The organism is Pantoea sp. GW821-FHT03E06 (assembly GCF_059420725.1).
Map to the genome: position 1 here is coordinate 3,098,858 of NZ_JBWKUG010000001.1, position 57,300 is coordinate 3,156,157.

The following is a 57,300-nucleotide window of genomic DNA, read 5'->3' on the forward strand; positions in this document are numbered from 1 at the left end:
ATAATTTTTCGCTGTGTTAACCGCAATGCGGTACAGCCATGTATAAAAGGCGCTGTCGCCACGGAATGATTCCAGTGCGCGATACGCTTTAATAAAAGATTCCTGAACCACGTCAGGCACATCGCCTGAAGGAACATAGCGTGAAACCAGGCTCGCCACTTTATGCTGGTAACGAATCACCAGTAGATTAAAGGACTTTTGATCTCCCTTCTGAACCCGCTCAACGAGAACCTGATCCGTTAACTGCTCGCTCATCCGAGGTAATGTCTCCCCAAAACTTTTTTATGCGTAAGTGAACTGCCAGCACATCTCATTGTTCTGAGCAAGCATGCGCTTAGAGTGATCTGTTGGCCTGAAGTTCACTACGATCAGAATTTTTCCGTATCGGAACCACGACATCATTGTTGTTGATTGTCTTTCAGTGTAGCGACTTGCCACACTGGCGGTGTCTTTTGCGGCACCGATAATCGCTGGCAGAGTACCTTATGACGCCTGCATTTTCATCTTTATTACCTGAATTTTCAGAGTGTTTGATATAAAAAACACGTTCTGTTTATTTTTCAACTTAACTCACTGATATCGCGTTACAATCTCTCTTTGCTGGATAATTTTTCCACGCATCTTGTTCAAAATACTTCACAGCAACCGCATCCGGGCTTATGCTCAAGCCACCTTTTGTTTAGTAAATTAAACATTATGACTACGCTCCCTGAATATCAGTGTGATGTGCTTATCGTCGGAAGCGGTGCCGCAGGTTTGTCATTAGCATTACGTCTGGCACCGCATTATCAGGTTACCGTGCTGAGCAAAGCCCAGGTCAATGAGGGTTCAACTCTCTATGCCCAAGGCGGAATCGCGGCAGTATTTGATGAAACCGACAGCATTGAATCGCATGTGGAAGATACGCTGATTGCCGGTGCAGGCTTGTGCGATCGCGACACCGTAAACTTTATTGCCAGCAACGCGCGTCATTGCGTGCAATGGCTGATTGATAATGGCGTCGCCTTTGACAAAGAGCCGCACGGTGATGGGGAAGCACGTTACCACCTCACGCGTGAAGGCGGCCACAGTCATCGTCGCATTCTGCACAGTGCCGATGCCACCGGTCGCGCGGTGGAAACCACGTTGGTAAGCCAGGCGCTTAGCCATCCCAATATCCGTATTATTGAACGCACTAATGCGGTGGATTTGATCCTCTCCGATAAACTCGGCCTGCCAGGGAAACGTCGCGTAGTGGGCGCGTGGATCTGGAACCGCAATCGTGAACAGGTAGAAACCTGCCGCGCGCGCGCCGTGGTGCTAGCGACAGGCGGTGCGGCGAAAGTGTATCAGTACACCACCAACCCCGATGTCGCATCGGGCGATGGTATTGCCATGGCATGGCGCGCCGGCTGCCGCGTGGCCAATCTGGAATTCAATCAATTCCATCCCACCTGTTTATTCCATCCGCAGGCGCAGAACTTCCTGTTAACCGAAGCATTGCGCGGTGAAGGTGCCTGGCTGTTGCGTCCCGACGGCACGCGCTTTATGCCAGATTTTGATCAACGCGCCGAGCTGGCGCCGCGCGACGTCGTGGCCCGTGCCATCGATCACGAGATGAAACGCCTGGGCGTTGATTGCATGTATCTCGACATCAGCCATCAGCCGGAGAGTTTTGTGCGTGCGCACTTCCCGATGATCTATGAAAAGCTGCTGACGTTTGGCCTCGATCTCACCAAAGATCCGATTCCCATCGTACCCGCAGCACACTACACCTGCGGCGGCGTGATGGTCGATCAACAGGGCCGTACCGACGTTGACGGGCTGTATGCCATTGGCGAAGTCAGCTACACCGGTTTGCATGGCGCGAATCGGATGGCATCAAATTCGCTACTGGAGTGCCTGGTTTATGGATGGTCAGCGGCTGAAGACATGATCGCTAGCCTACCCGATGTCACCGCAGTCGAACATTTGCCTGCATGGGATGAGAGCCGCGTAGATGATGCAGATGAACGGGTTGTTATCCAGCACAACTGGCATGAGCTGCGGCTCTTTATGTGGGATTACATGGGCATTGTGCGCACCACCAAACGTCTGGAGCGCGCGCTACGGCGTATCAATTTGCTGCAGCAGGAGATCGATGAGTACTACGCTCACTTCCGCCTCTCTAACAATCTGCTGGAACTGCGCAATCTGGTACAGGTTGCCGAGCTGATGGTGCGCTGTGCGCTGGAGCGCAAAGAGAGCCGCGGGCTGCACTTCACCCTCGACAATCCCGAGCTCCTTGCCGACGCGTTACCCACCATCCTGCAGCCTAAAAGTTAGCGGAATAGGTAGAACGCTTTGACCAGGCTGAGCCAATCTGCTGAATAGCTTTTATCTTCATTACGAATGGCAAGACGTTCCAGCAACGTTTCGCCAGCGGTGGGTGAAAAGCCCAGCACCAGGCGATTCGGCGGACGCTGGGCATAAGCGGCAACGTCGTAACGATAACGCAGATGCCATCCATCCGCCTGCGCCAGCGAAATCAGCGTTTCACCCGCCTCAGCGGGCAGCACCACGCAAAACAGGCCCTCTTCTTCGATCAGCTGTGCGGCACAGCGCAGCAGCGTGCGATGATCGAGCGTGGTGGTGCTGCGCGCGGCATCTCGCTCTGCGCTGCTGGAAGCCATCCCTGGCGCAAAGAAAGGTGGATTACTGACGATCAGTGAGTAGCGCTTTTCACACTGCTCGCTCCAGCTCACGATATCCTGATGATGGACCGTTATTCGATCCGCCCACGGCGAGGCCTGCATATTTTCCTGCGCCTGGCTCGCCGCATTGGCTTCCAGTTCAACCGCATCAATTTCAACCGGTTGCGGCGTGCGTTGGGCCAGCATTAACGCAATTAGCCCGCTACCGCAGCCAATGTCGAGAATGCGGCGCACACCCGCAACCGGAGCCCAGGCACCGATTAATACGCCATCCGTACCGACTTTCATCGCACAGCGATCGTGCGCTACAAAAAACTGCTTAAAGGTAAAACCATCTTTTCTTAACGTCGCCCGCACCGGCGGTTGGTCCTGAGACATGCTTAACTACCATTGAATTTTTTACTGCCGGAAGTGTAACGTGGTGGGGATGGGAATTCACCTGCGCCTGTAATACCTACACAAACAGATGAAGATTATATTCGTTCTGTCTATAATCAGCGCCCCAAACTGAGGTAGACCATGACCGTAACCACATTCTCCGAACTCGAACTCGACGAAAGCCTGCTACAAGCTTTGCAGGAAAAAGGCTTCACTCGCCCTACTGTTATTCAGGCCGAGACCATTCCTGCCGCGCTGGAAGGCCGTGACGTTCTGGGTTCGGCTCCAACCGGGACGGGGAAAACTGCAGCGTTTTTGCTGCCCGCTTTACAGCATTTGCTCGATTTTCCGCGCAAAAAGTCAGGCCCACCGCGCATTCTGATTGTTACCCCGACGCGTGAACTGGCAATGCAGGTTGCCGATCACGCACGTGAACTGGCTAAACATACGCACCTTGATATCGCCACTATCACCGGCGGCGTGGCGTATATGAACCATGCTGAAGTCTTCAGCGAAAACCAGGATATCGTGGTGGCGACCACCGGCCGCTTACTGCAGTACATCAAAGAAGAGAACTTCGACTGCCGCGCCGTCGAAACGCTGATTCTTGATGAAGCTGACCGCATGCTCGACATGGGCTTCGCTCAGGATATCGAGACCATCGCCGCAGAAACCCGCTGGCGCAAACAGACGCTGCTGTTCTCTGCGACGCTGGAAGGCGAACACATTAAAGACTTCGCCGAGCGCTTGCTGAACGAGCCGGTTTTCATTGAGGCCGACCCAAGCAAAAGCGAACGTAAAAAGATTCAGCAATGGTATTACCGCGCCGACGACCTCGAGCATAAAAACAAGCTGCTGATTCACCTGCTGAACCAGCCCGATGCAACGCGCGTTATCGTGTTTGTACGCAAACGTGAGCGTCTGCATGAGCTGGTTACCTGGCTGCACGAAGCCGGTATTCGCACGAGCTATCTTGAAGGTGAAATGGTGCAGGTGAACCGTAACGAAGCCATCAAACGCATGAATGATGGCCGCGTTAAGGTGATGATCGCCACTGATGTTGCCGCGCGCGGTATCGACATTGACGATATTTCGCACGTCATTAACTACGATTTGCCGCGCACCGCTGATACCTACCTGCATCGTATCGGTCGTACTGCGCGTGCGGGCCGTAAAGGTACCGCGATCTCTCTGGTTGAAGCGCACGATCACGTGCTGCTGGGCAAAATCACCCGTTACATCAACGAACCGTTGAAAGCGCGCGTGATTGAAGAGCTGCGTCCAGCAAGCCGCGCGCCAAGTGCCAAAGTAACCGGAAAACCGTCGAAAAAGGCGCTGGCGAAGCGTAAAGAGAAGAAAGAGAAAGAAGAAGAGAAACCGCGCGTGAAAAAACGCCATCGCGATACCAAAAATGTCGGTAAACGCCGCAAGCCAAGCGGCAGCGAGGCGTCAGAATCTGGTGCGGAATAAAACAGCACTCACTACATTTAATCGCCTCGTTTGAGGCGATTTTTTTATTTAAGCGTAGCGAAATACTGCTTTCGCAGTGGAATTACTTTAAGACTACGATCCGGTCCACTGAACTGCCCCCTAAAAAGCAAAAAAGCCGCGTCGATAGGCCTCGACGCGGCTTGTATTGCTGTGTGTATTTTCGTCAGCGCTAAAATTACAGGCTTTCGGTGAACGTACGGGTAATCACATCACGCTGCTGTTCTGGCGTCAGCGCGTTGAAACGAACTGCATAACCAGAAACGCGGATGGTCAACTGCGGATATTTTTCTGGATGGTTTACCGCATCTTCCAGCGTTTCACGACGCAGAACGTTAACGTTCAGGTGCTGGCCACCTTCAATGCGAACCTGCGGTTTCTGTTCCAGCGGGATTTCACGATAGGCAATTTCACCCAAATCGCTGATCGCAACGATTTGATCTTCAACGAAATCACCTTTGGCGCACAGGCAGCGCGCTTCGGCTTTATCATCATCCAGCAACCAGAATGAGTTCAATAGCTGTGGATTGTTTGCCTGAGTAATTTGAATACCGGTAATCATAGAAGGCCTCCAGGGCATTACGCCGTCGCATCAGGACGGCGAGGTTAATGACGTTATCGAATGCTCTGGTATATCACCGCGAGAAGACCGCTGTTTTGACCTGTATCAATTTCGCCCAATCATCAATCAGCGGTTTAAATCTAACAAATTGATTCATAACAATTTAAATAATTAACTTTTTCTGCAATTATTCAAATTATTTTTACCCTTCTGCTGTTGAGCATGACACGTTAAGCTAGTTGCAAAATTTTGCAGGGAGTCAATGATGGCTGAGAAGCTAACCTGGCACGACGTGCTGGCTGAAGAGAAAGAGAAACCTTACTTCGTTGAGACGCTCAAAGCGGTTGCCAATGAACGCGCCGCGGGCGTGACGGTTTATCCGCCGCAGAAGGATGTATTTAACGCCTTCCGCCTGACTGAATTGGGCGATATCAAAGTGGTCATTTTAGGGCAAGATCCCTACCACGGCCCAAATCAGGCACATGGATTGGCCTTTTCGGTGCTGCCAGGCGTGGCTATTCCGCCGTCACTGCTAAATATGTACAAAGAATTAGAGCAGGATATTCCCGGCTTTATTCGTCCGCAGCACGGTTTTCTTGAAAGCTGGGCGATGCAAGGCGTGATGTTGTTGAACACCGTGTTGACGGTGGAAGCCAGTAAGGCGCATTCACACGCGCGCTTTGGCTGGGAAACCTTTACGGATAACGTCATCAGCGCCATCAATCAACATCGCGAAGGCGTGATTTTCTTGCTGTGGGGATCGCACGCGCAGAAGAAAGGCAGCATCATCGATACTCAGCGACATCACGTATTGAAGGCGCCACATCCCTCTCCGCTCTCCGCACATCGCGGCTTTTTTGGTAGTAAACACTTTTCTCAGGCTAACGCGCTGCTAAGCCAATCAGGTCAAACGCCGATTGACTGGATGCCGATTTTGCCCTGAAAAACAAACGGCCGCATTCAGCGGCCGTTGTCATTACAGTAACGGATTAGCCTTTGGCTTTCGTCACTGCCACCATCGCCGGACGCAACAGGCGGCCGTTAAGGGTGTAACCGCGCTGCATCACCATCAGCACATGGTTTGGCGCCATATCGTCTGACTCCATCATTGACATCGCCTGATGGATTTCCGGGTTGAACGGCACATTAGTATCGCCTACCACTTCTACTCCAAACTTACGCACCGCGCCCAGCAGCGACTTCAGCGTCAGCTCGATGCCTTCAATCATCGAAGCCAGTTCGGCGTTATCTTTGTCTGCAACTTCCAGCGCGCGCTCCAGGCTATCAATCACTGGCAGCAGCTCGTTGGCAAATTTTTCCAGGGCAAACTTATGCGCCTTTTCTACATCCATCTCGGTACGGCGGCGGATGTTTTCAATCTCCGCTTGCGCACGCAGCTGTGCATCACGCACGCCGGTCTGCGACTGTGCTAATTCAGCTTCCAGTTGCGCGATACGTTCATCACGAGGATCCACCTCAGCGGTTGTCTCTGCGTCCACGTGCTGCTGATCCTGTTGAATTTCTTCTGAGACTTGCTCGTTTGGGGTGTTCTGTTCTTTACTACTCATGAATTTCTCCGCGTTTTGCACATTCATCTCGCTGGTTGGCTTATTATGGGGATCAGTTTGACGGTTTCAAGTAAACCCATCACATTGCCTGGCCGTTTTGGCTTATAAGGAACTCGCGCTAAATGAACAAACACTTTAACTGCATCGGGATTGTCGGTCATCCACGTCATCCTACGGCGTTAACCACCCATGAAATGCTCTGGCGCTGGCTAACAGCGAAGGGTTATGAGGTGATTGTTGAGCAGCAGATTGCGCGCGAGCTGGATTTAAAAAACGCCGAAACCGGCAGCCTGGCGGACATTGGCCAACGTGCCGATTTAGCCGTGGTTGTTGGTGGTGATGGCAATATGCTCGGCGCGGCACGCGTATTGGCGCGCTATGACATCAAAGTCATCGGCATTAACCGTGGCAATCTCGGTTTTCTCACCGATCTCGATCCAGACAACGCACAACAGCAGCTTGATGATGTGTTGCAGGGCGACTATTTCGTTGAAAGCCGCTTCTTGCTGGAGGCGCAGGTGTGCAAGGAAGCGTGTTCACCGCGAATTGGTAGCGCCATCAATGAGGTCGTGCTACATCCCGGTAAAGTGGCGCACATGATTGAATTTGAAGTCTATATTGATGAGGTTTTCGCTTTTTCACAGCGCTCCGATGGACTGATTATCTCTACGCCAACCGGCTCAACAGCCTATTCGCTCTCGGCTGGCGGCCCTATTCTTACGCCATCGCTGGACGCGATTACCCTGGTGCCGATGTTCCCGCATACGCTCTCCGCGCGTCCGCTGGTGATCAATAGCAGCAGTACGATTCGCCTGCGCTTTTCATCTTTGCGTAGCGATCTGGAGATCAGCTGCGACAGCCAGATCGCCCTACCAATCCAGGAAGGTGAAGATGTCCTCATTCGTCGCAGCGCCAATCATTTGAACCTCATCCATCCCAAAAACTATAACTATTTTAATACGTTAAGTTCAAAGCTAGGCTGGTCAAAAAAATTGTTCTGAAAATCACCGCTGAGCACTTTACTGTATAAAAAACCAGTTTATACTGTATGTAAAACCATATCTGTTTTTACATACAGGTGATTCTATGTTGGCACAATTGACCATCAGTAACTTTGCTATCGTTCGTGAACTGGAGATCGACTTTCATCGTGGTATGACGGCGATCACGGGAGAAACCGGCGCAGGTAAATCCATCGCAATCGATGCGCTGGGTCTGTGTTTGGGCGGCCGCGCTGAAGCAGATATGGTGCGTCAGGGTGCCAGTCGCGCGGATATCTGCGCCCGCTTCCAGTTGAAATCGTCCCCCTCAGCGCAACGCTGGCTGGTAGAAAATCAGCTGGATGAAGGAAACGAATGCCTGCTGCGTCGCGTGATTAGTGCCGACGGACGGTCGCGTGGCTTTATCAATGGCACATCGGTGCCGTTGTCGCAGTTACGTGAATTGGGTCAATTATTGATTCAAATTCACGGCCAGCATGCCCATCAATTGCTGCTGAAATCGGATCATCAAAAACATCTGCTGGATGCGTACGCTGCACATGATGGCGTGCTGGCTGAGATGCGCCAGCATTACCAGCGCTGGCATCAGAGCTGCCGGGCATTGGCGCAGCATCAGCAGCTTTCACAAGAGCGCGAATCGCGTCGTGAGTTGCTGCAGTATCAATTAAAAGAACTCAATGAATTTGCCCCTCAGTCAGGCGAATTTGAACAGATTGATGAAGAGTACAAACGCCTGGCAAACAGCGGCCAACTGCTTTCGACCAGCCAGCAGGCGCTCCAAATCTTGGCCGATGGTGATGACACGAATCTGCAAAGCCTGCTGTATAGCGCTCGCAATATGCTGGGTGAGCTGCTGACGTTGGATAATAAAGTCAGCGGCGTATTCAATCTGCTGGAAGAAGCGGCAATTCAGCTCAGTGAAGCCAGCGACGAACTGCGCCATTATTGTGAACGTCTGGATCTCGATCCCAACCGTCTGCATGAACTGGAGCAACGTCTGTCACGACAGATTGCCCTTTCGCGTAAGCATCACGTTTCCCCTGAAGCCTTACCCGTTCTTTACCAGCAACTGCTTGATGAAGCGGAGCAGCTGTCGCAGCAAGAGAGCGACCAGGAGCTTCTGCAGTCTGAGGTGGTAGCCCATCATCAGGCAGCATTAGCCAGTGCGGAAAAACTGCATCAACTGCGTGAACATTCGGCGCAGGAATTGAGCCAACTGATCACACAAAGCATGCGCACCTTAGCCATGCCGCACGGCCAGTTTGCCATTGTGCTGGAGTTCAATGCCGATCAACTCACCGCTGATGGCGCGACGCGCATTGATTTTCGCGTAACCACTAACCCAGGCCAACCCTTACAGCCGTTAGGTAAAGTGGCTTCGGGTGGTGAACTGTCGCGTATAGCTCTCGCGATCCAGGTGATCACCGCGCAGAAAATGGAAACGCCAGCGATGATTTTCGATGAAGTGGATGTCGGCATCAGCGGCCCAACCGCCGCTGTCGTGGGGCAAATGCTCCGTCAGCTTGGCGAGTCAACGCAGGTGATGTGTGTAACGCATCTGCCGCAGGTTGCCGGTTGTGGCCATCAGCACTTCTATGTCAGCAAAGAAACAGATGGTGCGATGACGGAAACCCATATGCAGCCGCTGGACAAACGTGCCCGCCTGCAAGAGTTAGCCCGTTTACTGGGCGGAAGCGAAGTCACGCGTAACACGCTGGCTAACGCTAAAGAACTTTTAGCCGCCTGATAACGCACTTTTTTTCCGACTGGTGGTCTTATGCTTGCTCTGTAGAGGTTTCAAATAGCGAAAAGGTTTATTATCATCGGCTGTTATAAAGATCGAGTGATAAAGCCTGCCGCAGGCAGAGTTCAGAATTTGATGGCAGAAAAATAGCCTGCTGAAAGGCGTTTGGCCCCAGAAAAGGAATGTATAGATGCGCTGTAAAACGCTGACTGCCGCGGCAGTAGTAATGTTGATGATGACCGCCGGATGTTCCACCCTTGAGCGCGTTGTGTATCGTCCGGATATCAATCAGGGGAACTACCTGGTCGCCAACGATGTGTCGAAGATTCATAACGGTATGACGCAGCAGCAGGTCGCCTATACCCTTGGCACGCCGATGATGCATGATCCCTTTGGCAGCAACGTTTGGTATTACGTGTTCCGTCAGGAACCAGGCCATGAAGGCGTTAAACAGCAGACGCTGACCTTGACCTTCGACAGCAATGGTACGTTGACCAACATTGATAACAAACCAAAGCTCTCTGGTAGCGAAGGCTAAGTGAACACCATAAAAAAAGGCGCCTGGGCGCCTTTTTTGTTTTTTAATCTCAGCTATTTCTTCTCAGCGGAACGTTCTGCACGTTGACGACGCAATTCTTTAGGGTCAGCGATCAGTGGACGATAGATTTCAATACGATCCCCATCCTGCACAACATCGCCTGGCTTCACAGGGCGACTATAAATACCAACTTTGTTGCTATTTAAGTCAATATCCTTACGTAGCGACAACAAACCCGATGCGTTAATGGCTTGCTCAACCGTTGTGCCCTCTGCCACTTTTATCGAGCGCAAATACTGCTTATCGGGCAACGCGTAAACCACCTCGACGCTGATATCAGGCACGATAAACCTCTTTCGCGCGCTGACTGAACGCCTGCACCATGCTATTAGCAAGCTCTTTAAAGATACGGCCAAATGCCATTTCAACCAGCATATTGGTAAATTCAAAATCGAGATTCAACTCAACTTTACAAGCATCATCACCTAATGAAGTGAAGTGCCAACCGCCTGTCAATTTTCGAAATGGGCCATCCACCAGCTGCATTAAAATACTCTGGTTACTGATCAACGTATTGCGGGTGGTGAAGGTTTTACTGATGCCCGCTTTCGAGACATCAACCGCCGCAGTCATTTGATCTCCGTTGTTATCCAGCACGCGGCTGCCCGTGCAGCCCGGCAGAAACTGAGGATATGCGTCCACATCATTCACAAGACGGTACATTTGCGCAGCGCTATAAGGGACCAGCGCTGAACGACTAATCTGGGCCATAATGGTTCCTGTTCGTCACAAAACCATTGAATAATACCATTTTCGGTCACCAAACAAAAATTCACGGCTTTGCCTGGTGTGCTAAAATGGAGTGTTTTTTACCGCCCTGCAGGACAGGGGATGCGCCCATAAACTGAGTGATGTAGACTACGCCGCACTATGACAAAGAAAAAAGCTAACAAACCCGGTTCAGCCACTATTGCCCTCAATAAACGCGCACGCCATGAATACTTCATTGAAGAAGAGTTTGAGGCGGGTATGTCGTTACAAGGATGGGAAGTCAAATCACTCCGTGCCGGCAAGGCTAACATCAGCGATAGCTACATACTGCTGCGCGATGGCGAAGCTTATCTGTTCGGCTCGACTTTCCAGCCGCTGGCCGTTGCCTCAACACACGTGGTGTGTGATCCCACGCGCAATCGTAAGCTGCTGCTGAACCAGCGCGAACTTGATTCGCTGTACGGTCGTGTTAACCGCGAAGGTTTTACCGTGGTTGCACTATCAATGTATTGGAAAAATGCCTGGGCCAAACTGAAAATCGGCGTGGCACGCGGCAAGAAAGAACATGACAAACGTGATGATGTTAAAGAACGTGAATGGAAAATGGATAAAGCACGTATCATGAAGAATTCAAAGCGTTAAGCGCTGGATTTCAACGTCTGTTTTCTGTAGTATAGAAATTTCTTGGGGCTGATTCTGGACTCGACGGGATTGTGAAGCCTTAGGAGCATGCCGAGGGGCGGTTTGCCTCGTAAAAAGCCGCAAAAAAATAGTCGCAAACGACGAAAACTACGCTTTAGCAGCTTAATAACCTGCTTTGAAGCCCTCTCTCCCTAGCTTCCGCTCTTAAGACGGGGATCAAGAGAGGTCAAACCCAAAAGAGATCGTGTGGATGCCTTGCCTGGGGTTGAAGCACTAAATCTAATCAGGCTAGTTTGTCAGTGGCGTGTCTGTCCGCAGCTGGCCGGCGAATGTAAAGATTGACTAAGCATGTAGTGCCGACGGTGTAGTAATTTCGGACGCGGGTTCAACTCCCGCCAGCTCCACCAAAATTCTCCATCGGTGATTACCAGAGTCATCCGATGAAGTCCTAAGAGCCCGCACGGCGCAAGCCCTGCGGGCTTTTTTGTTTCTGTAATCTTCCAAGACGATCCGCCTGAATCCGGTGATAATTGGTATACGTTATGATGTATACCAATTATGGACGGAACCCAGTCATGGCGCGGATGACACGCCCACTTACCAATCACGAAATCCTTAAAGCTAAGCCTCAAGAGAAAGACTTCACACTGCATGATGGCGACGGCCTTTTCCTGCTCGTCAAACATCAGGTAAAGAGCTGAGGCGTTTTCGCTATCAGCGACCAAATAGCAGTAGCCGCACAAATCTTAGCTTAGGCTCATATCAAAAGCACAGGTGAACACAGTTGATAAAGCAGTCGCAAAAACAGAGGCCGCCGCGCGGGCGCAGAAGGTGCTCACAGCCGCCGTCAGCCGCACGGATAACGCCTATCTTTTATCGAAAGGTCTGCACAGCACTGAAGTGTTAACGCTGGCTGCCGGTCTGCGCTGTGGCGGTATCAGTTTTGCGGCTGGTGATCTGCTTGTACCGCTGACGGACGAAACCGGCAACGCCGTTAACATCCAGCTAATCAGCACCGCTGGCGACAAGCGCACCCTGCCCGGCGGACAGGTTAAAGGCGCTTATCACCTTGCGGGAGAGCCTGACGGCAAAACGCTGTGGCTCACCGAAGGCTATGCAACCGGCCTGACGGTGCAGCGCCTGACCGGGCAACCGGTTTATGTGGCGCTCAGCGCCAATAATCTGCCGGCACTTGCCGCCCAGCTTCGCAAAACCAATCCTGATGCGCTGATACTGATTGCCTCCGATCGCGACGACAACGGCACAGGCCAGTTAAAGGCGGAGGAAGCCGCGAAAACCTGTAAGGGCAAGGCCGCTTTGCCACCAGAAACCGGCGACTGGAACGACGTCTGGCAGGCACAGGGCGACATCGTGACGCAGGCGCTACTTACCGCCTTCACTCAACCTCATAAGCCAAGCCCGTTTGAGTCCGTCAGCGAAGCCGACCTTAAAGCCATGAGCGCCAGCGAAAAAGCGGAGCTGCTGGTCGATCACTACGGGCAGGCGCTGGCCGTGCCGCCTGTCGGGGAGGAAATCTGTCGATATGAGAACGGCGCGTGGCAGGTGATGCCGGTGCAGACGCTGCGCCGCGAGATCGCCGAGCTGTTTCAGAAGGTACGCGCACCGTTTTCAGCGGCCGGAATTGGCAGCGTGCTCGATACGCTCAAACTGATGGTTCCACAGATGGGCGAACCGGCGCGCCGCCTGATTGGTTTCCGTAACGGGGTATTTGATACGACCAACGGCACATTCAGCCCGCACCGCCGTGAGAACTGGCTGCGCACGGTAAACAGCGTTGATTACTCCGAGCCGCGTCCCGAAGAAAATCTTGCAGACCACGCGCCTAACTTCTACCGCTGGTTAACGCGGGCGGCCGGACACAATGACGATAAGCAAGAGCGTATCCTCGCGGCGTTATTTATGGTGCTGGCAAACCGCTATGACTGGCAGATGTTCCTTGAGGTAACTGGTCCAGGTGGAAGCGGAAAAAGCGTGTTAGCCTCGATCGCCACGCTGCTCGCTGGCCGCGATAACACCACATCCGCCACCATTGAAACGCTTGAGTCATCCCGGGAACGCGCCAGCGTGGTGGGATTTTCGCTAATTATTCTGCCCGATCAGGAGAAATGGAGTGGCGACGGCGCGGGCATTAAGGCAATTACCGGCGGTGATGCGGTAGCCATCGATCCAAAGTATCGTGATCCCTACTCAGCCCACATCCCGGCGGTAATTTTGGCAGTGAACAACAACCCGATGCGTTTCAGCGATCGCAGCGGCGGCGTATCACGTCGCCGGGTAATCCTTACGTTCCCGGAAGTGATACCGGCTAAAGAACGCGACCCGCAGCTACTGGACAAAATCAGCAATGAACTGGCAGTGATTGTTCGTCACTTGATGCAGCGCTTCGCGTCACCCGATGAAGCGCGCGAGCTATTACAGGCGCAGCAATCATCCGGCGAAGCGCTGGAGATAAAGCGACAGGCTGATCCGCTGGTCGATTTCTGTGGCTACCTGATGCCGCTGAGCACTCCGAACGGGTTGTTTATCGGCAACGCCAATATTCGTCCGATTAACCCGAAGCGCTATCTCTATCATGCGTATCTGTCCTTTATGGAATCGCGTGGGCATCAGCACCCGCTCAGCCTGACGGCCTTCGGGCAGGCAGTGCCGCAGACGCTTAAAGAGTATGAGCGCGTGTTGCTTAAGCGCCGAACAAATAATGGTGTTCAGACCAATCTCATCCTGCATGCAGATAATGAGGCTGATTGGTTGCCCGGATGCAGTCAGTAAATCCTGCAGAAAACGAACCGGCTAAGGCCGGTTTTTTACATCTAAGTTCAGACTGTTCACTTCATATGTAAACCTGTGTACACTCGGATGTTAACCTCCCACATCTAAATGACTGATTAAAGACGCTTAAAAAAGTGAACATTATGAAAATTCTTAACTAAAAACTTTTCTCCCATTCTGGAAAATCATTCATACACAAAGATAAACAGGCTATGGGGATATTATTGTAAAGAAGCACAAACTAAAGATAATCGTTTAAAATGGATCATGTATGACAGTTGGTGTCTTTGTTTATATTTAAGGTGAATACACATGGATATTGAAAATGAACTAAACCAATTATTTATAAACAGAGCTTCGGGGCCATTCCTTTTTCTAGGCTCAGGCTTTTCCAGAAGGTATATGGGGCTTGAAGATTGGCAAGGTTTACTCAATAAATTTTGTGTTATGGGTAAGCCGTATGAATACTATAAAAGCAGCGCTAACGGCGATATAGCACGTTCTGCATTATTGATTGCAGAAGATTTCCATGATCTATGGTGGACTAGCGAAAATTATAAAGAAAGCAGAGAAAAGTATTCAAATGTCGTCAAAGATAAATCATCTCCTTTAAGAATAGAGATAAGCAGATATTTAATTGAGAAAACAGAAAGTCGGAAAAAAGATCTTGAGCTTAACGATGAGCTTGAAATACTAAAATCGTGTGATGTTGATGGGATAATCACTACAAACTGGGATATTTTGATTGAACATTTATTCCCTGACTATACAACATACATTGGTCAAGAGGAGCTGCTTTTTTCAAACACCTACAGCATTGGTGAAATATATAAAATACATGGATGTGGTTCAAAGCCTGAATCGATGATTCTTACTGATGCTGACTATAGTGATTATAATAGTAAAAATGCTTATCTTGCCTCTAAGTTAATAACAATTTTTGTTGAGCACCCAGTTGTATTCATTGGATATTCAATAACAGATGAAAATATTCGCGCTTTACTAAAATCAATATCATTATGCATTGGCACAGAAAAGTTAGAAAAATTAAGAAGTAATTTAATATTCATTGATAAAGATGAACCAACTACAGGCGCCATAATCGAGACGTCATACCTTCATTTTAACGACGTTCAGGTTCCAGTAAAAATAGTCAAAACAAAGGATTTCTCATTAATTTATCAAGCCATACATAATTTTGAACGAAAGTTACCGGCGCGTGTTCTTAGATTTTGCAAAGAACAAGTGTACGAAATAGTCCAAAGCCAAGACCCACAGAATAAGATAGCTGTAGTTGACTACGATAACATAAAAGATAAAAAGGATATTGAGATCGTCTTCGGGATAGGAGTTATCGGAAAGTTAGGAGATACTGGTTATAGAGCTATAACCGTACAGGATTTATTCGAAGATGTGGCGTTAAATAATAAAGACTTCTCACCTGAGAAAATTCTAAAAATCACTGTAAAACAATATAATTACAAGTTCATCCCAGTATTCAAATATCTATCTAAAATGAAAATTGAAACCTTCGAGGATTATAAGAAATCCGGTTTCAATCTCGACCAATATATCCAGAGAGATTTTCCAGAAGTGTTCGCGAGCAGAAAGCCCAGAGACTTCGTTAAGTATCAGGATATGACATTTAGTGATTTTTACGATACAGCAAGTGAATCTGCATTTTTATCACTGGCACCATTACATCCTAATCCTGATGCTGAATTTATTGCAAAATTCATCCGAGAAAATTATGATAGACTTATCTCTTCTAATAATAAATATTTCTTCAGAAAGTTAATCTCCTATTATGACTGGCTCAAGTATGGATTAATTTGACATTAAGTAAATAATTAGGGGTGTTAGCAAGCCCTAACACTCAGTCAACAGACAACACATGCATATAAAAATGTATAGAAAATATTTAAAAAACACTTTAATTGAAAATTTAAATTGACTCTTATGGCAGGATATTAGGAAAATATTTTCAGTGCAAAATGTCTGCATTTATTTCGGTTACATAGCATAACCATGCCACATAATTATCTTCTCGCAGACTTATACGTAGCGCCGCTTTCAAGATCTGCGTATGGTTCAAAGCGCATTAAAATGCAGGTATATATCAACTATGATCGTGTAGCACGCAAAATAAAGAATATTATTTATAAGCAATCATGGGTGCCATTATCATGATATTTAAGAGCTCCATATGTATTTTACTTCATCTCACTGAAATATCGCAGTAATCTTTTAAAGAAGGATTTTAGTTTAACTCAAGTTTAATTTAAAATATAATAGAGCTATCATTAAGTAAATCTAAGTCGTTAAAACTTTCAATTGTTATGTATTTCAGAAAGCAATAAAATACTACAGACGTTAAGTGGAGGTGAGCTTATGCCATTCCTGTTTTAAGTAAGTCGTGAACCCAACCTATATTAATAAACACTCAAAAATAAATTATAAGTAAAATAAACCACATGAATGTTAATAGTATTTTCACGCTTAAGGATTTAACAATGCTTCAGGGAGTTATTAGCAATTTAATGAACACATCCCTCACAATCTACAATTTCATTAAAACCTATGATAATATTTTCAAATCGTTGATTGTGATCACTCTTTCTTTAGGATTAAGTAGATATTTAACCAGTTATACAAAAAAAAGCCTCTCTAAAAAAATAAAGTCCCCCTTCCGATATATAGACTCATATCGTCGTTTTTGGAGTACATCAGCAAGCACTAGAAAAAATTTAATAACCTTGTTCATTTTTGCATTATGTTATTTGATTTTCCTCCAGCCTCTTGGTTTTAATGTTATAGAAAACGTGAGTTACTCTATTGTCGCGGCATTCATTTTTGATGCATTCCTTAACTACCATCAAGAAAATGAAAAGAAAAAAAATGCATGCACAAAATGGGGATTTAAATTAGACCAACAATCAATATTATGGACTGATTTTTTACGTTTTAAAAAAGAACTAAAATTCCAAGGAACAGACGGTGAGTTTATTTTTGAGATTATTTTCAACAACTTTAATCCTGTTAAATCACTTCCAATAAAAGATGTAATTTATGGTTTCAATGATATCCACCCCATTAAATCTACGATTTCTAACCAAAATGAAATTAAAAATTACGCAAAAGACATCATATGTAACGACATGGTTTTCATATCAAATTTCTATAAAGATCCAGACATCTTTGTTGCATTCCCAAATATCAAAACACCAGCTTTTACTTACCATCAGTACTGCCATATCTTTCATATGTCAATAACTGGATCTTTAAACAACCAAAACTTGCAAAATACAATTAAAAAATTCTTCGATGCCAAGAATAAATTCCATACTTCGATCACCGAAAACATTGACCTCTATCGTTGACAATAGATTATCAATAAACATTTATAGAGAGGATAATTTTGAATAATTTCTTGAGTATTAATTTCTTAGAGGATACAGAGCGTGAGTTTGAAGCGGCATTAACATGGCTCGCTAGCTTAGGGATAAAGAATGACGCTAGCAGGCTTATGCAAGCATTCAAGAAAATAATAAAATCTCAAAAAAACACACTCACCCCGGATGACGTTTGGGCATCATTAGAATTATATGAGGTCCATGAGTTATATAAAACATTTTCATCGCTTCCCGAACTACATGAAAACATCATAAACAATCTCAAAAAAATAATAAAAGGTCAAGTTTTCTTGAAAGATGAAGTAATATCCGGCACAGCTAATAATGGTCGTGACTATATGTTCGAGCTATCGATGATTGAATTTTTCATAAAAAATGGTGTTCATATTTGTTTTGACTCTAAAGCTGACTTTAATATTACCACTCCATTGGGAGATGTATTTTTTGAGTGTAAAAGGCCTGCTATAGGCTCAACGTTACTAACTAACACTTTACGTGCCTTTAACCAAATCAATACGAGAGGAACACTATCTGATTCAGGTGTGGCATGCATATCTCTAAGTCGAATTATTTGGGAAAAAATGAAAACTGGCATTTTACATTCTAACTTAAATGATTTATCAAATTATATATTAAGTTTAGTGCATGAAGAGCTAGACAGTATCAAAAAGGCTTGGGATTTCAACAAGCATTATAAAACTATATTAATCATCTCTGATATAAAGATTCCATTTGTTAATATTGAAACAGACGAACTTTTTTTCTTTCAACATAAAAACTTTAATTTTAGATATTGGGAAATTCATCTCGCAGCGCCTTGGAGTTGCGACGTCATCACTAGAGCAATTATATCCAAATCAATGATTAACCAGTTTGAAAAAAATAATGAATGACGTTTAAATAATAATCTTTATTCTTATATCACAAGACGACTTTTAGTTTAGGGCATCAGGGTTTAAAAGATGATCACTCTCAGTGCACAATAGTGTACACCCCATCCTACCCCCTTCACTACCTAACGCATTGAATTTAATCCATAAAAACCAAAGGTGAACAATGTGAACACTTTTTCCATAAATCATTTTATTTTGGATTTAGCGCCAAGCATTGGTTGTCTTTGCCCAACCATTCCGGAGTGTGAGATCCAATAATTGGTACAAGTTTAGGTACACGCACCAAAGTTGAATTGGCGAAAAACAATTAATTTCATTAGCTTGCGAGCCTCATTCAGACTCCGCCAGCCCAAAATTCTTGACCAATGATTACCAGAGTCATTGGGTTAAGTCCTGAAAGCCCGCACGGCGCAAGCCCTGCGGGCTTTTTTGTGCCTGAATTCTTTGAGACAATCCCATTCAATCAAGACAAAATGGATAAGCATTTAGTCAATCATTGAAAGGTTTTCCCTTGAAATTTAAGCATTTTATCAGTGAGCTTGTTGACCTGGGTTATCCCTTCATTCTGGTATTGCCGTTTGTGTTATTGATACGAAAAGCGGCCGAAATAAGGTATAAAGCCGCATGAAAATTCCAAATAGACTCCAACCCCTCGTTGATGATGGCCTGATCGACGAAGTACTCCAGCGACTGAGAAGCGGCAAAGAAGCTGACGTTTACACCGTCTTAACTGGCGGCAAAATCCAGTGCGCCAAAGTGTATAAAGAAGCCACGCAGCGTAGCTTCAAACAGGCGGTGCATTACCAGGAAGGTCGCAAGGTCCGCAACTCGCGTAATACCCGCGCGATGCAAAAAGGCTCCAAATTCGGGCGCAAGCAACAAGAAGAGACCTGGCAAAGCGCAGAAGTTGATGCGTTATTCCGCCTGGCCAATGCTGGCGTACGCGTGCCTCAGCCCTATATTTGCATTGACGGCGTGCTGTTAATGGAGCTGATCACGGACGCAGAAGGCATGGTTGCGCCTCGGCTGAGTGACGTGATGCTTTCGGAAAAGGACGCCATTACAGATTTCGACACCATGATTCGTAACATCGTGCGCATGTTGTGTGCAGGCATTGTGCATGGCGATCTGTCGGAGTTTAACGTGTTGCAAGACGCCAACGGGCCGGTCATCATCGATCTGCCACAAGCGGTCGATGCCGCTGCCAATAACCACGCCGAATCGATGTTTGAGCGCGATGTTAATAACATCACCGCTTACTACGGTCAGTTTGCACCGCAGTTATTGCAAACACGCTATGCGAAAGAAATCTGGCAGCTATATGAAGATGGAAAACTAACGCCAGAAACGCCGCTTACCGGTCTCTTCGTCGAGGAAGTGCACGAGGTTGATGTGGATTCGCTGATGGATGAAATCATTGCAGCCGAGGATGAGTTCTACGAACGTCAGCGCGCAGCAAAGGAACGTGAAGATGAATAAATACTGCGCCAGATTTCAGGCAAATTTGCAATGAACGCCTGGGCGACGGCATTTTTGTTGCCGCCTGGATTCCACAACGTCACCATCGTAATATTCAACCCCTGATTGCCCACTTCAGTGCACAATATCTGCACATCATGCCATTGCTGCGCCTGAAAATGCGTCGGCAAGAATCCCCAGCCTGCACCGCTTTCCAGCAATTGCTGCAGAATGGCACGATCGTTAACGAACAGTGATTTGCCCGAGATTTGCAATCGTCGGCTAACTTGTTCATCGCTGACGTGATGCATCACCAGCTGCGGAACCAGGGAAAGATTGAGGAGCGTCACCGGCTGGGGTTGATCATTAAACAATCCCCTGGCAGCGTAGAAATTGAGTTCGACGGTTCCTAATGCCTGCCACTCCATCTCATTACCCAACGTTCGATGCTGTGCCTGGCAAATGGCAACATGCGCTTGCCCATTTTTAAGCGCCCTTTCAGCCTCGTCACGTGTGCCGCTCCATGCGCTGAACCGGATTTTATTCGCTGCCATATGTTCAATTAAGGCATGGAGAAATGCGTGCGGCACGAATGGATCGTAAACCAGCACTAACTCTTCTTCGACTGCGGCAGGTAGACCACGTGCAAACGATTCAAATGCCTGCGCCTGACGAAGAAAAAGATGTGCCTGACGATGCAGCTGTTGGCCGTTGTCAGTCAGGCGCAACCTGCGCCCCTCCCGTAAGAACAGCGTATAACCCAGTGCATCTTCCAGATAATCCAGCAGGTCGCGCACCGTAGTGCGGTCCTTTCCCAGCAGCTGAGCAGCTTTCGACACGCTGCCAGTTTCAGCGATCATGGCAAACGCTTCAATTTGCGAAAATGAATAGCGTAAAGCAGACATATAACGCTCCAATAATTGAGGGGATTATCCCCCGTTGAATGATTTTATCAGGGGATAAACCATTCATATACTGCCACGCATTCATTCCTGAAATGGTAGAAAACATAATGAGTAAACGTCTTTTACAACCGATGCTACTGGCCGCCTCGCTGAGCACTCTTACTTTGTCATTCGCTTCACCTGTCTTCGCGGCGGAAACGCAAAACTGTGGTGGCATGATGCTCGCGTCTTGCCCGCAGCCTTTTGATAAAAAGCTGCCGGATCCCCATCAGATGTTGAGCTGGAGCCAGGCGGATCGCGTGGTAGGATTTCGTAATGATTACCGCAATTACGCAGGTGATGTTTTTCATCACGGCGAGTCAACGCCGTTAAAAACGGCCAACCAGTCACTAAGCAACGCCAACTATACCTTCAACGGCAAAAACTATTCGTTGCAAGATTACCTGAAACGGGAAAATGTCAGCGGTATGCTGGTGCTGAAAAAGGGTCAGATCGCCTATAAATATCTGGGTGAAGGTAATAGCGATCACACGTTATGGACTTCACGCTCCGTGGGAAAATCCGTGGTTTCAACGTTAGTGGGCATCGCCATCAAACAGGGTAAAATCCATTCACTTAACGATCGCGTCACCGATTATGAGCCGGACCTAAAAACAACCGCCTGGAATGGCGTGACGCTGAAGCAACTGATTCAACATACTTCAGGTGTCGCCTGGAATGAGGATTACACCAATCCTGACTCTGACTTTGCGCATCTGACGCAGTGCGAAGCACGTCCAGGCACCTATGATTGTGTACGTAACATCATCAAGCAGTTGCATCGGGCCCACCCGGCCGGAGAATCGTGGTCGTACTCATCCGGTGGTGCATGGCTGCTTGGTGACGTACTGGAAAAAGCGACTGGCATGTCTATCGCAGCGTGGCTTGAGCAAAGTCTCTGGAAACCTTACGGCATGGCAAGTGATGGCGTCTGGCACGCCTATGAAAAAGGAAAGCACGACGTTGGCGCGCATGGCTTTAACGCCACGCTGGAAGACTGGGGCCGCTTCGGTTTATTCATCATGAATAATGGTCGTTTGCCGAATGGTCAGCAAATGCTGCCCGACGGCTGGCTGGATGAGGCATCCAGCTGGACGCAGGCGCGCAATTCGGTGTCAGCCGCCCATCCTGATGGCACCTATGGTTATCAGTGGTGGAACAACGCCGTTGCCGCCAATGCGCATAATGTTTCACCCAGCGCTGATAAATCGCTGAAAAATTCGCTGTGGGCACTGGGTATTTATGGTCAGGTGATTATGGTCAATCGTGCTGAAAAGCTGGTTATTGTGCAGTGGTCGACCTGGCCTGAAGCGGAGCCGAAAATGAATGCTCAGCCGCTGGAAGCCGCACTCATGTACAGCGCGATTGCGCAGCAGTTAGCGGACTGAAACTTTTGAGCCATCACCAGGATGGCTCTGTTTTCTCTTCGATGACCTAAAATGCTATGTATGCGTGATTTTCCCACCGAAACTAGACCTTTTTCATTCCTGGTTTATTCTTAAATCTTTCCATCGTGGCTTATGCCAGGATGAATACCTGAGACGACATATTTCATGAAAGAGGGAATTATGAAAAAGACAATTATTGCAGTATCGGCTCTTCTGCTGGCTTCTTCGGCTTTTGCCGCCACTACACATGCAACTGATGAAACCGTCGCTAACGCGCAGGCTGGCGCAAACACTGCCAAAGAGAAACTGCATCAGGCGCAGAACGAAGGCAAAGAGCAGCAGCTGAAAGCTAAGCATGCCGCAGAAGGTAAAAGCGATAACCTGAGCAGCAAAGCAAGTGAAGGTACGCAAAAGGCCTGGAACAAAACCAAAGAAGGCTCTGAAAAAGGTTGGGATGCCACTAAAGAAGGCACCCAGAAAGGCTGGAATAAAACCAAAGAAGGTGCCAGCGATCTGAAAAAGAAAGTTAGCGAATAACTTTCCACGCTCCACAATGAGGCCGCGACAGCGGCCTTTTTTAATGCTTTGACATCACTAAGGTGATATCGATTCAGGTTGCGGAAAAAACATTCATAATCACCCCACCCGAAATTATTAAGATCATTGCAAACACCGCAATGATATCAGGCTTCTGTTTATAAATGAGCATTGAACACAACGTGACGCCCACAATGCCAAATCCGCACCAGAGTGAATAAGCTACCCCAACAGGAATCGTACTCATCGCGCGCGTAAGTGCAAAATAACAGAGTCCATAGGCACAGATAACTAATAATGAAGGCCCTGGCTTACTAAAGCCCTGGGTTTTTTTAATCATCGACGTACCGGTAATTTCCGAACCTATAGACAACGCTAACCATAAAAATCCGAGATTAAGCATATAATATTCCTTTTATATTTTAAGTATCATCATTATGCATTTAGGGATGTGACTTTAACTCTCTGCGTGCTCGCCCATTTTCGAGAAAAGATTCATGATAACAATGCCGCTTGCAATAATTACCATGCCGATAATTGATGCCGCATCGGGATGCTGATCGTAAAATAGCATGCCTAAAGTCGAAACCAATAAAATCCCTGTACCAGACCATGTTGCATACGCGAGCCCAACGGGGATGTCCTTAACTGCACGAGACAATGAATAATAACAAACAGCATAAAACAGGATGAGAAATATCAACAACAATCCTTTTGTTATGCCTTCACTGGAATCAAAAAACTTCAGCGTTGAGGTTGCAGAGGTTTCAGAAATAATGACCAGCAGTAGCCAAAGCCAGCATTTATTTTTAGCAGACATAATTAACTCCTGATTTTAAGTAACGTTAGGTGTTCTTTTTTTGATTCTTTAAATAGTCGGATGCAGCATCAGTTAACAATGCCCCTGGTATATCCGCTTTCACTTTCTTATTAATGATGTCATTAACCGTGATATAACGACGCACAGATGCACGAGCATCAGGAATTTCACTTCCCATCAAATTAGCGATCAGTTCATCTAAAGAACATAATGTGACACCCATGTTTTTTAAGGTCAGGAGCGTTGCCTGAACATGTTTAACATAACCAGGATGTGCGCTATTACCTTTCAACCGATTAATTTCACTGTCAGGATCGCAGTAATAAGGCAATGCAAACACGGGTAGCCCACAACTGAGAGCCTGATGTATTGCCTTAGCAAATGGCCGGTGCATAACGCCATTGACTACATCCGCCGCCAGCGCATAACTGAGAAACGGAATAACCATGGCCCGATAAGGAACGGAAGATAAGGTTCGCAGCCAGCCTTCGTCCTCGTGTACATTTCCTAATGAGTGCCACAGCGCCTCTTCTGCTCCCCCTTCAAAAGCGAGACGATAAACGCAGTGACAGGCTTCAAGTCGCGCATGAATGATCTTTTGGTATTCCTGCGCTTCAGATATCAAAAGCAACGTTGGAGGGCGCAAACGCTGCAGTGTCAACGCGACAATGCGTTCAATATCCTTTTCCGTCATGACACATCCTCTTTAATGCACCAGAGACACCATCTCGCCGTTATTTAAACCTGCCGCATTCGCTTCTTCCGTATCAATATGGCACTCAAGAACAAAGTTCTCATTGACCCGTACAATCACAGCATCGAACAGTAAACTGCGCTTTCCCTGGGTTCGTACTTTAACCTGTTGCCCATTACACACATTCAATCTGCTCGCATCCTGGGGTGACATATGAATGTGTCGCCAGGCACAAATCACCTGCGAACGCAGTTCAACATGGCCAGCAGGGCCGATTAACAGCGCACTACCGGCATTTTCCAGCGCGCCAGATTCCCGTATTGGTGCTTTGATGCCCAAGACAAAACAGTCTGCGCGGGAAATCTCCAACTGCGAGGCAGGCCGTTGCGGTCCAAGAACACGAACGTGCTGCAAGCTACCTTTTGGTCCAACAACGGTGATGGTTTCTTTCGCTGCGAACTGACCAGGCTGACGTAACGGCTTGAAGGGGGTAAGCTGATAGCCTTTACCAAACAACGCTTCCACATCATCATGCGATAAATGAACATGACGATTTGAAATACCGACCGGTATTAAGGCGTTAGATGTAGATAGCTGATGGTCAATGCGCTGTAAAACCTGTGCATCAATCATGATTTATTCCCTTTCTTCACCGACGCTTTTTCTTCTCTACTCATTTGAGAATCCATCACTTCCGGCATAGCAGGCGCTTTGAATGCCGATGGCGCGTTTTGCTGGCAGAATCCTTTGCCTTTCAACTTTTGCAACGCCGTTATCACGCTCCGCTCGGGACGCGCAATAACCAACGAGGCCAGCAGCTGTTTATTTTCAATTACGCCGGTGCCGTGTTCGATGGCCGCACGGATGGCACTGATCTCCCCCTCAAAGCAAATATTTACCCGTCCGGAACCTACCGTGCGATAGCCAATACACTGCACATCGGCGGCTTTACAGGCAGCATCGGCTGCTTTTATTGCGGCAGCCAAGCCTATCGTTTCAATGATGCCTAAACTTTTCATTACGCCTCCGGTTAATGACGAACTAAGCGAATATCAAAATCAAACTGCGCCAGGAATTGTTCGAGACGATGCAACTCCTCTGCACTATAAGAAGGATCATTTAGAATGGGATATTCCATCCCTAGTCGTTCATATTTCATTTTTCCTAATTGGTGATAAGGTAAAAAATCGATACGTTGAATATTGCCCCGCTTAGCAAGCCTGCAAATATAGTCAATCGCTCCCGTAATTGAATCATACGAATCGTTATAACCACGAACTAGCGGCATTCTGACTATCACCTTCGCGCCTGAATCCACCAGCCATTCAAGGTTACGCAGCACAGACTCGTTGCCAATACCGAATAAGCTTTTATGCTGCTCGCTACTGATTTGTTTAAGGTCAAATAAAAAGGTATCTGTAACGGGCTGAAGCTTTTGATAGTTAGCAAGAGACGTTGTTCCTTGCGTTTCAACCGCCGTATTGATCATCATTTTTTTACATTCAGTGAACAGCGCCACAGCAAAATCCGTTTGCAAGCTCATTTCACCGCCACCAATCGTGACACCACCACCGGATGAGATATAGAAATCGTAATCCTGCATGATAATGTCCATCAACTCAGAGACGGTGACATCTTTACCTAGAATATCCAATGCATTTTTGGTGCAAATATTTTCACATTGTCGGCAACCAATACAATCTATGTCACGATCAACAATATGTTTGCCATCAATATTTTTATGAATACCTACCGGACAAATATTTACGCACTCACCACAATCAATGCACTTGTCACGTGAGAACATTACCTGAAAGTTTTTAACCAGGCCCTCTGGATTCGCACACCAGGGGCAACGTATATTGCAGCCTTTAAAAAAAACTAGCGTACGAATACCATCACCATCATAAATGGAGTACTTTTGGATATTAAAAATCCGCCCTTTTAATTCAGCCACTGCTTCCATACCGCGCTCCTTATCAGACATCCTTGTCGCTAAATATCCTGATAATTAAAATTTCTCAATCACGGTGCGACTGATTATTTCGTCCTGAACCTCTTTACACAGCTCAACGAAATAGGCGCTGTAACCCGCCACACGCACAATTAAATCACGGTATTTTTCCGGCTCGAGCTGTGCCTTTTTCAGCACTTCATTATCCACATAGCTGAACTGCATCTGCCCGTTTCCGAGGATGGAAGCCGTGCGCAACAGTGTAATCAAGCCCTGCCGCCCTTCCGGCGTGTCTAATAATCCTTTGAGGAATTTGAAGTTATGCACCATGCCGATATTCATCGTTTCAACATTCATGGTACTCACTGACTTGATAACTGCAGTCGGCCCCTGTTTATCAGCCCCCTGGGTTGGGCTGATGCCATCAGAAAGCGGCATCCACGCCAACCGCCCATTTGGCGTGGCATTGGTGAGTTCCCCGATGGGAGTGTTATTGGAAATTGAAAGCGTACCGTGACTGAGTGTGGAATAGAGCATTTGATACTGGCGACACTCTTTTTCTGTCCACTCCGTAATATCCAACGCCAGCAGATCGACACTTTTATCGTCGTTGCCATATTTCGGCGCGTTCAGGCAATCACGGCGCAGGGCATCATAGCCGACGAAATTTGCCAGCATCGCATCACGCATCTGTTCCAGGGTGTATTTACGATCTTCGTAAACCAGTTTGCGAATTGCCGCCATGGAATCGATGTAGGTGGCCAGACCGGAGAAGATGAGGCCCGGACCGTGATTGATCATTGCGCCGCCCGACGCAACGTCTTTTCCACTCTCCATGCAACCTTCTACCAGCAGTGACATGAGGGGTTTTGGGGCAACGTCACGATGGACGCGCTGGCTGATCACGGTACCCACAGCGGACAGACGCACAATGTGGGCCACCTGTTTTTTCACTGCGGTATCAAAATCTGCGAAGGTTTTAAGCTCGCTAAGCTCGCCGGTATCAAGACCTTGATAGCTGTCAAACAGCACCATACGGCCGCGATTCAACACAAACTCAATAGCGATCGGCCATTGCGTATAGCCGGTAGAGGTCCACTGATAAATACGCCCCGATTTTTGTGGCTCTACGCAGCCCATCAGGCAGTAGTCGCGCGCATCGTCAAAATCAAAACCTTTGCGCAGCATCATTTTGATATGAGAATCATCGAAGTGGCAGGCCGGGAAGCCCATACCTGCTTTTACAACATCGACGATTTTTTCCATGTACTTTTGCGGCGACTGATTGTGAATTCTGCAGGCTAATGAAGGCTGATACACCTTCACAAATCGCACGGCATCCATAATCAGATAGGTCAGATCGTTACAGGCATCGCCGCCGCTACGTTTCTGTCCGCCCACTGTCAGGTTGATAAACGGCTGATAGCCAGCGAAATACTTCGCTCCTGCCTCGCTAGACATCCACATCAGCTCAGCGCATTTGATAATGAAGGCCTGCAGCATTTCAACTGCGGTTTCTGCGGTTAAACGCCCTTCGCGGATGTCTTCCGCAAACATGGGATAGCAGTATTGATCAACGCGTCCCAGCGATAATCCGGTTTGGTTTTCTTCAATTTCAAACAATGACTCCACCGTCCAGATGCTTTGCAGCGCCTCCTGCAAAGTCTTAGGTGGATTAGCGGGTACATTTTCGTTGACCTCAGCAATGGTGAGCAACTCTGCACGGCGCTGGGCATTTGGCTCCGATACGGCAAGTTCACGCGCCTGGGCTGCAATACGACGGGCATAACTCATTACACCTTCGCAGGTTTCAATCGCCGCTTTGTAGTAATAGATACGATCGATGTCTTCAGGATTTTCCATGCTGAGCGAAGCCAGATGGGCCTGCGCATCGGCTTTAATACCGTTCATGCCTTTAGTGAAAAGCAGCACGTCGTAACCAGGGCAAGTATCGCCACCGCCGTTGATTTGGTGATAGGAAAGATCGCTAACAAAGGTTTCACCGCTGAACGACCACACACCCGCTTCACGATACTGCGCTTCGCAGATCTCATCCAGCGAGCGCCCTTCCCAAAACGGGACGATCTCTTCACGAATAGTTTTCTTGTCCTCTTCGCTGATCACGAAAGGATCTTGTGGACGTGTGCCCATCGTATCCAGCTCATCACGCACCCAGCGCCAGGCGATATCGGGTGAAAAAGCGCCGGCGCGTGGCTTACCGCACGGATGTCCGACGATCAATTCATCTTTCTGAATCAGGATGGGCGCCGTCTCACAGGCACGACGGAAGGCTTTTGCTCGCTGTAAAACTACGGGCAAACCCGGGTTATTTTTCACCACTTCGGTGAATGCCAGCGCCCTGAAGATGGAAACGCTCGGACGCGCCTGCAAATAATGGTTGCGTAAGCGCTGCACGCGCGGTGTTAACCCCTCCATCACGGGCATGTCATCAGGAGTGCCGGCGCGGCTGTCTGCGGAAGGAGTGCTGCTGAACAGGCGTACAGGCAGATTCAGCGCACTGAGGTTGTGCTGGGCGCTGAGGAATAACGAAGAGAGTTCATTGATAACGATATGGCTTTCATCGATCGTGTGGCCACGCAGCATCGCATCAAACATAGGGTAGCCTTGAATGGCATGATCAGCGCGGACTTCGCTCAGCTCTGCCAGCTTAAACCAGAGGCTTTCAACAATCTCATAACCCTGCTGCGCGGTGATTTTGCCGCTTGTTACATCATGTTGATACCATGGGAAAAGCGCTTTATCAGCACCGCATGGATTCACGGCATACTCCCCGTTATCCATTAACACCGCCAGTTGAAACAGATAGAAAGCCTGACAAGCTTCTTTAAAACTACGGGCAGGATACGCGGGCACATGACGTAACATCTCGGCACTTTCACGCAGTTCAGCCTGTCGATAACTATTCGGCTCAGCGATAGCCAATGTCTCCGCACGATCTGCCAGATTCTTTGCCAGTGTAACCAGTGCATCGCAAGCATAGATGGCGGCACGACACGCATTGGCTTCATCCATACTACTGCGGCTAATGCTACTGCTTAACGTCTCACACTGTTTTTCAAGTTGATTACGCATGGCCTGCACGCCTTGCTCAATAACCACGTTGTAGTCCGGAGAAACCAGGGGCGCATCAAGGCTTAAAAACTGGAACACTGAAGTGCGGTTGCGTGTCACTTCATCATGAAATATCGAACCATGCGGCCTGGCGGTCGCATTGCCAACAATCAGCTGATCGGCTTCGACGGTGGCAGGCACCTGGCGCATCAACTCATAGAAACGACGCGCCGGTTTCACGGCTGCAGGCACCCCACTCATCTGGGCGTCGATAGCATGAAGTAAAGTCGCATGCTCGGAACACAGTGTACTTTTGTGGGTAAGTAAACGATCCGCCAGAACTTTGACGCGCGGCGTTAGGCTGTAGTGTGACATGAGGATCTCCTGATGTTCTTATTTGTATTCCTGAGCACGCAGAGCTAAGGCACGATCGCTCCACGCCTGGCGCAACAATGCGATAAGCGAGGACAGGTCAGGCTTGCGTGGGTTTGTGGGGGTACAACTGTCGCGCATAGCCTGTTGGGCCATCGCCGCCAGCTGCTGCTCAAATTGCTCTGCACCAATCGATAATTCGTTAATGCCGAGCGGCAACTTCATCTCCTCTTGCATGGCGCGAATCGCCAGCAGCAAGCTGCTAACGCCCTGTTGCGTGGTGTTCGCCGGTAGTTCGAGCAAGCGTGCAAGATGGGCATATTTTTGCGCCGCGGCGTTGTCGCACTCACCGGCATAATCCGCATTCCAGGCCACAATATGTGCCATCAGCAAGGCATTAGCGCGCCCATGCGGAATGCTGAATACGCCACCCAGTGCATGTGCAAGACTATGGGTGATACCGAGCGACGCGTTGGTGAAGGCCATGCCGGCCATGCAAGAGGCGTTATGCATCTTCTCGCGTGCTAATGCGTCATCGCCGTTGCGCCAGCAGGACGGTAGATAGCAGAACACCTGCTGTACCGCTTTCTCTGCCAGTGCATCTGAGAAGTCACTTGCGTGAAGCGAGACATAGGCTTCAAGCGCATGACATAGCACATCCATGCCGGTATCTGCGGTGATGGCGGGTGGTACCGATGCAACAAACGCCGGGTCAAGAATGGCGATATCGGGCAGCATCTCGGTATCCACCAATACCAGTTTTTCGCCCTGCGCTTTCACGACTGAAAAAGCAGTCACTTCCGAGCCTGTCCCACTGGTCGTTGGAATGGCGACAAAACAGGGGCGCTCACGCTTTGGTGCTGCCGCATCGTTAGCCAGAGTGAACAGCACCGCTTTCGCCGCATCAATTACCGATCCGCCCCCGAGTGCGACAATGAGTTGAGGAAAGTGGCTTTCCATCAGCCGGATGCCGCGCGCCACGGTGGCTACATCCGGATCGGCTGTCACGTCATCCCATATTTGATAGCTGATGCCTTGCTGCTGCCATATTTGGGTTATTTTCTGCGCATATCCCAGCTTGACCATTGCACTGTCAGTCACTAACAGCGCATTAAGAGCCGGTAATCGTTCAAGTAGCGCCAGAGCATCCTTGCCAAACTGGATTCGCGGCTTTAGCTGAAACTCCCTCATGCTTTGTTCACTCCCTTACGTCACGGAACACTTTCTCGACAATGGCAACCACCGACATCGCTTTGTACTGCTCTTTGTTCAGGGCGAAATAATTTTCAGCCAACACCACATCGCCCATTCCTGCCCCAACGCTATCGACGGCAACCCAGGTTCGGTCCGGCATCGTCTGCTGATCATCATCCAGAGCGGTAATCAGCAATAAATTACTGCCCCGCAGCGCATCACACTTTTGCGTTGCAACCACATGGCCCGTAACCTTTGCGAGAATCATCGTAATAACCGCCTTTATTCAAAGAGTTGCCGGAGATTGTTTAGCCAGAACCTGGCGGATGATGCGTTCAACCTGTTGCGAGCTGACGTCACCGGTTGACGCTGTTTCCGTTGCCACGTGGTTAAAGCGCTGGTCATCCGCACCCTGTTTAAAACGCGCATCATCAAAAATGCTCGCCGGCGAAGGGCTAGCGGTAACCGCTTCAGGCAGTACTGTGGTTATTGGGGTTTGCGGAGGACGTAAATCGGTCATCGACCGCACGCCATATCCCACTTTACGAATGTTGATAAGATTGAGCGGGCTAACATTGTCCGAGCTGGAACCCCCGCCAATCGCGCCACAACCCAGCGTTAGAGCGGGCATGATATTGGTGGTTGCACCAATGCCGCCCAGTGCCGCAGGGGTGTTGACCAAAATGCGATGGACCGGTTTTTCCAGGCTGAACTGGCGAACAACCTGCTGGTCGCGGGTATGAATAACTAACGTATGCCCAACACCCTCGTTAGTCAGCAGCTCAACCACGCGCTGACAGGCATGATGTCCATCTTCTTCGACATACATTCCCAGTACCGGACACAATTTCTCGCGCGCATAAGGGTTCGCACGCGATACCTCAGTTTGCTCAGCAATCAACACTCGCGTGGTGGGCGGCACGCTGAATCCAGCCATGTTGCTCAGTACCTGGGCGCTTTTACCGACCACTTGCGGATTGATGCTGCCATTAGCTCGTAGCAGTAATGCCGCCATTTTTGCCGCCTGGTCTGGATTCATGAACCAGCCACCTTGAGCTTCTAATTCGCGTCGCGTTTCGGCATAGATGCATCGTTCAACGATGATCGACTGCTCTGAGGCGCAAATAACGCCGTTATCGAAGGTCTTACTGGTGATGATGTCCGAGACGGCCTGCTTAATGTCTGCACTGCGTTCGATAAATGCGGGACCGTTACCTGGCCCGCCGCTGATCGTTGGTGTGCCTGAGGCATAGGCCGCCCGCACCATGCCTTCACCACCCGTTGCAAGAATCAGTGAAATATCTTTGCTGTGCATCAGTTCAGCAGTGGCTTCCTGAGTGAGCTGGCTTAGCCCACTAACGATACCCACAGGAGCGCCTGCTTCTGCGGCAGCCTGCGCGACTATTTCGATAGCGCGCAAACTGCACTGGCGTGCGCCGGGATGAGGTGAGAAAACAATCGCATTACCGGCTTTGAGTGCGATCAGCGTCTTGTAAAAAATGGTCGAGGTAGGATTGGTCGAGGGTACCAGCGCACAAATCACACCTAACGGCACGCCAATATCCATCACTTGCTTTGCGGAGTCTTCGTGGATAATACCCACGGTTTTCATCGCGTTGATGGCCGCAAAAACCTGCAGTGACGCAAACTGATTTTTTAAGGTTTTATCCTGCCAGTTGCCAAAGCCGGTCTCTTCGCAGGCCATTCGGCCCAAAGCTTCAGCGTGCTGTGCAGCCTGACGTGCAATATGTTCAACCACCTTGTCTATCTGCTGCTGAGTAAACATGGCGAATTGCGTCTGGGCACTTTTCGCCTTACGCACTAACTCCCGCGCCTGCTGGCGGGAGCTTAAATCGCGGTCTAGTTCATTCATGAGTCAATCCTTCATCAGCGCACAAATGGCGGAATGCATCAGGCTTTGTGTTGCGCCGCAATTTTTTCAATGTCGTTATGCGGACGCGCAATGACGCGGGCCGTCACAACTTCGCCAATGCGTTTGGCCGCTTCAACACCGGAATCCACCGCGGCATTAACCGCGCCAACATCGCCTTTCACCATGGCGGTCACCAGGCCGGACCCGACGTTTTCATAGCCAATCAGCTCTACGTTGGCGGCTTTACACATCGCATCGGCGGCTTCGATACAGGCCACCAATCCCTTGGTTTCAATCAAACCGAGTGCTTCTTTCATGATTGTGTCTCCCTTTATTCAGCCACTTTGTACTGCATAATGATTTTGTTGATGTCGTTGTGCGGACGCGCAATGACTAATGAGGTGACGACTTCACCGATACGCTGTGCAGATTCCACCCCTGAATCCACCGCCGCTTTTACCGCGCCGACATCCCCTTTGACCATCGCCGTCACCAGCCCCGAACCGACATTTTCATAGCCAATCAGCTCTACGTTGGCGGCTTTACACATGGCATCAGCGGCTTCGATACAGGCCACCAAGCCTTTGGTTTCAATCAGACCTAATGCATCGCCCATTTGCGTTCTCCCGTTTAAGCTTTGTGTTTGATGACAATTTTGTTGATATCGTTATGAGGACGCGCAATCACCAGCGACGTCACTACAGCACCCAGCCGTTCTGCAGATTCCACACCGGATTCCACTGCGGCTTTCACGGCGCCAACATCTCCTTTCACCATGGCGGTAACTAAACCAGACCCCACATTTTCATAACCAATCAGCTGTACATTGGCGGATTTACACATTGCATCTGCTGCTTCAATACAGGCGACTAATCCTTTGGTTTCGATCAGCCCTAATGCATCTCCCATAACCTCTCCTCCATGGTTGTCGAGCGCCTAACTGGCCGCAGTAAACCGTCGTTACCGGTTCGAAACTCAATATAGGGAATGCAAAACTTAACGAAACATAAATCCACAACCTTGATATATTTAGATATAAATTCTGTTTTTTATGTCTCTGATACGTGATTTTTATCCTTTTATCCTGTTTTGGTTGTTCCCTCAGACAAGCTCACTGCCTGCATTGAAGCGTCGAATACGGTCTATAAGCTTTGTTATTTAAATGCTGCCTGGGTGATAAAAAGAGGTTCGCCACCATGGGAAAAGTGTGGGCAACATCATTATTTCGTGTGGGATTAAGGACGGATGCTTTGGGGCTGGGGAGAGCTGTAAATGAGCACTGCAGTGTCGTCGTAAGAAAAGAGCGTTCAGCTGAGTTTGTTACCCGGTTTCAGAGTGCAAACAAAAAGAGGGGAATTGATAGAACCGATCAATACTGCTTTGTCATTTAGCTTTTGTACGCTAAGAAAAAGGCCGTCATGGCTATCGGACATCTCACGCATGAAGTAATCGAATATCACATCGGGAGATTCATCTATAGAGGAGGCACTCGCTTGCCACTGAACAATACGATACTGACGTTCAGCGGGTGAAATACGTTGACTGGAATAATTGAACGAAACATAGCGCTGTAAATACAGCGATCCGGATGCTGAGTGGGTATATCCCTCAACGATCAGTGAACCCTTACCCTGCTCGCGAAAATTAAAATGAACATTCGCATTGATGTTCTCATACTGCATGCCTTCAAAACGCATAATGGCTTTGGTTGCACAACTCAACTCATCTACCTTGCGCTCTGATAAAAAATGCCAACCTGAAATGAGTGCAGTTGCTGCAGTAACAAACGCAGAAGCGATAAAAAACGGACGCGGCGCGATTTTCATGTAGGATTCCATGAATAATAGAAATAGCTATCGCAGTAGCTGAAGTCATTCCCTCTCTGTTTAGCACAGTGGGCTAAGAAAACGCGACCAAGACCTTGCTTTTGCAATTTATCCCCATAGAAGAAAATAAATTTCCGGCCAGGTAAACACTCAACATTGAGGTTTTTTCGCACGGCATTAAAATTTTTGACATAGGCAGTTTGATTAAATGTCGCCAACATCTCTTCTTCTACAGATAATTCACATTGCTCCTGATGTAAATGTGTCAACGTTGTGGCTGACGCAGCCAATCCGTCATAAAACGTGAATATCATCAGTAAAAAAGCCAGGCTCAATAATATTGCGCTGGCGAGATACCAGAAGGTTGTACTTAACGAGAAATTATCCGCGGTGGAGAAGGTATCCGGCGTATTGATGACAATATCAGGTAAAAGATTGGCTGGGGATGTCATAACTTCAACGCTAATAGCCGGATTTAGCTGAAGATTGCCTCGCGAGATGCTCACGATAACATTGTCTACGCCGTAAAGGCGGAATGTCTTACGCAGCATGCTGAGATATTGATTCAGGTTGCTATTGGATGAGGTGTGGCCGTTATCATCCCAGACGCGCTTAAGTACTTCGTCTCGATTAACAACGCCGGTATTTTGCAGAAAGAAAAGTAATAATGTACTGGCGGTGACAGAAAGATGACTTTCAGATGTAGCGCTGTCACACGGAGTTAGGGTGCCGTCTACCGCATCAAATATTAAGCAGGCATTGAGAGTATAACGCATCATCCTTTACCACTTGTCCCGGCTAACACATCCCTTTCCCGGTGCGTGATTGTTGATTCTATTTATTACGCACACCTTATCTGAAACAGCACGCATCATAGCGAGGAGCCCGGTGACATTTTTTTGACGCTTATCAATAACCCTCTCAACCTAAAGATCGACATGTAATTAGTGCGGTAAGGCTCACAAAAACAGCTCAATCATTGACGAATAAAGATTAATCATTTGATTGTAATAAATTTAATTTTAATGCGCTTTTATGTTGTAAGAAAATAGCTGAATGCTTGATTAAAATTAACACCACTATGCTTTTTTAAATAAGCCATTAACCGCAAACCTTTAAATAAACATCACCTTAAAATCACTATAACTTTAATTTATATCATTAATTACCCCTTGTAAGTGTGCCCGAACAGAAAGCGCCCTTCAGCGCAAAGCGGTGAAATAATCAGTGATTTTTGCATCTTCCATCCAATCCCCTTAGACTTTACCCATCACCCAATCAACCAGTTCCTCTTATGTCTGACACCTTTAAACGCCAGCCGCTGCCCTTACCCAATGGCCATAATAAAGTACTGCTGCACTCCTGCTGTGCCCCCTGCTCGGGCGAAGTGATGGAAGCAATGCTGGCTTCCGGCATTGACTACACCATTTTCTTCTACAACCCGAACATTCATCCGCTGAAAGAGTATGAGCTACGCAAAGAGGAGAACATCCGCTTTGCCGAACAGTTTGGCGTGCCGTTTGTTGATGCCGATTACGACAAAGATAACTGGTTTGAACGTGCGCGTGGCATGGAGTGGGAGCCGGAGCGCGGCGTGCGATGCACCATGTGTTTTGATATGCGCTTTGAGCGTACCGCGCTGTATGCGCATGAAAACGGCTTCCCGGTAATCACCAGTTCTCTCGGCATTTCGCGCTGGAAGAATATGCAGCAGATTAACGACTGCGGTGTTCGTGCCGCAGCCCACTATCCTGACATGCTTTATTGGGAGTTTAACTGGCGCAAAGGCGGGGGATCGTCACGCATGATCGAAATCAGCAAGCGTGAACGTTTCTATCAGCAGGAGTATTGCGGCTGCATTTATTCGCTGCGCGACAGTAATCGACATCGCGTTGCCAGCGGTCGCGAGCGCATTGAAATCGGCGTGCAGTATTACCAGCCAGACGAAGAGTAAAGAAAAGGGCAGGAAATCCTGCCCTTTATTTTTGTTAACGAAATACCAGCGTTAACACCACGATGATCACCATCATTAAGATCAGATGGAATACCACCTTATTGAGATTCCGGTTCCGCATATCGTCTCCATGTGCTTAAAACCACTGACCGAAACGCTTGATGTAGAGCATTTTCATGCCCTGCGCGACCACGCAGTAGCCGAGAAGCGTTGCCACCAGCCATGGGAAGTACGTCCACGGCAGCGGCACTAAACCCACCATGGTGCCAAGCGGCGAGAACGGCAGAAGAATACCGGCGATCATCACACATGCGGTAGTCAACAGCACCGGCAGCGCAGCACGACTCTGAATGAACGGAATCTTCTGCGTGCGCAGCATGTGCACCACCAGCGTTTGTGACAGCAAGCCTTCAATAAACCAGCCTGACTGGAACAGCGACTGCATTTCTGGCGTATTCGCCGCAAATACGTACCACATCAGCGCAAAAGTGGTGATATCAAAAATTGACGATGTTGGCCCAATCCACAACATAAAGCGTTTGATATTACGCGCATCCCATTTGCGTGGTTTACGCAGGAATTCGCGGTCCATTTTGTCCCACGGCAGCGCCAGCTGGGACAGATCGTACATCAGGTTCTGGATCAGCAGATGAATCGCCAGCATCGGCAGGAACGGAATAAAGGCGCTTGCGACCAACACCGAGAACACATTGCCAAAGTTAGAACTGGCGGTCATATTCAGGTACTTGATGATATTGCCGAAGGTTTCGCGTCCTTTCATTACGCCCTCTTCCAGCACCATCAAATCCTTCTCCAGCAGAATGATATCGGAAGATTCTTTCGCGATATCGGCCGCGCTATCAACGGAAATCCCCACATCGGCATCACGCAGCGCTGGCGCATCATTAATGCCATCCCCCAGGAAGCCAACAGTATGTCCCTGCTGCTGCAACGCACGCAGGATGCGAGATTTCTGTAGCGGCGTGAGTTTAGCGAAGACGGAACTTTGCGCCGCTGCGGCCGCCAACTGCTCGTCACTCATCAGGGCAATTTGATCGCCGGTAACAATCGCACCGCTATCAATGCCAACCTGCTGGCAGATGCGCGCCGTCACCACAGGATTGTCGCCGGTTAATACTTTAACGCTGACGCCATTTTCACGTAGTGCGCCGATCGCTTTAGCCGCGCTCTCTTTCGGCGGATCGAGGAAGGTCAGCAGCCCTTCAACGGTTAATCCCTGTTCATCCGCCACGCTTAGCGGCTGCTGTAAACCAGGCTCCGCCAGCACGCGACTGGCCACCAGCAGCACCCGGAAGCCCTGTTCATTATATTGATGCGCCAGCGCGAGCAGTTCTGCACGGCGCGTTTCGTTCAGCGGCTGTACCAGCTTGCCTTCACGCTCGGCGGTGGCGATGCTCAGCATCTCTTCCACCGCCCCTTTGCAGATCAGCATCTGCTGATTCAGGCGACGATCGCGTACCACCACCGAGACGCGACGACGGATGAAATCAAACGGCAGTTCATCCACTTTGATGTAGCTGTCGCCCACCGCCTCGCTGACGCGGTTTTTGCCGTACTGCAAAATGGCGCGATCCATCAGGTTCAGCGTGCCACTTTGATAGTGGCTGTTGAGCCAACTCAGCATCAGCACGCGTGAGTTTTCTACTCCAGCACAATCCAGATGATGCTCGAGAATGATGTTGTCCTGCGTCAGCGTGCCGGTTTTATCGGTACACAGGATGTCCATCGCGCCAAGGTTTTGAATCGCGTTCAGGCGTTTGACGATCACTTTGCGGCGTGACATGGCAATCGCGCCTTTCGCCAAATTGGAACTGACGATCATCGGCAGCATTTCCGGCGTCAAACCTACCGCCACTGCCAGCGCAAACAATGAGGCATCCAGCCAGTCCCCTTTGGTTAGGCCATTAATCAACAGAACGATCGGCACCATCACCAGCATGAAGCGGATCAGCAGCCAGCTGACGCTGTTAACACCCCGGTCAAAGGCGGTTTGTGAGCGGTTACCAACAATCGATTTCGCCAGACTGCCGAAGTAGGTTTCGCTGCCGGTCGCCACCACCACGGCTTTGGCGCTGCCGCTGGAGACGTTGGTGCCCATCAGGCATACGCTGCCCAATTCCAGCAGTGAAGCGCCCTGCTCGCTGGTGCTGCTACTTTTGCTGGTGACATTGGCCGTGACGTCATACTTTTCAACCGGCAAAGATTCGCCAGTCAAAATCGCCTGGCTGATAAACAGATCGCGCGAATCCAGCAGACGCACATCGGCAGGAACTAAATCCCCTGCGGAAAGATAGATAATGTCGCCCGGTACCAGTGTGGCGATATCCACTTCCTGTTTAACAGGGGGTTCCTGCGCCGATTCACGACGCAGCACGGTAGCGGTGGTGCGCACCATGGATTTCAGCGCCTGCGCCGCTTTGTTGGTGCGGAACTCCTGCCAGAAACGCAGCAAACCGCTGAGCGTTACCATCGTCACAATGATGATGACACCGGTCAGATCGGTCTCCTCCCCCTTGCGCAGCGGCAGCCAGTAATCGGTGAAAAAGCTCACCAGCGCCAGCGCCATCAAAACATAGATAAACGGGTTGTTGAACGCTTGCAGCAGTTGCACCAGCGCCGGTGGCGCTTTGTCATGTTCCACCTGATTACGGCCATACACCGCTAAGCGCGCTTCGGCTTCACGCTCATTCAGGCCAAGCGCATCGCTGCGCAGGCGTACCAGCGTTTCATCGGCGGTAAAACCGGCTTCATCTTCAATCAGATAACGGGGGGTTTTTTGACGCGGCTGGCGCGTAGTGTTCCAGGCTTTTTTGTCCTGGTTGAGTTTCATGTCAGTCATGATGACATTCCTCTTTTTTACGGCAATAAATATCCCTGCGTGCCGGGCACACATAAAGGGGGAATTAAATTAACGCTTAAGCGTTGTTAAATTAAAAATAACCTGTCGGGAATTTCCATATCACCTCCCGGAAATTAATGGCGGATCGACGTCCTCGTTAAATAACGAGTCATTATTAATGACGATGGAAAACACCACGCAATAAGTCAGTAACAACCTGACTCGTGCGCAGGGAAATTTAGCACGCTGAGATTCAGCGCGCGCATCGAGGCGGAGGGAAAAGTGCGTTTAAAATCATGTGCATGATGCTATTCCCACGGGCTTTAGCCCGCTACAGTGTCGTATAAGAGGGAACAATCATCAGAAAGAGGAGGATTGCTGCCCGCCATAGTGGCAAGCAGCGACAAAAGAATTCGCGCGTCAGCTTGCCTTGTGTTGCCATCTAAAAGGGTGACTGTCCAACTGAATTCTCCTGCTTTGAAATTGCGGCTATTATATTCCTGGCAAAGGCGAAGTAAAGTTAATTATCTGTAACTCAACACTCATTTAAATTCCGTTGTAGTTGAGTTGATATTAACTATTCCGGTCGCCATTAATAGCGACCCTACAAGGAAATTTGTTTTTCGTAGGGTGCGCATTTATGCGCACCGGGCAAACAGCTTTAGGTCTAGAACAAGCCTTATAACTGAACCCTACGACTTAGATCATTAATGCATATGCATAGCCTCAAATTGACTATTCTTCACTGCCGCGCTCTCGTAAACTCGCGTTACTTTTTAAGGCAAGGAAACAACATGAAAAAAATCATTCCCTCACTGCTGGCGTTATCGCTGGCGGCCGCCTTCTCGGTTCAGGCAGCAACACCAAAAGATACTCTGGTTATTGCGCAGTCAACGGATGATGCCGATAGCTTCGATCCCGCCCAAGGCTTTGAGCTCACGACGGTGCAAGCGTTCACTAACATCTATCAACGTCTGGTTCAGTCCGATCCGACTAACCCCACCGATTTGCAGCCAACGCTGGCCACCTCCTGGAAAGCCGCCGATGATAATCGCAGCCTGACGTTTGAACTGCGCAAAGGCGCACAGTTCGCCAGCGGCAACCCGCTGCGTCCGGAAGACGTCATCTTCTCACTCGGTCGCGTAGTTAAACTGAACCTCGATCCCTCCTTTATTCTTACCCAGCTCGGCTGGAATAAAGACAATGTTGATACCTTCCTGAAAAAGGTCGATGACAATCATGTACAGATTAGCTGGAGCGCCAACGTCAGCCCGGCCTATGTACTGAGCCTGCTGTCTGCGCCAGTCTCCTCAATTGTGGATGAGAAAACTGCGCAGGCGAATGCGAAAAACGGCGATTTTGGCCACGCCTGGCTCGGCACCCATTCGGCCGGCAGCGGCCCGTATCAGATTCGCAAAGTGGTGCTGCATGAAGCGATTCTGCTGGCGGCGAACCCAACCTCTCCAGCGGGCGCACCGAAGCTGAAAAATATCCTGATCAAAAACGTGCCGGAACCGGCTGCGCGTCGCCTGCTGCTGGAACAGGGTGATGTGGATATCGCACGTAACCTTGGTGCCGACCAGATTGCCTCATTAAAAGGCAAGGCGGGCGTGAAAACGGAAGCCATTCCTATGGCGTCGCTCTATTACATTCAGTTCAATACCGGCGATAACCCGGTGTTGAAAAACCCGGCGCTGTGGGAAGCGGCACGTTACCTGTTCGATTATAAAGGCATCGCCAACGACCTGTTGAAAGGCCAGTTCGACGTGCACCAAACTTTCCTGCCGAAAGGTTTCCTCGGTGCAATTAACGACACGCCATACAGCTACGATCCTGAGAAAGCCAAAGCGATTCTGAAGAAAGCCGGCCTGACCAACGTCAGCTTTACGCTCTCCACCAGCAACCAGCCGCCTTATCTCGATATCGCACAGGCGTTGCAGGGCAGCTTCGCTAAAGGTGGTGTGAAAGTGGAAGTGCAGCCGGGCCTGAGTTCGGAAGTCTCTACCCGCGTGAAAGCGCACAAATATCAAGCCACTCTGAACGCCTGGGGCGCGGACTATTTCGATCCGAACACCAACGCGGCTTCCTTCGCCTACAACCCGGAAGATGGCAGTAAAACCGTGGCGTACCGTTCTGACTGGCACATTCCAGAGCTGAACAAGCAAACCCTGGCCGCCACCGCCGAGAGCGATACCAATAAGCGCGTTGAGCTGTATCAGGCGATGCAGCGTGAAGTGCTGAAAAACTCGCCGTATGTGATTGGCTTGCAGGCAAAAAACCTGATTGCGCTGCGCGACAATCTGCAAGGCTATGTGCAGGGCATCAACCCAGACATGGTGTACTACTCGCAGGTTTCTAAGTAATGGCAGTGTCAGCTTCACAGGCCGGGTTCGCCCGGCCGCTCTGGCAACGCGTTAGCCACCTCGTCACCAGCCTGCTTTCTCTGCTGGTGACGCTGATCGGTTTGTTAGCGTTCACTTTTATGCTGTCGCATCTGTCGCCTGTCGATCCGGTGCAGCAGATCGCCGGCGATCACGCCAGCGAGGCCACCTATGCGCAGGTACGCCGCGATCTCGGGCTCGATCAGCCGGTGCTGGTGCAGTTCTGGCGCTATATCAGCCATCTGGCGCACGGCGACCTCGGCTTATCGCATCTCACCAACCAGCCGGTTAGCGCCGATCTGATGCGTACTTTCCCGGCCACCCTTGAACTGGCAACCTGTGCAATGATTTTTGCCGCGGTGTTCGGCATTGCTTTAGCGCTCCTGGCGGCGTGGAAGCCAGGCAGCATTATCGATAACGTCGCACGTTTTGTTTCGCTACTCGGCTATTCTGTGCCGGTGTTCTGGCTGGGTTTGCTGGGGTTGCTGCTGTTTTACGCCGTGCTGCACTGGTCGGCCGGACCGGGCCAGCTCGACGACATCTGGATCTACACGCTGGAGCCGAAAACCGGCTTTGTGCTGATTGATAGCTGGATGTCCGGCGATCCCGAAATGTTCCGCAATGCCATTGCCCACCTGTGGCTGCCGGTGGTGATTCTTGGTCTGCTGGCGATGGCGGGAATTACGCGCCTGCTGCGCGCTGCGCTGCTGGAAGAGAGCAACAAAGAGTATGTGGTACTGGCGCGCGCCAAAGGCGCCAGCCGCAGCCGCATCCTGCTGCGCCATATTTTCCCTAACGTGCTGGGCACGCTGATTACCGTCATCGCCCTCTCCTACGCCACGCTGCTGGAAGGTTCGGTATTGACCGAAACGGTATTTGCCTGGCCGGGCGTCGGTCGCTATATGACTAACGCGCTGTTTTCCTCTGATGTACCGGCGATTCTCGGCTCGACCTTGCTGATTGGCAGCTGCTTCATTCTGCTCAACGCGCTGGCCGACGCCCTGACCTGGTTAACCGATCCGAGAACCCGATGACTCAACAACTCTCTGAACTGGAAACGCTGCGCCCGCGCCGCCGGCGCGCCCGCGTGACCTCGCTCACTATCGGCCTGACGCTGGTGCTGATTGTGGTGGCGATGGCGCTGTTCGCACCCTTGCTGGCGCCGTTTGATCCCAATGCGCAGATCATCTCCCAGCGTTTACAAGCGCCGTCGGCGCTGCACTGGTTCGGCACCGATGGCTTTGGCCGCGATTTGCTGTCGCGCGTGATTTATGGTGCGCGCCCGACGTTGCTGCTGGTGTCGCTGATTCTGGTGCTGACCATTCCGGTTGGCCTGCTGGTCGGCATCACTGCCGGTTACGTGGGCGGCTGGACCGAACGCGTATTAATGCGCATCACCGATATCTTCCTGTCGCTGCCGAATCTGGTGATCGCGCTGGCGCTGGTCGCCATGCTTGGTCCTGGTTTGATGAATGGCGCGCTGGCGCTGGCGCTCACCAGCTGGCCGCCGTTCGCGCGTCAGGCGCGTGCCGAAACGCTGGCGCTGCGCCGCAGTGATTATCTTGCGGCCGCGCGGATGCAGGGCATCACCGGCTTGCGCCTGATGTTTGGCCACATTCTGCCGCTGTGTATGCCAACGGCGGTGGTACGCGCCGCACTGAGTCTCGGCGGTATTATTTTGTCTGCCGCCGGATTGGGCTTTCTCGGCATGGGCGTGCAACCGCCAACCGCCGAATGGGGTTCGATGGTGGCCGAAGGCAGTAAAGTGATTTTCGACCAATGGTGGGTTGCCGCCGCGCCCGGCGGAGCCATTCTGTTCGCCAGCCTGGCGTTTAACCTGACAGGCGATGGCCTGCGCGATCGACTGGATACTCGCCATGCCAAATGACCCGTTAATTGATGTACAAGGCCTGACGATCCGCAGCGATGATGCGCTGCTGGTTGACAATATCGGCTTTCAAATTGGCCGCGAACGCGTTGCGCTAGTGGGGGAATCCGGTTCCGGTAAATCGCTGACCGCCCGCACGCTAATGGGCTTGCTGTCGCCTTCGCTGCAGCTGCAGGCCGACCGTTTGCAGATTGTCGGCACCGATGCATTGAGCCTGCGCGAGCGCGACTGGATCCAGCTGCGCGGCAGTAAAGTGGCGATGGTGATGCAGGATCCAAAATACGCACTCAATCCCACGCGCACCATTGGCTGGCAGGTGGAAGAGCCGCTGGTGCTGCACCACAAATTGAGCCGCGCCGAGCGCAAAGAGAAGGTGTGTGAAATGCTCGATGCGGTCGGCTTGCCCGATCCGCGTCAGTTAATGAAGCGCTATCCGCATCAACTGTCTGGCGGCATGGGACAACGCGTGATGCTGGCGATCGCCCTGATTACCGATCCCGAATTGCTGATTGCCGATGAACCGACGTCGGCGCTCGATCATGCTATGCGCGATCAGGTGCTGGCGCTGATTCGCCGTTTAGTAGAACAGCGCAATATGGGTTTGCTGCTGATCAGCCACGATCTGCAACAGGTTGCCGAACACTGCGAACGCGTGATGGTGATGTATCAGGGCCGGGTGCTGGATACCTTGCCGGCGTCTGAGCTGTCCAACGCCAGCCATCCTTACACCAGCACGTTGTGGGCCTGTCGTCCGAGCAAAGCCACGCACGGCGAACGTTTACCGGTGCTGGACCGTGCCGCGCTGGAGAGAAATTATGATTGAGTTAGCCAACCTGAGCGTGTCGCACAAGCAAGGTTACGAGCTGCGCACCGTAGTGCACGATGTGTCGCTGCAGGTGGCCGCGGGGGAATGCTTTGGTCTGGTCGGTCCGTCGGGCTGCGGCAAGTCGTCGCTGCTGTGGGTGCTGGCCGGATTGAATCCGCACTGGAGCGGCAGCATGTCGCTGGCAAACACCGCCGTGCAACCGGGCAAAGCGTTTACCGGACAGTTGCGCCGCGATGTGCAGATGGTATTTCAGGATCCCTATGCCTCGCTGCATCCACGTCATCGTCTGCGCCGCACCCTGGCAGAGCCGCTGAAAATGCTGAAGCGTGATAATATCGACGATCGTATTAACGCCGGTTTCCGCCATGTCGGGTTGGATCCGGCGCTGGCGGATCGTTATCCGCATCAGCTTTCGGGCGGCCAGCGTCAGCGCGTAGCCATTGTGCGTGCCCTGCTGCTGGAGCCGAAGATCCTGCTGCTGGATGAGCCGACTTCGGCGCTGGATATGTCAGTGCAGGCCGAGATCCTCAACCTGCTCAACGATCTGAAACAGAAAGATGGGTTAACCATGGTGCTGGTCAGCCACGATCCCGACGTGATCGATCACATGTGCGATCGCGCGGCGCGTATGGCGCAGGGCCGCATTGTGGAGCAACATTCAACCACAAGGAACACCGTATGACGGTTAAGTTACGTCCGCTGGAGCGGGAAGATTTGCGCTTTGTGCACCAATTAGATAACAACGCCAGCGTGATGCGTTACTGGTTTGAAGAGCCTTATGAAGCGTTTGTCGAGCTTTCCGATCTGTATGACAAACATATTCACGATCAAACCGAGCGTCGTTTTGTCGTGGAGCATGATGGGCATAAAGCGGGTCTGGTGGAGCTGGTCGAAATTAATCACGTGCATCGCCGCGCTGAATTTCAGATCATTATCGATCCTTCCCATCAGGGCAAAGGCTTAGCCATCAAAGCGGCAAAGTTGGCGATGGATTACGGCTTTTCGGTGCTGAATCTCTACAAACTCTATCTGATTGTTGATCAGGAGAATAAGAAGGCGATTCACATCTACACCAAGCTCGGCTTTGAAGTGGAAGGCGTGCTGAAGCACGAATTTTTCATTAATGGCGAGTACCGCAATACTATCCGCATGTGCATTTTCCAGCAGCAATATCTGGCGCAGCATAAACCCGCCACGGCGATGGTGAAACCTACCGCGCAGTGATGACGATTTGGTCGTTATGAATGGCGACCCTACGTTAATGCAGCCGGGTTTTCGTAGGGTGCGCATTCATGCGCACCTGAATATCAGCCGCGCGCGCCTACTACGTTCAGCTTCGGCTGCGGATGTTCAGGTTTGAGATCGTACATGCCGCCATAGAAAGGATCGACCAGCAGCCAGCCGGGGAAGCCCAGCAGCGGGATATTGCCGATCAAATACCACAGATTCGCGTTGGCCTCGATCGGCAGCGTTACCGGCACGTAGCCCGGACTCTCCAGCATCACCTGATAGTGCTTCTTGCCAAAGTAGTTACCGGTGGATTTTGCCAGCTCGACGGTTTGCGGCGTATACCCCTGCGCTACCGCGCGGCCGGTCTCATCCTGCACGGTGAAACGTGCGCCTTGCGGCACAGAGTCAATTTTTACCGGTTGCGTTTCAGTGCCGACAATGGTGGCGCAACCGCTCAACAGCAGCGCACAGGCAGGAAAAAGGTGTCGCAGGTTCATAGCAGGTCCGCTTCAGCATCAGAAAGGAGAGTTTACCCCGCCCTTCTGTGCTTAATCGCGCTAGTACTGATGCTTTTCTGCGCTTTATTACGGTTGACAACAGGCGGCAATCGCCGCGATATCCTGCGGTGTGGTGCGGCAGCAGCCGCCAATCAGACGCGCGCCGGCCTGTTGCCATTCATGGAACTTGTCGTGCAGCGTGCAACCCGACGGTGCCGAGTGCCAGCTTTTGCTGCTGGCATCGTACTGCTCGCCGGAGTTCGGATAGACCAGCAGCGGCTTATCGCTCTGCACCTGCAAGTTGCGCAGGGCTGGCGTTACGCTCTCCAGCGCCACGCAGTTGATGCCAATTGCTAGCACCTGCGGCGCGCCATTCACCAGCTCGGCCACTTGGCTCAGCGGCGTTCCGTCGCTGATGTGCTCAGCATCGCGCAGGGTAAAGGAGAACCATGCGCAACTGTCAGGGAACTCGGCCAGCAAGCTTATCAGCGCCTGCGCTTCGGCAAACGACGGCAGCGTTTCACACGCCAGCAGATCAACACCCGCCTCCAGCAACGCCTTCACGCGTGGACGATGGAACGCTTTCATCTCCTCTTCCGGTAGCGCGTAATCACCGCGATACTCGGCGCCATTGGCCAGAAACGCACCGTACGGCCCGACAGAACCGGCCACCAACAGCGGTGCGGTGCTGGCAGATGATGCGCGATAGTCGTCGCGCGCACGCTGCGCCAGCTGCACGCTTTGTTTGATCAGGGCCAGCGCCTGCGCTTCATCTAATCCACGCGCGGCAAACCCCTGCGGCGTGGCCTGATAGCTGGCGGTGATTGCCACATGTGCGCCTGCGGCAAAGTAGTCGTGATGCACCTGATAAATCAGCTCTGGATTTTCCATCAGCACTTTGGCCGACCACAGCGCATCGGCCAGATTGCAGCCGTGCGCCTCCAGTTCGGTGGCCAGCGCACCATCCAGAATCAGCGTGTCAGTGTGGGTTAGTGCCTGGGCGATGGGATTACGCGGCATCGTTGGCCTCCTCAGCCTTAAGAGATGATTTACGTCGTTGCGTGACATGGTAGGCGGCATAGCAGAACAGCACAAAGGGAATGCCGCACCATAGCGCAATACGCTGCGACGGATCGAACGCTAAACCGACACATGCTAACAAGCACAATAGGAAACCGAGAATCGGCGTGAGCGGATAAAGCGGCGCGCGATAGGCCAGCTGTTGCAATGTGCCGCCCGCCTGCAGATGGCGACGACGAAACACATAATGCGAGGCGCAAATACTCAACCACACTGCCACCACGGCAAAACCCGCAATCGCCGACAATGCGACAAACACCGTGTCCGCCGCAATCACGCTTGAGAATAGCGCCAGCAGCCCGCCCAGCATGCTTACCGTTAACGCCAGCACCGGAATGCCACGACGGTTTACTCGCGCAAAACAGCGCGGCAAGGTGTTCTCATTGGCCAGCGACCACAGCATGCGGCCGGAAGCGTACAAGCCGGAGTTAGCCGCTGACAGGATGGCAGTCAGGATCACAAAGTTAAAGATATCCGCCGCGTAAGGGATGCCGATCTTTTCAAACACCAGCACAAACGGACTTTTGACAATGCCCGCCTGATCCATTGGGATCAGCGCCGCCAGCACGAACACCGTGCCAATAAAGAAGATGATCAAGCGTGCAACCGTGGTACGGATCGCCAGCGGCAGCGCTTTTTGTGGCTGTTCGGTTTCACCGGCGGCGATACCGATCAATTCCGTGCCGGAGAAAGCGAAGTTCACCGCCACCATGGTCATCAGAATCGGCAAGGTGCCGTGCGGCAGCCAGCCTGATGCGGTGAGATTGTGTAATCCCGGCGCCGCGCTGCCATCTTTCATCGGAATAAAACCGAAGATCGCGCCCGCGCCAAAGATAATAAAGGCGATGATGGTAACCACTTTGATGATGGAGAACCAAAATTCGCCTTCGGCAAAGAAACGCGTCGAGACGATATTTAACAGGTAAATGGCGCTACAGAACACCAAGCACCACAGCCATACCGGCACGCTCGGGAACCAGTACTGCATACAAAAGCCGGCGGCAGTCAGGCTGGATCCCAGCGCAACCGTCCAGGTCAGCCAATACAGCCAGGCGACGGTATAACCGGTTGCCGGGCTGAGATAACGTGTAGCATAGACGTGGAACGCGCCGGTTTCCGGCATCGCCACCGCCAGTTCGCCGAGGCACACCATCACCAGCCATACCACCAGCGCGCCAATCAGATAGGCCAGCAAGGTGCCGGCAGCGCCGGTAGTTGAAATGATGTAACCGGTATTGAAAAACAATCCGGTACCAATCACACCGCCCAGCGACAGCATGACCAGATGCCGTACCTTCATGGTGCGCTTAAAGTTTTCCTGTGGAGGGAGATCCTGAGTTTGCATCAATATTATCCGTATGGACGTCTGAACATCTATATGGACACAGGGTTATACGCGTCGGCGTGACGATTTGCAACGTGGCAGAAGGTAAGGATTTAGGGGAAAGGTGTGCGGCCCCGCGAACACGGGGCGCAGCATCAGGCGCCGAAAACGCCTTGCAGATAACGCTCAAGCGCCACGCGCGAGCTGAAGCCGTGCGGAATGCCGTAATGCTCCTGCGAATCGCCCATTAAATAGAGCGGGAATTGGGTGTAGTGATCGCAGGTTTTCATTTCCGACGCCGGTTCAGCAAAGCCGTGGCTTTTCTCTTTCAGCGTAGGGTGAATAATCAACGCAGTACGTCCCATACGCGCTTCACGATTGACGTAGACATAGTTTTCGCCGCGACGATAACCGTAAATCTTTGGCGTCTGGGTATCCATTTCGAAGCCCGCTTTCTCTAGTACGCGTGCTACCTCATCGGGTCGTAAATACATGCTTGCTCCTCTCTTCTCACAGCCCCGCAACCTTACAACAGCAGGATGGCATGGGCATTCGGAATTTTCCCTAAAGCCTGGCACATCCCTGCGTTTAGTCACGCTTCGTCTACACTCAGTATTACGTTTTAAATCAAAGGGAGCTAAAAAATGTTTAATCGAAGCGCAAAAAACGATGACATTGATATCAATCAGGATGTAAACGAACTGGCCGATTCGCTAGAGGCGTTACTTAAATCTTATGGCAGTGAAGCTAAAGATGAGGTTGATAATGCACGCAGCCAGGCGCAGGCGTTGCTGAAACAGACGCGTGCCAAACTGAGCGGCGGACAGAGTCGCGTGTCACAAGCGGCACGTGATGCGGGTACGCAGGTTGATGCCTATGTACATGACAAACCGTGGCACGGCGTTGGTGTGGGTGCTGCAGTCGGTCTGGTGCTCGGCGCGCTGTTGGTGTCTTCTCGCCGATAAGCTTGCCAGTGCAGGTAAATAGCCTCGCCTCGTGCGGGGCTTTTTTGTGGGTGCGATCTGTGCGCGCTGTCCCTCATCCCAACCTTCTCCCGCAAGCGGGAGAAGGAGCCGATCGCGCTTCGTAAATAACTATTGAGTACCACCTAACTATCCCCTCGCCCGCTTGCGGGAGAAAGGGCCGATCGCGCTTCGTAAATAACTATTGAGTACCACCTAACTTTCCCCTCGCCCGCTTGCGGGAGAAAGGGCCGATCGCGCTTCGTAAAAAAACTATTGAGTACCACCTAACTATCCCCTCGCCCGCTTGCGGGAGAAAGGGCCGATCGCGCTTCGTAAAAAAACTATTGAGTACCACCTAACTATCCCCTCGCCCGCTTGCGGGAGAGGGTTAGGGTGAGGGCCCAATCGCACAAAATCCGACCTAATCTCCCACCTCATTCCCTTTACAAAAAATTTTTCCGGCCTGGAAGGCGCATGATCTCTGGACTTAGCGATTATCTGAAGATCAAAATAACAAAACCCTATATCTGGTGGGCTTGACCCTAAAGAGCACTACATCTAGTATTTAACTCATCAACCAGCTACCAAATGTCGTCAAGGACGAAGTTCGATGCAAACCGGATTTTGCTTCGTATCTCGCAATCTGACCGCAATCAAAGGGAAATACGAATCATGCGCATTATTATTTACACCAAAGACAACTGTGTCCAGTGCAATGCGACAAAAAATGCCATGGACCGCAAAGGTATCGATTACCAGCTGATCAACCTTGATACCCAACCCGAAGCGATCGACAACCTCAAATCTCTCGGCTATCGCCAGGTGCCGGTGGTGATGACGCATGACGATCACTGGAGTGGCTTCCGCCCCGATAAAATCGCCGGTCTGCGCCAGCTCGCGACAGTCGGGGGATAAGGCCATGTTTCCACTGGTGTACTTTTCTAGCCAGTCGGAAAACACGCACCGATTCATTACTCGTCTGGGCCTGCCCGCCCGCCGCATTCCGGTTGACGGCACGCAGCACCTGCATATTGAACAGCCCTATATTTTAGTGGTGCCGAGCTACGGCGGCGGCAGTTCGCGCGGCGCAGTGCCCAGACAAGTGATTCAATTCCTCAATGATGATGCCAACCGACGCGGGATCCGCGGGGTGATTGCTGCCGGTAACCGCAACTTTGGTGAAGGCTATTGCCTGGCGGGCGACATCATTGCGCAGAAATGTCAGGTTCCCTATCTCTACCGCTTTGAGCTAATGGGAACCCCCGACGATATCGCTAATGTAAAAGCGGGAGTGACCCAATTTTGGCAACGACAGACACCCTGAACAGCACGCAGCTGGACTATCACGCGCTCAACGCGATGCTGAACCTGTATGATGCCAATGGCCGCATCCAGTTCAGCAAAGATCACGAAGCCACGCGTCAGTTCTTCCTGCAACATGTGCAGCCCAACACCGTGCAGTTCGCCTCGGCAGGCGAGCGCCTGCGCTATCTGGTGGCCGAAGGCTACTACGAAGCCGATGTGCTGAATCAGTACGCTTTCGATTTCCTGTGTCAACTGCACGACGAAGGGGACGCAGCGGGTTTCCGTTTTCACACCTTCCTAGGTGCATGGAAGTTTTACACCAGCTACACGCTGAAAACATTCGACGGCAAACGCTATCTGGAAAGTTTTGAACAGCGCGCCTGCATGGTGGCGCTGACGCTGGCTCGTGGCAATGAAAGCTTAGCGCGAGAGTTGCTGGCGGAGATGCTTAGCGGCCGCTTCCAGCCCGCTACGCCAACCTTCCTCAACTGCGGTAAGCAGCAGCGCGGCGAGCTGGTCTCCTGCTTCCTGCTGCGCATCGAAGACAACATGGAATCGATTGGACGCGCGGTGAATTCCGCGTTGCAGCTGTCTAAACGCGGCGGCGGCGTGGCGTTCTTGCTCTCAAACCTGCGTGAATCCGGTGCGCCGATTAAGCGTATTGAAAACCAATCGTCCGGCGTGATTCCGGTAATGAAAATGCTGGAAGACGCGTTTTCCTACGCTAACCAGCTTGGTGCGCGTCAGGGCGCGGGCGCGGTGTGGCTGAATGCCCACCATCCGGACATTTTCCGCTTCCTCGATACCAAACGCGAAAACGCTGACGAGAAAATTCGTATCAAAACCCTGTCGCTTGGCGTGGTGATCCCGGATATCACTTTCCAGCTGGCGAAAGAGAATCGCGATATGGCGCTGTTCTCGCCGTACGATGTTGAACGTATTTACGGCAAGGCGTTTGGTGATATCAGCATCAGCGAGCTTTATGACGAAATGCTGGCAGACGATCGCATCACCAAGACGTTCATTAAACCGCGCGATTTCTTCCAGACGCTGGCGGAGATTCAGTTTGAATCGGGCTATCCCTACATCATGTTCGAGGATAGCGTTAACCGCAGCAACCCGATTGCCGGCCGCATCAACATGAGCAACCTGTGTTCCGAAATTTTGCAGGTCAACAGCGCCAGCGAGTTCTATGACGATCTCAGCTATCGCCGCGTCGGCAAGGATATCTCCTGCAACCTCGGCTCGCTCAACATTGCGCATGCCATGGATTCACGCAATCTGGCGCAGACCGTGGAAACCGCGGTGCGCGCGCTGACCGCCGTCTCTGAAATGAGTGAGATTAACTCGGTGCCATCGGTAGCGGAAGGTAATCGTCGTTCCCATGCGATTGGCCTTGGTCAGATGAACCTGCACGGTTATCTGGCGCGTGAAGGTATGGCGTACGGTTCAGAAGAAGCGCTGGATTTCACCAATCTCTACTTCTACTGTGTCACCTATTACGCCGTGCGCACCTCGAATCTGTTGGCGCAGGAACAGCAGAAAAGTTTCGACGGTTTCGCCGAGTCGCAATACGCCAATGGCAAATATTTCGATAAGTATGTCGAGCAAGCCTGGCAGCCGCGTACCGCGCGTGTGGCACAACTGTTTGCCGATGCCGGGATTGCCCTGCCGACGCAGGCTGATTGGCAAGCGCTGCGCGAAGCGGTAATGCAGCATGGGTTATACAACCAGAACCTGCAGGCGATCCCGCCAACCGGTTCGATCTCGTACATCAACCACGCCACTTCAAGCATTCACCCGATCGTGTCGCGCATTGAGATTCGTAAAGAGGGCAAAACCGGCCGCGTCTATTATCCGGCACCGTTTATGACCAACGACAATCTCGACCTTTATCAGGATGCGTACTCGATTGGTCCGGAAGCGATTATTGATACCTACGCCGAAGCCACGCAGCACGTCGATCAAGGCTTGTCATTAACCCTGTTCTTCCGCGATGACGTGACTACGCGCGATATCAACAAAGCGCAGATTTATGCGTGGAAGAAAGGTATCAAAACGCTCTATTACATTCGTCTGCGCCAGATGGCGCTGCAAGGCACCGAGGTGCAGGGCTGCGTCTCCTGCTCACTGTGATAAAAACTATGCAACTAAAACAAATTCAAGCGATTAACTGGAACCGCATCCAGGATGAGAAAGACCTCGAAGTGTGGAACCGCCTGACCAGCAACTTCTGGCTGCCGGAAAAAGTGCCGCTCTCCAACGATCTGCCAGCCTGGCAGTCGCTGGACCAGCAGCAGCAGCAGCTGACCATTCGGGTATTTACCGGCCTGACGCTGCTCGACACCATCCAGAACGTGATCGGCGCACCGGGCCTGATGGAAGACGCTATTACGCCACACGAAGAGGCGGTGCTATCCAACATCTCCTTTATGGAAGCGGTGCATGCGCGTTCGTACAGCTCGATTTTCTCCACGCTGTGTAATACCGCGGATGTCGATGCCGCCTATCGCTGGAGCGAAGAGAATGAAGCGTTACAGAACAAGGCGAAGATTGTGCTGGAGCACTATCGCGCCGAGGATCCGCTGAAGAAAAAAATCGCCAGCGTGTTCCTTGAATCGTTCCTGTTCTACTCCGGTTTCTGGCTACCAATGTATTGGTCGAGCCGTGGCAAGCTGACCAACACCGCCGACCTGATCCGTCTGATCATCCGTGACGAAGCGGTGCACGGCTACTACATCGGTTACAAGTACCAAAAAGCGTTAGAGAACGTCGATGCTGGCCGCCGCGAAGCGCTGCAGCAGTTCGCGATTGATTTGCTGCTGGCGCTGTATGAAAACGAAGTGGTGTATACCGAAGCCTTATACGGTGAAGTAGGCTGGGCGGAAGAGGTGAAAACCTTCCTGCACTACAACGCCAATAAAGCGTTGATGAACCTTGGTTATGAAGCGCTGTTCCCGGCGGAGCTGACTGCGGTTAACCCGGCAATTCTCTCTGCGCTGTCGCCAAACGCCGATGAAAACCATGACTTCTTCTCAGGTTCCGGCTCTTCCTATGTTATGGGGAAAGCAGTAGAGACCGAAGACGAAGACTGGAACTTCTAAGCGTATTTATCAAATAACGCTCTGCTCTTGTAGGGTCGCCATTCATGGCGACCAGGATTCCCGGTGCGCATTAATGCGCACCCTACATTGAACTCCTCCATTGATTTATTAATAACGAAAAAACGCCCATATATTCCCGCTCTATTTTCATTCTGCATATCTTTTTTCACGCCATTGACACCATTTCTGTTGCGAAATAGCAATAAATCACACTCTCTTTCATAAAAAATTAATCCACGCTCATCCCTTGTGAGCACTGGCGATTTTAGCTATTCGTGCAGACGCGCGCCGCCAAATATCGCCATTCAGGGTTGTCAGATAATTTCACTATGCTAGGGTATAGGGCGCTTAAATTTAATCAGGACCACAACAAGAAATAGTTAAACATTTAACCGGGAAATTAATTACTGCATGGCAATTAAACTCGAAGTAAAGAATTTATATAAGGTATTTGGGGATAATCCCGAAAAGGCATTTAAGCTGATTGATAAAGGCGAAAGCAAAGAGAGTATTCTGGCGAAAACCGGTCTCTCCGTCGGCGTTAAGAATGCCAGTCTGGCCATTGAAGAAGGCGAGATCTTCGTCATCATGGGGCTCTCAGGTTCTGGTAAGTCCACCATGGTTCGCCTTCTCAATCGTCTGATCGAGCCCACCCGTGGCCAGGTAATTATAGACGGTGTCGATATCGCCAAAATATCGGATGCGGAACTGCGTGAAGTCCGCAGAAATAAGATCAGCATGGTATTTCAATCCTTCGCGCTCATGCCACACATGACCGTACTAAATAATGCTGCTTTTGGCATGGAATTAGCCGGCGTACCGTTGCAGGAGCGTCAGGAAAAAGCGCTGGATGCTTTGCGTCAGGTTGGCCTGGATAATTATGCCCATTCGTATCCAGACGAACTTTCTGGTGGCATGCGTCAGCGTGTAGGATTAGCCCGCGCGTTGGCCATTAATCCGGATATTTTACTGATGGATGAAGCCTTCTCGGCACTTGATCCGCTTATTCGTACTGAAATGCAGGATGAGCTGGTAAAACTGCAGGCGAAACATCAGCGTACTATCGTATTTATTTCGCACGACCTTGATGAAGCCATGCGCATTGGCGATCGTATTGCGATTATGCAAGGCGGCGAAGTCGTTCAGGTCGGCACGCCGGATGAAATCCTCAATAATCCTGCCAACGATTATGTGCGCACCTTCTTCCGTGGCGTCGATATTAGCCATGTGTTCAGCGCTAAAGACATTGCCCGTCGTAGCGCTGGTTCCCTGATTCGTAAAGCCGCCGGTTTTGGTCCGCGATCTGCCATCAAGCTGTTGCAGGATGAAGATCGAGAATATGGCTATGTGCTGGAAAAACAGAAGTTTGTCGGCGTGGTTTCTACCGATTCATTGAAAGCTGCCCTGGCGGCCGGTGAAGGGCTGGATAGCGCACTGCTGGAGACGCCGTTAGCGGTTCCTGCCGATACTTCCCTCAACGATCTGCTCTCCCATGTGGCGCAAGCGCCCTGCGCGGTGCCGGTCGTCAGTGAAGAGAATCAGTATGTCGGTATCATTTCGAAAAGCATGCTGTTGCGCGCTTTAGATCGTGAAGGAGCCCAATCATGAGTGAACAAACGTCTAATCCATGGGATAGCGCCAGCCAGACCACGCAGCAACCCGCAACGCCTGATGCCAACGCCGCAGCCAGTAACAGCGATCCCTGGGCGAGCGGCAGTGCCGCCCCCGCAGATAGCGGTTCAGCGAACGGCTCTGCCGATGCGTGGGGCGATCCGGCAGCCGCCAGCAGCGGCGGGCACGACGCTGCCAGTCACGCAGCGAGCAGCAGCGACTGGCTGAGCAGCGCACCCGCTCCCGCACCTGAGCATTTCAACATCATGGACCCGTTCCATAAAACCTGGATTCCACTCGATAGCTGGGTAACCGAAGGCATCGACTGGGTGGTGAGCCATTTCCGCCCGCTGTTTCAGGGTATTCGCGTGCCGGTGGATTACATTCTCAGCGCGTTCCAGCAGTTGCTGCTTGGTATGCCTGCGCCGGTGGCGATCGTGGTGTTTGCGCTGATCGCCTGGCAGATTGCTAGCCCAGCGATGGGGATTGCGACGCTTGTCTCGCTGATTGCGATTGGTGCGATTGGCGCCTGGTCGCAGGCGATGGTGACATTAGCGCTGGTGCTGACCGCCCTGCTGTTCTGTATCGTGATCGGCTTGCCGCTTGGCATCTGGCTGGCGCGCAGCGAACGTGCCGCGCGCATTATTCGTCCGCTGCTGGATGCGATGCAGACTACGCCGGCGTTCGTCTATTTGGTGCCTATTGTCATGCTGTTCGGTATCGGTAACGTGCCGGGCGTGGTGGTGACCATCATCTTTGCGCTGCCGCCGATTGTGCGACTGACCATTCTCGGCATTAAGCAGGTGCCAGCCGACCTGATTGAAGCAAGTGAATCCTTCGGCGCCAGCCCGCGTCAGATGCTGTTTAAAGTACAGCTGCCGCTGGCGATGCCCACCATCATGGCGGGCGTGAACCAGACGCTGATGCTGGCGTTGTCGATGGTGGTGATCGCCTCGATGATTGCCGTTGGCGGCCTCGGCCAGATGGTACTGCGTGGCATTGGACGTCTCGATATGGGCCTCGCCACCGTGGGCGGCGTCGGCATCGTTATTCTCGCCATTATCCTCGATCGTCTGACGCAGTCGATGGGCCGCGACAGCCGCAGCCGTGGCAGTCGTCACTGGTATAGCACCGGGCCGCTGGGTCTGCTGCTCCGCCCTTTCAGTAAAAAAGCCTGATTTTAATGAGCGATCCGCCGGGATCGCTCGTCTCCGACGTAACACGTAAAATAAGGAATGACTATGCGCAAGACAGCTCTATTCGCCGCCGTCCTGACGACGTTCGCCGCGACGCACGTGTCCGCCGCCGACCTGCCGGGTAAAGGCATTACCGTAAAACCGACTCAGAGCACCATTTCTGAAGAGACCTTTCAGACGCTGCTGGTGAGCCGTGCGCTGGAAAAGCTCGGCTATACCGTCGATAAACCCAGCGAGATTGATTACAACGTGGCTTACACCACCATCGCTGCTGGCGATGCCACCTTTATTGCCACTAACTGGCAGCCGCTGCACGATGATATGTATAAAGCGGCGGGCGGTGATGCGAAATTTTATCGTCAGGGCACCTACGTGGGTGGCGCTGCGCAGGGGTATCTGATCGATAAGAAAACCGCTGAGCAGTACCACATCACCAATATCGAGCAGCTAAAAGATCCAAAGATCGCCAAACTGTTTGATACCAACG

56 protein-coding genes, 1 other RNA gene and 1 pseudogene (2 of these 58 only partly in view) are annotated in these 57,300 nt (G+C 50.8%); 31 read left to right on the plus strand and 27 right to left on the minus strand.

Features of this window, described 5'->3' with window-relative positions; genetic code table 11:
• On the minus strand, positions 1 to 255 hold the 5' portion of the coding sequence (gene rpoE / locus AC07WB_RS14460; protein WP_007886161.1) for an RNA polymerase sigma factor RpoE. The gene continues 324 nt to the left of window position 1, outside the view; 255 of the gene's 579 nt are visible here — the first part of the coding sequence; it begins with the start codon at positions 253 to 255; its stop codon lies off the left edge, out of view.
• Between the two features lie 441 nt (positions 256 to 696).
• On the opposite strand from rpoE, the gene nadB reads away from it, so the two are divergent.
• Positions 697 to 2,304, plus strand: a complete 1,608-nt coding sequence (nadB, locus tag AC07WB_RS14465) for an L-aspartate oxidase (protein ID WP_097096394.1) — start codon at positions 697 to 699, stop codon at positions 2,302 to 2,304.
• Here nadB and trmN read toward each other — a convergent pair.
• A complete protein-coding gene (trmN, locus tag AC07WB_RS14470) occupies positions 2,301 to 3,050 on the minus strand; it encodes a tRNA(1)(Val) (adenine(37)-N(6))-methyltransferase TrmN (RefSeq protein WP_345828694.1) in 750 nt (249 codons plus the stop codon). The genes nadB and trmN overlap by 4 nt on opposite strands.
• A 141-nt stretch (positions 3,051 to 3,191) precedes the next feature.
• Here trmN and srmB point away from each other — a divergent pair, with 141 nt between their 5' ends.
• A complete protein-coding gene (gene srmB, locus AC07WB_RS14475; protein ID WP_400456857.1) occupies positions 3,192 to 4,520 on the plus strand; it encodes an ATP-dependent RNA helicase SrmB in 1,329 nt (442 codons plus the stop codon).
• 196 nt (positions 4,521 to 4,716) lie between these two features.
• Here the strand turns inward: srmB and grcA are convergent, their stop codons facing one another.
• A complete protein-coding gene (gene grcA, locus AC07WB_RS14480) occupies positions 4,717 to 5,100 on the minus strand; it encodes an autonomous glycyl radical cofactor GrcA (RefSeq protein ID WP_097096391.1) in 384 nt (127 codons plus the stop codon).
• A gap of 265 nt (positions 5,101 to 5,365) precedes the next feature.
• On the opposite strand from grcA, the gene ung reads away from it, so the two are divergent.
• Positions 5,366 to 6,043 (plus strand): uracil-DNA glycosylase, encoded by a 678-nt coding sequence (ung, locus tag AC07WB_RS14485; protein WP_494940714.1) that lies wholly within the window; start codon positions 5,366 to 5,368, stop codon positions 6,041 to 6,043.
• Positions 6,044 to 6,089: 46 nt separating this feature from the next.
• On the opposite strand, the gene grpE is transcribed toward ung, so the two are convergent.
• Entirely contained in the window at positions 6,090 to 6,668 is a 579-nt protein-coding gene (gene grpE / locus AC07WB_RS14490; RefSeq protein WP_097097663.1) for a nucleotide exchange factor GrpE, read from the minus strand.
• Positions 6,669 to 6,790: 122 nt separating this feature from the next.
• Between grpE and nadK the strand changes: the two genes are divergently transcribed.
• The 3 genes from nadK (at position 6,791) to bamE (ending at position 9,951) form a co-directional block, all read left to right on the plus strand.
• The gene (nadK, locus tag AC07WB_RS14495) at positions 6,791 to 7,669 is read left to right on the plus strand and encodes an NAD(+) kinase (RefSeq protein WP_097096389.1); all 879 of its coding nucleotides are present in this window, start codon (positions 6,791 to 6,793) and stop codon (positions 7,667 to 7,669) included.
• Between the two features lie 85 nt (positions 7,670 to 7,754).
• Positions 7,755 to 9,416, plus strand: a complete 1,662-nt coding sequence (gene recN / locus AC07WB_RS14500) for a DNA repair protein RecN (RefSeq protein ID WP_345828685.1) — start codon at positions 7,755 to 7,757, stop codon at positions 9,414 to 9,416.
• Between the two features lie 187 nt (positions 9,417 to 9,603).
• A complete protein-coding gene (gene bamE / locus AC07WB_RS14505; RefSeq protein WP_097096387.1) occupies positions 9,604 to 9,951 on the plus strand; it encodes an outer membrane protein assembly factor BamE in 348 nt (115 codons plus the stop codon).
• A 53-nt stretch (positions 9,952 to 10,004) separates the two neighbouring features.
• On the opposite strand, the gene AC07WB_RS14510 is transcribed toward bamE, so the two are convergent.
• Both AC07WB_RS14510 and AC07WB_RS14515 read right to left on the minus strand, forming a co-directional pair.
• The gene (locus AC07WB_RS14510; protein ID WP_097096386.1) at positions 10,005 to 10,295 is read right to left on the minus strand and encodes an RnfH family protein; all 291 of its coding nucleotides are present in this window, start codon (positions 10,293 to 10,295) and stop codon (positions 10,005 to 10,007) included.
• Positions 10,288 to 10,722, minus strand: a complete 435-nt coding sequence (locus tag AC07WB_RS14515; protein WP_097096385.1) for a type II toxin-antitoxin system RatA family toxin — start codon at positions 10,720 to 10,722, stop codon at positions 10,288 to 10,290. The genes AC07WB_RS14510 and AC07WB_RS14515 overlap by 8 nt, the downstream gene beginning before the upstream one ends.
• A gap of 159 nt (positions 10,723 to 10,881) precedes the next feature.
• Here AC07WB_RS14515 and smpB point away from each other — a divergent pair, with 159 nt between their 5' ends.
• From smpB to AC07WB_RS14555, 8 genes and pseudogenes are all read left to right on the plus strand, one after another.
• Positions 10,882 to 11,364 carry an SsrA-binding protein SmpB gene (gene smpB, locus AC07WB_RS14520; RefSeq protein WP_097096384.1) on the plus strand — a complete coding sequence of 161 codons (483 nt, stop codon included), beginning with the start codon at positions 10,882 to 10,884 and terminating at the stop codon, positions 11,362 to 11,364.
• 44 nt (positions 11,365 to 11,408) lie between these two features.
• Positions 11,409 to 11,771, plus strand: a transfer-messenger RNA (tmRNA) gene (ssrA, locus tag AC07WB_RS14525).
• A gap of 168 nt (positions 11,772 to 11,939) precedes the next feature.
• A pseudogene (locus tag AC07WB_RS14530) lies at positions 11,940 to 12,127 on the plus strand (integrase arm-type DNA-binding domain-containing protein); the annotation flags it as partial.
• A complete protein-coding gene (locus AC07WB_RS14535) occupies positions 12,124 to 14,154 on the plus strand; it encodes a primase-like DNA-binding domain-containing protein (protein ID WP_494941076.1) in 2,031 nt (676 codons plus the stop codon). The pseudogene AC07WB_RS14530 and the gene AC07WB_RS14535, both read left to right, overlap by 4 nt.
• 312 nt (positions 14,155 to 14,466) lie before the next feature.
• Positions 14,467 to 15,990 carry an SIR2 family protein gene (locus tag AC07WB_RS14540; protein WP_494940715.1) on the plus strand — a complete coding sequence of 508 codons (1,524 nt, stop codon included), beginning with the start codon at positions 14,467 to 14,469 and terminating at the stop codon, positions 15,988 to 15,990.
• A 677-nt stretch (positions 15,991 to 16,667) separates the two neighbouring features.
• Positions 16,668 to 17,534, plus strand: coding sequence for a hypothetical protein (locus AC07WB_RS14545; protein ID WP_494940716.1), 867 nt, complete (start codon positions 16,668 to 16,670; stop codon positions 17,532 to 17,534).
• 38 nt (positions 17,535 to 17,572) lie between these two features.
• On the plus strand, positions 17,573 to 18,460 hold the full coding sequence (locus tag AC07WB_RS14550; RefSeq protein ID WP_494940717.1) for a hypothetical protein: 888 nt from the start codon (positions 17,573 to 17,575) through the stop codon (positions 18,458 to 18,460).
• A gap of 624 nt (positions 18,461 to 19,084) precedes the next feature.
• Positions 19,085 to 19,939, plus strand: coding sequence for a PA4780 family RIO1-like protein kinase (locus AC07WB_RS14555; protein WP_494940718.1), 855 nt, complete (start codon positions 19,085 to 19,087; stop codon positions 19,937 to 19,939).
• Here AC07WB_RS14555 and AC07WB_RS14560 read toward each other — a convergent pair.
• Positions 19,906 to 20,823 (minus strand): LysR family transcriptional regulator, encoded by a 918-nt coding sequence (locus AC07WB_RS14560; protein ID WP_494940719.1) that lies wholly within the window; start codon positions 20,821 to 20,823, stop codon positions 19,906 to 19,908. The two genes, AC07WB_RS14555 and AC07WB_RS14560, sit on opposite strands and share 34 nt — an antisense overlap.
• Before the next feature lie 107 nt (positions 20,824 to 20,930).
• Between AC07WB_RS14560 and AC07WB_RS14565 the strand changes: the two genes are divergently transcribed.
• Together AC07WB_RS14565 and AC07WB_RS14570 are read left to right on the plus strand one after the other, a co-directional pair.
• Complete coding sequence (locus AC07WB_RS14565) at positions 20,931 to 22,250, plus strand: serine hydrolase domain-containing protein (protein WP_494940720.1); 1,320 nt, start codon at positions 20,931 to 20,933, stop codon at positions 22,248 to 22,250.
• Positions 22,251 to 22,430: 180 nt separating this feature from the next.
• Complete coding sequence (locus AC07WB_RS14570) at positions 22,431 to 22,787, plus strand: KPN_00521 family repetitive protein (RefSeq protein WP_064739688.1); 357 nt, start codon at positions 22,431 to 22,433, stop codon at positions 22,785 to 22,787.
• A gap of 73 nt (positions 22,788 to 22,860) precedes the next feature.
• Here AC07WB_RS14570 and AC07WB_RS14575 read toward each other — a convergent pair whose 3' ends face one another.
• From AC07WB_RS14575 to AC07WB_RS14645, 15 genes are all read right to left on the minus strand, one after another.
• Positions 22,861 to 23,190: a DMT family transporter gene (locus AC07WB_RS14575; RefSeq protein WP_097096361.1), complete on the minus strand. Its 330-nt coding sequence runs from the start codon at positions 23,188 to 23,190 to the stop codon at positions 22,861 to 22,863.
• A 54-nt stretch (positions 23,191 to 23,244) separates the two neighbouring features.
• A complete protein-coding gene (locus AC07WB_RS14580; RefSeq protein ID WP_097096360.1) occupies positions 23,245 to 23,607 on the minus strand; it encodes a DMT family transporter in 363 nt (120 codons plus the stop codon).
• 25 nt (positions 23,608 to 23,632) lie between these two features.
• Positions 23,633 to 24,301, minus strand: a complete 669-nt coding sequence (locus tag AC07WB_RS14585; protein WP_494940721.1) for a hypothetical protein — start codon at positions 24,299 to 24,301, stop codon at positions 23,633 to 23,635.
• A gap of 12 nt (positions 24,302 to 24,313) precedes the next feature.
• The gene (locus AC07WB_RS14590) at positions 24,314 to 24,934 is read right to left on the minus strand and encodes a phosphate propanoyltransferase (RefSeq protein WP_494940722.1); all 621 of its coding nucleotides are present in this window, start codon (positions 24,932 to 24,934) and stop codon (positions 24,314 to 24,316) included.
• Positions 24,931 to 25,320, minus strand: coding sequence for a BMC domain-containing protein (locus AC07WB_RS14595; protein ID WP_494940723.1), 390 nt, complete (start codon positions 25,318 to 25,320; stop codon positions 24,931 to 24,933). Before AC07WB_RS14595 ends, AC07WB_RS14590 begins: the two co-directional genes overlap by 4 nt.
• 11 nt (positions 25,321 to 25,331) lie before the next feature.
• Positions 25,332 to 26,267: a choline TMA-lyase-activating enzyme gene (cutD, locus tag AC07WB_RS14600; RefSeq protein ID WP_494940724.1), complete on the minus strand. Its 936-nt coding sequence runs from the start codon at positions 26,265 to 26,267 to the stop codon at positions 25,332 to 25,334.
• 45 nt (positions 26,268 to 26,312) lie between these two features.
• A complete protein-coding gene (cutC, locus tag AC07WB_RS14605; RefSeq protein ID WP_494940725.1) occupies positions 26,313 to 29,702 on the minus strand; it encodes a choline trimethylamine-lyase in 3,390 nt (1,129 codons plus the stop codon).
• A gap of 18 nt (positions 29,703 to 29,720) precedes the next feature.
• Positions 29,721 to 30,890: a 1-propanol dehydrogenase PduQ gene (locus AC07WB_RS14610; RefSeq protein WP_494940726.1), complete on the minus strand. Its 1,170-nt coding sequence runs from the start codon at positions 30,888 to 30,890 to the stop codon at positions 29,721 to 29,723.
• A 7-nt stretch (positions 30,891 to 30,897) separates the two neighbouring features.
• Positions 30,898 to 31,161, minus strand: coding sequence for a EutN/CcmL family microcompartment protein (locus AC07WB_RS14615; protein ID WP_097096353.1), 264 nt, complete (start codon positions 31,159 to 31,161; stop codon positions 30,898 to 30,900).
• A gap of 18 nt (positions 31,162 to 31,179) precedes the next feature.
• On the minus strand, positions 31,180 to 32,766 hold the full coding sequence (locus AC07WB_RS14620) for an acetaldehyde dehydrogenase (acetylating) (RefSeq protein ID WP_494940727.1): 1,587 nt from the start codon (positions 32,764 to 32,766) through the stop codon (positions 31,180 to 31,182).
• Between the two features lie 38 nt (positions 32,767 to 32,804).
• Entirely contained in the window at positions 32,805 to 33,083 is a 279-nt protein-coding gene (locus AC07WB_RS14625) for a BMC domain-containing protein (protein ID WP_064739610.1), read from the minus strand.
• A 14-nt stretch (positions 33,084 to 33,097) separates the two neighbouring features.
• A complete protein-coding gene (locus tag AC07WB_RS14630) occupies positions 33,098 to 33,382 on the minus strand; it encodes a BMC domain-containing protein (RefSeq protein ID WP_097096351.1) in 285 nt (94 codons plus the stop codon).
• A gap of 14 nt (positions 33,383 to 33,396) precedes the next feature.
• Complete coding sequence (locus tag AC07WB_RS14635) at positions 33,397 to 33,675, minus strand: BMC domain-containing protein (RefSeq protein WP_064739612.1); 279 nt, start codon at positions 33,673 to 33,675, stop codon at positions 33,397 to 33,399.
• A gap of 398 nt (positions 33,676 to 34,073) precedes the next feature.
• Positions 34,074 to 34,592 carry a FidL-like protein gene (locus AC07WB_RS14640; protein WP_494940728.1) on the minus strand — a complete coding sequence of 173 codons (519 nt, stop codon included), beginning with the start codon at positions 34,590 to 34,592 and terminating at the stop codon, positions 34,074 to 34,076.
• Positions 34,589 to 35,368 carry a winged helix-turn-helix domain-containing protein gene (locus AC07WB_RS14645; protein ID WP_494941077.1) on the minus strand — a complete coding sequence of 260 codons (780 nt, stop codon included), beginning with the start codon at positions 35,366 to 35,368 and terminating at the stop codon, positions 34,589 to 34,591. Before AC07WB_RS14645 ends, AC07WB_RS14640 begins: the two co-directional genes overlap by 4 nt.
• Positions 35,369 to 35,886: 518 nt before the next feature.
• Here AC07WB_RS14645 and AC07WB_RS14650 point away from each other — a divergent pair.
• Entirely contained in the window at positions 35,887 to 36,546 is a 660-nt protein-coding gene (locus AC07WB_RS14650) for an epoxyqueuosine reductase QueH (protein ID WP_097096347.1), read from the plus strand.
• A gap of 136 nt (positions 36,547 to 36,682) precedes the next feature.
• Here the strand turns inward: AC07WB_RS14650 and mgtA are convergent, their stop codons facing one another.
• A complete protein-coding gene (gene mgtA, locus AC07WB_RS14655) occupies positions 36,683 to 39,406 on the minus strand; it encodes a magnesium-translocating P-type ATPase (protein ID WP_097096346.1) in 2,724 nt (907 codons plus the stop codon).
• A 794-nt stretch (positions 39,407 to 40,200) separates the two neighbouring features.
• Here mgtA and AC07WB_RS14660 point away from each other — a divergent pair.
• From AC07WB_RS14660 to speG, 6 genes are read left to right on the plus strand one after another with little or no spacing between them, the layout of a single operon-like run.
• Positions 40,201 to 41,769, plus strand: a complete 1,569-nt coding sequence (locus AC07WB_RS14660; RefSeq protein ID WP_494940729.1) for an ABC transporter substrate-binding protein — start codon at positions 40,201 to 40,203, stop codon at positions 41,767 to 41,769.
• Positions 41,769 to 42,821 (plus strand): ABC transporter permease, encoded by a 1,053-nt coding sequence (locus AC07WB_RS14665; RefSeq protein WP_494940730.1) that lies wholly within the window; start codon positions 41,769 to 41,771, stop codon positions 42,819 to 42,821. Before AC07WB_RS14660 ends, AC07WB_RS14665 begins: the two co-directional genes overlap by 1 nt.
• Positions 42,818 to 43,675, plus strand: coding sequence for an ABC transporter permease (locus AC07WB_RS14670; RefSeq protein ID WP_008101592.1), 858 nt, complete (start codon positions 42,818 to 42,820; stop codon positions 43,673 to 43,675). The genes AC07WB_RS14665 and AC07WB_RS14670 overlap by 4 nt, the downstream gene beginning before the upstream one ends.
• Positions 43,665 to 44,498, plus strand: a complete 834-nt coding sequence (locus tag AC07WB_RS14675) for an ABC transporter ATP-binding protein (protein ID WP_494940731.1) — start codon at positions 43,665 to 43,667, stop codon at positions 44,496 to 44,498. The genes AC07WB_RS14670 and AC07WB_RS14675 overlap by 11 nt, the downstream gene beginning before the upstream one ends.
• Complete coding sequence (locus tag AC07WB_RS14680) at positions 44,491 to 45,183, plus strand: ABC transporter ATP-binding protein (RefSeq protein WP_097096342.1); 693 nt, start codon at positions 44,491 to 44,493, stop codon at positions 45,181 to 45,183. The genes AC07WB_RS14675 and AC07WB_RS14680 overlap by 8 nt, the downstream gene beginning before the upstream one ends.
• Positions 45,180 to 45,725 (plus strand): spermidine N1-acetyltransferase, encoded by a 546-nt coding sequence (speG, locus tag AC07WB_RS14685; protein WP_494940732.1) that lies wholly within the window; start codon positions 45,180 to 45,182, stop codon positions 45,723 to 45,725. Before AC07WB_RS14680 ends, speG begins: the two co-directional genes overlap by 4 nt.
• Before the next feature lie 83 nt (positions 45,726 to 45,808).
• On the opposite strand, the gene AC07WB_RS14690 is transcribed toward speG, so the two are convergent.
• The 4 genes from AC07WB_RS14690 to AC07WB_RS14705 form a co-directional block, all read right to left on the minus strand.
• On the minus strand, positions 45,809 to 46,228 hold the full coding sequence (locus AC07WB_RS14690) for a hypothetical protein (protein ID WP_097096341.1): 420 nt from the start codon (positions 46,226 to 46,228) through the stop codon (positions 45,809 to 45,811).
• An 87-nt stretch (positions 46,229 to 46,315) separates the two neighbouring features.
• A complete protein-coding gene (gene mmuM / locus AC07WB_RS14695) occupies positions 46,316 to 47,248 on the minus strand; it encodes a homocysteine S-methyltransferase (RefSeq protein WP_494940733.1) in 933 nt (310 codons plus the stop codon).
• A complete protein-coding gene (mmuP, locus tag AC07WB_RS14700; RefSeq protein ID WP_494940734.1) occupies positions 47,238 to 48,653 on the minus strand; it encodes an S-methylmethionine permease in 1,416 nt (471 codons plus the stop codon). The genes mmuM and mmuP overlap by 11 nt, the downstream gene beginning before the upstream one ends.
• A 134-nt stretch (positions 48,654 to 48,787) precedes the next feature.
• Positions 48,788 to 49,126 (minus strand): DUF2002 family protein, encoded by a 339-nt coding sequence (locus AC07WB_RS14705; RefSeq protein WP_007886422.1) that lies wholly within the window; start codon positions 49,124 to 49,126, stop codon positions 48,788 to 48,790.
• 150 nt (positions 49,127 to 49,276) lie between these two features.
• On the opposite strand from AC07WB_RS14705, the gene AC07WB_RS14710 reads away from it, so the two are divergent.
• The 8 genes from AC07WB_RS14710 to proX form a co-directional block, all read left to right on the plus strand.
• Positions 49,277 to 49,597, plus strand: a complete 321-nt coding sequence (locus AC07WB_RS14710; protein ID WP_097096338.1) for a DUF883 family protein — start codon at positions 49,277 to 49,279, stop codon at positions 49,595 to 49,597.
• 672 nt (positions 49,598 to 50,269) lie between these two features.
• Positions 50,270 to 50,512, plus strand: a complete 243-nt coding sequence (gene nrdH, locus AC07WB_RS14715; protein ID WP_400456977.1) for a glutaredoxin-like protein NrdH — start codon at positions 50,270 to 50,272, stop codon at positions 50,510 to 50,512.
• A 4-nt stretch (positions 50,513 to 50,516) separates the two neighbouring features.
• On the plus strand, positions 50,517 to 50,921 hold the full coding sequence (nrdI, locus tag AC07WB_RS14720) for a class Ib ribonucleoside-diphosphate reductase assembly flavoprotein NrdI (RefSeq protein WP_097096336.1): 405 nt from the start codon (positions 50,517 to 50,519) through the stop codon (positions 50,919 to 50,921).
• Positions 50,900 to 53,038 (plus strand): class 1b ribonucleoside-diphosphate reductase subunit alpha, encoded by a 2,139-nt coding sequence (nrdE, locus tag AC07WB_RS14725; protein ID WP_494940735.1) that lies wholly within the window; start codon positions 50,900 to 50,902, stop codon positions 53,036 to 53,038. The genes nrdI and nrdE overlap by 22 nt, the downstream gene beginning before the upstream one ends.
• Positions 53,039 to 53,046: 8 nt before the next feature.
• Positions 53,047 to 54,006, plus strand: coding sequence for a class 1b ribonucleoside-diphosphate reductase subunit beta (nrdF, locus tag AC07WB_RS14730; protein ID WP_494940736.1), 960 nt, complete (start codon positions 53,047 to 53,049; stop codon positions 54,004 to 54,006).
• A gap of 411 nt (positions 54,007 to 54,417) precedes the next feature.
• Entirely contained in the window at positions 54,418 to 55,614 is a 1,197-nt protein-coding gene (proV, locus tag AC07WB_RS14735; RefSeq protein WP_345828626.1) for a glycine betaine/L-proline ABC transporter ATP-binding protein ProV, read from the plus strand.
• Complete coding sequence (gene proW, locus AC07WB_RS14740) at positions 55,611 to 56,795, plus strand: glycine betaine/L-proline ABC transporter permease ProW (protein WP_345828624.1); 1,185 nt, start codon at positions 55,611 to 55,613, stop codon at positions 56,793 to 56,795. The genes proV and proW overlap by 4 nt, the downstream gene beginning before the upstream one ends.
• Positions 56,796 to 56,852: 57 nt before the next feature.
• On the plus strand, positions 56,853 to 57,300 hold the 5' end (the start) of the coding sequence (gene proX / locus AC07WB_RS14745; RefSeq protein WP_370659793.1) for a glycine betaine/L-proline ABC transporter substrate-binding protein ProX. The gene runs 554 nt beyond the window's last position; the window shows 448 of its 1,002 coding nt (coding positions 1-448); the start codon lies at positions 56,853 to 56,855; its stop codon lies beyond the right edge, outside the window.

Excerpts from the sequence above, each read along its gene's own strand:
- nadB (WP_097096394.1), top strand. The coding sequence starts at position 697 with ATGACTACGCTCCCTGAATATCAGTGTGATGTGCTTATCGTCGGAAGC.
- trmN (WP_345828694.1), bottom strand. The coding sequence starts at position 3,050 with ATGTCTCAGGACCAACCGCCGGTGCGGGCGACGTTAAGAAAAGATGGT.
- srmB (WP_400456857.1), top strand. The coding sequence starts at position 3,192 with ATGACCGTAACCACATTCTCCGAACTCGAACTCGACGAAAGCCTGCTA.
- grcA (WP_097096391.1), bottom strand. The coding sequence starts at position 5,100 with ATGATTACCGGTATTCAAATTACTCAGGCAAACAATCCACAGCTATTG.
- ung (WP_494940714.1), top strand. The coding sequence starts at position 5,366 with ATGGCTGAGAAGCTAACCTGGCACGACGTGCTGGCTGAAGAGAAAGAG.
- grpE (WP_097097663.1), bottom strand. The coding sequence starts at position 6,668 with ATGAGTAGTAAAGAACAGAACACCCCAAACGAGCAAGTCTCAGAAGAA.
- nadK (WP_097096389.1), top strand. The coding sequence starts at position 6,791 with ATGAACAAACACTTTAACTGCATCGGGATTGTCGGTCATCCACGTCAT.
- recN (WP_345828685.1), top strand. The coding sequence starts at position 7,755 with ATGTTGGCACAATTGACCATCAGTAACTTTGCTATCGTTCGTGAACTG.
- bamE (WP_097096387.1), top strand. The coding sequence starts at position 9,604 with ATGCGCTGTAAAACGCTGACTGCCGCGGCAGTAGTAATGTTGATGATG.
- AC07WB_RS14515 (WP_097096385.1), bottom strand. The coding sequence starts at position 10,722 with ATGGCCCAGATTAGTCGTTCAGCGCTGGTCCCTTATAGCGCTGCGCAA.
- smpB (WP_097096384.1), top strand. The coding sequence starts at position 10,882 with ATGACAAAGAAAAAAGCTAACAAACCCGGTTCAGCCACTATTGCCCTC.
- AC07WB_RS14540 (WP_494940715.1), top strand. The coding sequence starts at position 14,467 with ATGGATATTGAAAATGAACTAAACCAATTATTTATAAACAGAGCTTCG.
- AC07WB_RS14545 (WP_494940716.1), top strand. The coding sequence starts at position 16,668 with ATGCTTCAGGGAGTTATTAGCAATTTAATGAACACATCCCTCACAATC.
- AC07WB_RS14555 (WP_494940718.1), top strand. The coding sequence starts at position 19,085 with ATGAAAATTCCAAATAGACTCCAACCCCTCGTTGATGATGGCCTGATC.
- AC07WB_RS14560 (WP_494940719.1), bottom strand. The coding sequence starts at position 20,823 with ATGTCTGCTTTACGCTATTCATTTTCGCAAATTGAAGCGTTTGCCATG.
- AC07WB_RS14565 (WP_494940720.1), top strand. The coding sequence starts at position 20,931 with ATGAGTAAACGTCTTTTACAACCGATGCTACTGGCCGCCTCGCTGAGC.
- AC07WB_RS14570 (WP_064739688.1), top strand. The coding sequence starts at position 22,431 with ATGAAAAAGACAATTATTGCAGTATCGGCTCTTCTGCTGGCTTCTTCG.
- AC07WB_RS14575 (WP_097096361.1), bottom strand. The coding sequence starts at position 23,190 with ATGCTTAATCTCGGATTTTTATGGTTAGCGTTGTCTATAGGTTCGGAA.
- AC07WB_RS14580 (WP_097096360.1), bottom strand. The coding sequence starts at position 23,607 with ATGTCTGCTAAAAATAAATGCTGGCTTTGGCTACTGCTGGTCATTATT.
- AC07WB_RS14585 (WP_494940721.1), bottom strand. The coding sequence starts at position 24,301 with ATGACGGAAAAGGATATTGAACGCATTGTCGCGTTGACACTGCAGCGT.
- AC07WB_RS14590 (WP_494940722.1), bottom strand. The coding sequence starts at position 24,934 with ATGATTGATGCACAGGTTTTACAGCGCATTGACCATCAGCTATCTACA.
- AC07WB_RS14595 (WP_494940723.1), bottom strand. The coding sequence starts at position 25,320 with ATGAAAAGTTTAGGCATCATTGAAACGATAGGCTTGGCTGCCGCAATA.
- cutD (WP_494940724.1), bottom strand. The coding sequence starts at position 26,267 with ATGGAAGCAGTGGCTGAATTAAAAGGGCGGATTTTTAATATCCAAAAG.
- cutC (WP_494940725.1), bottom strand. The coding sequence starts at position 29,702 with ATGTCACACTACAGCCTAACGCCGCGCGTCAAAGTTCTGGCGGATCGT.
- AC07WB_RS14610 (WP_494940726.1), bottom strand. The coding sequence starts at position 30,890 with ATGAGGGAGTTTCAGCTAAAGCCGCGAATCCAGTTTGGCAAGGATGCT.
- AC07WB_RS14615 (WP_097096353.1), bottom strand. The coding sequence starts at position 31,161 with ATGATTCTCGCAAAGGTTACGGGCCATGTGGTTGCAACGCAAAAGTGT.
- AC07WB_RS14620 (WP_494940727.1), bottom strand. The coding sequence starts at position 32,766 with ATGAATGAACTAGACCGCGATTTAAGCTCCCGCCAGCAGGCGCGGGAG.
- AC07WB_RS14625 (WP_064739610.1), bottom strand. The coding sequence starts at position 33,083 with ATGAAAGAAGCACTCGGTTTGATTGAAACCAAGGGATTGGTGGCCTGT.
- AC07WB_RS14630 (WP_097096351.1), bottom strand. The coding sequence starts at position 33,382 with ATGGGCGATGCATTAGGTCTGATTGAAACCAAAGGCTTGGTGGCCTGT.
- AC07WB_RS14635 (WP_064739612.1), bottom strand. The coding sequence starts at position 33,675 with ATGGGAGATGCATTAGGGCTGATCGAAACCAAAGGATTAGTCGCCTGT.
- AC07WB_RS14640 (WP_494940728.1), bottom strand. The coding sequence starts at position 34,592 with ATGAAAATCGCGCCGCGTCCGTTTTTTATCGCTTCTGCGTTTGTTACT.
- AC07WB_RS14645 (WP_494941077.1), bottom strand. The coding sequence starts at position 35,368 with ATGCGTTATACTCTCAATGCCTGCTTAATATTTGATGCGGTAGACGGC.
- AC07WB_RS14650 (WP_097096347.1), top strand. The coding sequence starts at position 35,887 with ATGTCTGACACCTTTAAACGCCAGCCGCTGCCCTTACCCAATGGCCAT.
- mgtA (WP_097096346.1), bottom strand. The coding sequence starts at position 39,406 with ATGACTGACATGAAACTCAACCAGGACAAAAAAGCCTGGAACACTACG.
- AC07WB_RS14660 (WP_494940729.1), top strand. The coding sequence starts at position 40,201 with ATGAAAAAAATCATTCCCTCACTGCTGGCGTTATCGCTGGCGGCCGCC.
- AC07WB_RS14665 (WP_494940730.1), top strand. The coding sequence starts at position 41,769 with ATGGCAGTGTCAGCTTCACAGGCCGGGTTCGCCCGGCCGCTCTGGCAA.
- AC07WB_RS14670 (WP_008101592.1), top strand. The coding sequence starts at position 42,818 with ATGACTCAACAACTCTCTGAACTGGAAACGCTGCGCCCGCGCCGCCGG.
- AC07WB_RS14675 (WP_494940731.1), top strand. The coding sequence starts at position 43,665 with ATGCCAAATGACCCGTTAATTGATGTACAAGGCCTGACGATCCGCAGC.
- AC07WB_RS14680 (WP_097096342.1), top strand. The coding sequence starts at position 44,491 with ATGATTGAGTTAGCCAACCTGAGCGTGTCGCACAAGCAAGGTTACGAG.
- speG (WP_494940732.1), top strand. The coding sequence starts at position 45,180 with ATGACGGTTAAGTTACGTCCGCTGGAGCGGGAAGATTTGCGCTTTGTG.
- AC07WB_RS14690 (WP_097096341.1), bottom strand. The coding sequence starts at position 46,228 with ATGAACCTGCGACACCTTTTTCCTGCCTGTGCGCTGCTGTTGAGCGGT.
- mmuM (WP_494940733.1), bottom strand. The coding sequence starts at position 47,248 with ATGCCGCGTAATCCCATCGCCCAGGCACTAACCCACACTGACACGCTG.
- mmuP (WP_494940734.1), bottom strand. The coding sequence starts at position 48,653 with ATGCAAACTCAGGATCTCCCTCCACAGGAAAACTTTAAGCGCACCATG.
- AC07WB_RS14705 (WP_007886422.1), bottom strand. The coding sequence starts at position 49,126 with ATGTATTTACGACCCGATGAGGTAGCACGCGTACTAGAGAAAGCGGGC.
- AC07WB_RS14710 (WP_097096338.1), top strand. The coding sequence starts at position 49,277 with ATGTTTAATCGAAGCGCAAAAAACGATGACATTGATATCAATCAGGAT.
- nrdH (WP_400456977.1), top strand. The coding sequence starts at position 50,270 with ATGCGCATTATTATTTACACCAAAGACAACTGTGTCCAGTGCAATGCG.
- nrdI (WP_097096336.1), top strand. The coding sequence starts at position 50,517 with ATGTTTCCACTGGTGTACTTTTCTAGCCAGTCGGAAAACACGCACCGA.
- nrdF (WP_494940736.1), top strand. The coding sequence starts at position 53,047 with ATGCAACTAAAACAAATTCAAGCGATTAACTGGAACCGCATCCAGGAT.
- proV (WP_345828626.1), top strand. The coding sequence starts at position 54,418 with ATGGCAATTAAACTCGAAGTAAAGAATTTATATAAGGTATTTGGGGAT.
- proW (WP_345828624.1), top strand. The coding sequence starts at position 55,611 with ATGAGTGAACAAACGTCTAATCCATGGGATAGCGCCAGCCAGACCACG.